General features: G+C 34.6%; 73 protein-coding genes, 1 riboswitch and 1 other annotated feature (2 of these 75 running past the window's edge). Of the genes, 53 read left to right on the top strand and 20 right to left on the bottom strand.

Annotated features, from left to right (window positions below; all coding sequences use genetic code 11):
- The 11 genes from ku to NSS71_RS07645 all read left to right on the top strand — a co-directional run.
- A protein-coding gene (gene ku / locus NSS71_RS07695) for a non-homologous end joining protein Ku (protein ID WP_047940485.1) crosses the window boundary here: on the top strand, positions 1-756 show its 3' portion. 81 nt of this gene lie to the left of the window's left edge; 756 of the gene's 837 nt are visible here — the last part of the coding sequence; its start codon lies off the left edge, out of view; it ends in the stop codon at positions 754-756.
- A 60-nt stretch (positions 757-816) separates the two neighbouring features.
- Positions 817-1,464 (top strand): phosphatase PAP2 family protein, encoded by a 648-nt coding sequence (locus NSS71_RS07690; RefSeq protein ID WP_061796390.1) that lies wholly within the window; start codon positions 817-819, stop codon positions 1,462-1,464.
- Positions 1,465-1,529: 65 nt separating this feature from the next.
- Complete coding sequence (locus NSS71_RS07685) at positions 1,530-2,075, top strand: glycerol-3-phosphate responsive antiterminator (protein ID WP_047940701.1); 546 nt, start codon at positions 1,530-1,532, stop codon at positions 2,073-2,075.
- A 290-nt stretch (positions 2,076-2,365) separates the two neighbouring features.
- Positions 2,366-3,184: an MIP/aquaporin family protein gene (locus tag NSS71_RS07680; RefSeq protein WP_047940487.1), complete on the top strand. Its 819-nt coding sequence runs from the start codon at positions 2,366-2,368 to the stop codon at positions 3,182-3,184.
- A gap of 26 nt (positions 3,185-3,210) precedes the next feature.
- The gene (glpK, locus tag NSS71_RS07675) at positions 3,211-4,701 is read left to right on the top strand and encodes a glycerol kinase GlpK (protein WP_341151404.1); all 1,491 of its coding nucleotides are present in this window, start codon (positions 3,211-3,213) and stop codon (positions 4,699-4,701) included.
- Between the two features lie 308 nt (positions 4,702-5,009).
- Positions 5,010-6,620 (top strand): glycerol-3-phosphate dehydrogenase/oxidase, encoded by a 1,611-nt coding sequence (locus tag NSS71_RS07670; protein WP_047940702.1) that lies wholly within the window; start codon positions 5,010-5,012, stop codon positions 6,618-6,620.
- Positions 6,621-7,418: 798 nt separating this feature from the next.
- Positions 7,419-7,502, top strand: a riboswitch (ZMP/ZTP riboswitch).
- A 43-nt stretch (positions 7,503-7,545) separates the two neighbouring features.
- The gene (locus NSS71_RS07665) at positions 7,546-8,391 is read left to right on the top strand and encodes a bifunctional 5,10-methylenetetrahydrofolate dehydrogenase/5,10-methenyltetrahydrofolate cyclohydrolase (protein WP_341151403.1); all 846 of its coding nucleotides are present in this window, start codon (positions 7,546-7,548) and stop codon (positions 8,389-8,391) included.
- A gap of 270 nt (positions 8,392-8,661) precedes the next feature.
- Positions 8,662-8,862 (top strand): cold-shock protein, encoded by a 201-nt coding sequence (locus NSS71_RS07660; protein ID WP_016203922.1) that lies wholly within the window; start codon positions 8,662-8,664, stop codon positions 8,860-8,862.
- A 499-nt stretch (positions 8,863-9,361) separates the two neighbouring features.
- On the top strand, positions 9,362-10,819 hold the full coding sequence (locus tag NSS71_RS07655; protein ID WP_047940490.1) for a DEAD/DEAH box helicase: 1,458 nt from the start codon (positions 9,362-9,364) through the stop codon (positions 10,817-10,819).
- Between the two features lie 157 nt (positions 10,820-10,976).
- Entirely contained in the window at positions 10,977-11,177 is a 201-nt protein-coding gene (locus NSS71_RS07650) for a cold-shock protein (RefSeq protein ID WP_047940491.1), read from the top strand.
- Between the two features lie 204 nt (positions 11,178-11,381).
- Positions 11,382-11,774, top strand: coding sequence for a hypothetical protein (locus NSS71_RS07645; RefSeq protein ID WP_047940492.1), 393 nt, complete (start codon positions 11,382-11,384; stop codon positions 11,772-11,774).
- 70 nt (positions 11,775-11,844) lie between these two features.
- Here NSS71_RS07645 and NSS71_RS07640 read toward each other — a convergent pair whose 3' ends face one another.
- Entirely contained in the window at positions 11,845-12,132 is a 288-nt protein-coding gene (locus NSS71_RS07640; protein WP_061796385.1) for a DUF6509 family protein, read from the bottom strand.
- 438 nt (positions 12,133-12,570) lie between these two features.
- Here NSS71_RS07640 and NSS71_RS07635 point away from each other — a divergent pair, with 438 nt between their 5' ends.
- On the top strand, positions 12,571-12,774 hold the full coding sequence (locus NSS71_RS07635; protein ID WP_171510321.1) for a cold-inducible protein YdjO-related protein: 204 nt from the start codon (positions 12,571-12,573) through the stop codon (positions 12,772-12,774).
- A gap of 316 nt (positions 12,775-13,090) precedes the next feature.
- Here NSS71_RS07635 and NSS71_RS07630 read toward each other — a convergent pair whose 3' ends face one another.
- From NSS71_RS07630 to NSS71_RS07615, 4 genes are all read right to left on the bottom strand, one after another.
- The gene (locus NSS71_RS07630; protein ID WP_061796380.1) at positions 13,091-13,783 is read right to left on the bottom strand and encodes an LrgB family protein; all 693 of its coding nucleotides are present in this window, start codon (positions 13,781-13,783) and stop codon (positions 13,091-13,093) included.
- Complete coding sequence (locus NSS71_RS07625; protein WP_235844422.1) at positions 13,780-14,160, bottom strand: CidA/LrgA family protein; 381 nt, start codon at positions 14,158-14,160, stop codon at positions 13,780-13,782. Before NSS71_RS07625 ends, NSS71_RS07630 begins: the two co-directional genes overlap by 4 nt.
- A 146-nt stretch (positions 14,161-14,306) precedes the next feature.
- Entirely contained in the window at positions 14,307-15,182 is an 876-nt protein-coding gene (locus NSS71_RS07620; protein WP_047940498.1) for a LysR family transcriptional regulator, read from the bottom strand.
- Positions 15,183-15,285: 103 nt separating this feature from the next.
- The gene (locus tag NSS71_RS07615) at positions 15,286-15,468 is read right to left on the bottom strand and encodes a hypothetical protein (protein WP_047940499.1); all 183 of its coding nucleotides are present in this window, start codon (positions 15,466-15,468) and stop codon (positions 15,286-15,288) included.
- 201 nt (positions 15,469-15,669) lie between these two features.
- Here NSS71_RS07615 and NSS71_RS07610 point away from each other — a divergent pair, with 201 nt between their 5' ends.
- A complete protein-coding gene (locus NSS71_RS07610) occupies positions 15,670-15,831 on the top strand; it encodes a hypothetical protein (protein ID WP_156485378.1) in 162 nt (53 codons plus the stop codon).
- Positions 15,832-15,882: 51 nt separating this feature from the next.
- On the opposite strand, the gene NSS71_RS07605 is transcribed toward NSS71_RS07610, so the two are convergent.
- Positions 15,883-16,206: a hypothetical protein gene (locus NSS71_RS07605; RefSeq protein ID WP_047940501.1), complete on the bottom strand. Its 324-nt coding sequence runs from the start codon at positions 16,204-16,206 to the stop codon at positions 15,883-15,885.
- A 287-nt stretch (positions 16,207-16,493) separates the two neighbouring features.
- Here NSS71_RS07605 and NSS71_RS07600 point away from each other — a divergent pair, with 287 nt between their 5' ends.
- Positions 16,494-17,012, top strand: a complete 519-nt coding sequence (locus NSS71_RS07600) for an HAD family hydrolase (protein ID WP_047940502.1) — start codon at positions 16,494-16,496, stop codon at positions 17,010-17,012.
- A gap of 220 nt (positions 17,013-17,232) precedes the next feature.
- On the opposite strand, the gene NSS71_RS07595 is transcribed toward NSS71_RS07600, so the two are convergent.
- From NSS71_RS07595 to NSS71_RS07580, 4 genes are all read right to left on the bottom strand, one after another.
- Entirely contained in the window at positions 17,233-17,928 is a 696-nt protein-coding gene (locus NSS71_RS07595; RefSeq protein WP_341151402.1) for a DUF3298 and DUF4163 domain-containing protein, read from the bottom strand.
- A 95-nt stretch (positions 17,929-18,023) separates the two neighbouring features.
- Positions 18,024-18,251 (bottom strand): hypothetical protein, encoded by a 228-nt coding sequence (locus NSS71_RS07590; protein ID WP_047940504.1) that lies wholly within the window; start codon positions 18,249-18,251, stop codon positions 18,024-18,026.
- Positions 18,252-18,263: 12 nt separating this feature from the next.
- Positions 18,264-18,494 (bottom strand): hypothetical protein, encoded by a 231-nt coding sequence (locus tag NSS71_RS07585; RefSeq protein WP_047940505.1) that lies wholly within the window; start codon positions 18,492-18,494, stop codon positions 18,264-18,266.
- A gap of 27 nt (positions 18,495-18,521) precedes the next feature.
- Positions 18,522-18,845 carry an ArsR/SmtB family transcription factor gene (locus NSS71_RS07580; RefSeq protein WP_047940506.1) on the bottom strand — a complete coding sequence of 108 codons (324 nt, stop codon included), beginning with the start codon at positions 18,843-18,845 and terminating at the stop codon, positions 18,522-18,524.
- Between the two features lie 141 nt (positions 18,846-18,986).
- Between NSS71_RS07580 and NSS71_RS07575 the strand changes: the two genes are divergently transcribed.
- The 4 genes from NSS71_RS07575 to NSS71_RS07560 all read left to right on the top strand — a co-directional run bounded on the left by NSS71_RS07575 (position 18,987) and on the right by NSS71_RS07560 (position 23,196).
- Complete coding sequence (locus tag NSS71_RS07575) at positions 18,987-19,370, top strand: PH domain-containing protein (RefSeq protein ID WP_047940507.1); 384 nt, start codon at positions 18,987-18,989, stop codon at positions 19,368-19,370.
- A gap of 165 nt (positions 19,371-19,535) precedes the next feature.
- Entirely contained in the window at positions 19,536-20,294 is a 759-nt protein-coding gene (locus tag NSS71_RS07570; protein ID WP_341151401.1) for a class I SAM-dependent methyltransferase, read from the top strand.
- Between the two features lie 81 nt (positions 20,295-20,375).
- Positions 20,376-20,635, top strand: a binding site (T-box leader).
- A gap of 94 nt (positions 20,636-20,729) precedes the next feature.
- On the top strand, positions 20,730-22,370 hold the full coding sequence (metG, locus tag NSS71_RS07565) for a methionine--tRNA ligase (RefSeq protein ID WP_341151400.1): 1,641 nt from the start codon (positions 20,730-20,732) through the stop codon (positions 22,368-22,370).
- Positions 22,371-22,680: 310 nt separating this feature from the next.
- A complete protein-coding gene (locus NSS71_RS07560; RefSeq protein ID WP_047940509.1) occupies positions 22,681-23,196 on the top strand; it encodes a hypothetical protein in 516 nt (171 codons plus the stop codon).
- A 20-nt stretch (positions 23,197-23,216) separates the two neighbouring features.
- Here NSS71_RS07560 and NSS71_RS07555 read toward each other — a convergent pair whose 3' ends face one another.
- The 3 genes from NSS71_RS07555 to NSS71_RS07545 form a co-directional block, all read right to left on the bottom strand.
- The gene (locus tag NSS71_RS07555) at positions 23,217-23,351 is read right to left on the bottom strand and encodes a hypothetical protein (RefSeq protein ID WP_268874777.1); all 135 of its coding nucleotides are present in this window, start codon (positions 23,349-23,351) and stop codon (positions 23,217-23,219) included.
- A gap of 427 nt (positions 23,352-23,778) precedes the next feature.
- On the bottom strand, positions 23,779-23,961 hold the full coding sequence (locus tag NSS71_RS07550) for a hypothetical protein (protein WP_047940510.1): 183 nt from the start codon (positions 23,959-23,961) through the stop codon (positions 23,779-23,781).
- Between the two features lie 142 nt (positions 23,962-24,103).
- Positions 24,104-24,934, bottom strand: coding sequence for a type II toxin-antitoxin system SpoIISA family toxin (locus tag NSS71_RS07545; protein ID WP_047940511.1), 831 nt, complete (start codon positions 24,932-24,934; stop codon positions 24,104-24,106).
- A 302-nt stretch (positions 24,935-25,236) separates the two neighbouring features.
- Here NSS71_RS07545 and NSS71_RS07540 point away from each other — a divergent pair, with 302 nt between their 5' ends.
- From NSS71_RS07540 to NSS71_RS07510, 7 genes are all read left to right on the top strand, one after another.
- Entirely contained in the window at positions 25,237-25,767 is a 531-nt protein-coding gene (locus NSS71_RS07540; RefSeq protein WP_047940512.1) for a GNAT family N-acetyltransferase, read from the top strand.
- Between the two features lie 24 nt (positions 25,768-25,791).
- Complete coding sequence (locus NSS71_RS07535; RefSeq protein ID WP_369988083.1) at positions 25,792-26,364, top strand: histidine phosphatase family protein; 573 nt, start codon at positions 25,792-25,794, stop codon at positions 26,362-26,364.
- A complete protein-coding gene (locus NSS71_RS07530; protein ID WP_341151399.1) occupies positions 26,357-27,031 on the top strand; it encodes a Type 1 glutamine amidotransferase-like domain-containing protein in 675 nt (224 codons plus the stop codon). The genes NSS71_RS07535 and NSS71_RS07530 overlap by 8 nt, the downstream gene beginning before the upstream one ends.
- A 218-nt stretch (positions 27,032-27,249) precedes the next feature.
- Positions 27,250-27,792, top strand: a complete 543-nt coding sequence (locus NSS71_RS07525; RefSeq protein ID WP_061796355.1) for a GNAT family N-acetyltransferase — start codon at positions 27,250-27,252, stop codon at positions 27,790-27,792.
- A gap of 68 nt (positions 27,793-27,860) precedes the next feature.
- The gene (locus NSS71_RS07520) at positions 27,861-28,202 is read left to right on the top strand and encodes a PH domain-containing protein (protein WP_082138225.1); all 342 of its coding nucleotides are present in this window, start codon (positions 27,861-27,863) and stop codon (positions 28,200-28,202) included.
- 40 nt (positions 28,203-28,242) lie between these two features.
- Positions 28,243-28,578 (top strand): cupin domain-containing protein, encoded by a 336-nt coding sequence (locus NSS71_RS07515; RefSeq protein WP_047940516.1) that lies wholly within the window; start codon positions 28,243-28,245, stop codon positions 28,576-28,578.
- Positions 28,579-28,876: 298 nt separating this feature from the next.
- On the top strand, positions 28,877-29,359 hold the full coding sequence (locus NSS71_RS07510) for an HXXEE domain-containing protein (protein WP_047940517.1): 483 nt from the start codon (positions 28,877-28,879) through the stop codon (positions 29,357-29,359).
- A gap of 388 nt (positions 29,360-29,747) precedes the next feature.
- Here the strand turns inward: NSS71_RS07510 and NSS71_RS07505 are convergent, their stop codons facing one another.
- Positions 29,748-30,362, bottom strand: coding sequence for a DedA family protein (locus NSS71_RS07505; RefSeq protein ID WP_061796352.1), 615 nt, complete (start codon positions 30,360-30,362; stop codon positions 29,748-29,750).
- 185 nt (positions 30,363-30,547) lie between these two features.
- Between NSS71_RS07505 and NSS71_RS07500 the strand changes: the two genes are divergently transcribed.
- Positions 30,548-31,297 (top strand): hypothetical protein, encoded by a 750-nt coding sequence (locus NSS71_RS07500; RefSeq protein WP_341151398.1) that lies wholly within the window; start codon positions 30,548-30,550, stop codon positions 31,295-31,297.
- Positions 31,298-32,038 carry a hypothetical protein gene (locus NSS71_RS07495; RefSeq protein ID WP_341151397.1) on the top strand — a complete coding sequence of 247 codons (741 nt, stop codon included), beginning with the start codon at positions 31,298-31,300 and terminating at the stop codon, positions 32,036-32,038.
- Between the two features lie 38 nt (positions 32,039-32,076).
- On the opposite strand, the gene NSS71_RS07490 is transcribed toward NSS71_RS07495, so the two are convergent.
- A complete protein-coding gene (locus NSS71_RS07490) occupies positions 32,077-32,850 on the bottom strand; it encodes a YhfC family intramembrane metalloprotease (RefSeq protein ID WP_341151396.1) in 774 nt (257 codons plus the stop codon).
- 120 nt (positions 32,851-32,970) lie between these two features.
- On the opposite strand from NSS71_RS07490, the gene NSS71_RS07485 reads away from it, so the two are divergent.
- A complete protein-coding gene (locus NSS71_RS07485) occupies positions 32,971-34,158 on the top strand; it encodes an RtcB family protein (protein ID WP_341151395.1) in 1,188 nt (395 codons plus the stop codon).
- 525 nt (positions 34,159-34,683) lie between these two features.
- Here NSS71_RS07485 and NSS71_RS07480 read toward each other — a convergent pair.
- Complete coding sequence (locus NSS71_RS07480) at positions 34,684-35,199, bottom strand: hypothetical protein (protein WP_341151394.1); 516 nt, start codon at positions 35,197-35,199, stop codon at positions 34,684-34,686.
- Between the two features lie 222 nt (positions 35,200-35,421).
- A complete protein-coding gene (locus NSS71_RS07475) occupies positions 35,422-35,742 on the bottom strand; it encodes a hypothetical protein (protein ID WP_047940523.1) in 321 nt (106 codons plus the stop codon).
- Between the two features lie 163 nt (positions 35,743-35,905).
- Between NSS71_RS07475 and NSS71_RS07470 the strand changes: the two genes are divergently transcribed.
- The 6 genes from NSS71_RS07470 to NSS71_RS07445 all read left to right on the top strand — a co-directional run bounded on the left by NSS71_RS07470 (position 35,906) and on the right by NSS71_RS07445 (position 41,110).
- Positions 35,906-36,487, top strand: coding sequence for a DJ-1/PfpI family protein (locus NSS71_RS07470; RefSeq protein WP_369988350.1), 582 nt, complete (start codon positions 35,906-35,908; stop codon positions 36,485-36,487).
- 25 nt (positions 36,488-36,512) lie between these two features.
- Positions 36,513-37,406, top strand: coding sequence for a PhzF family phenazine biosynthesis isomerase (locus NSS71_RS07465; RefSeq protein ID WP_341151393.1), 894 nt, complete (start codon positions 36,513-36,515; stop codon positions 37,404-37,406).
- Between the two features lie 32 nt (positions 37,407-37,438).
- Entirely contained in the window at positions 37,439-38,149 is a 711-nt protein-coding gene (locus tag NSS71_RS07460) for a nucleotidyltransferase domain-containing protein (RefSeq protein WP_095259039.1), read from the top strand.
- Positions 38,150-38,386: 237 nt separating this feature from the next.
- Entirely contained in the window at positions 38,387-38,761 is a 375-nt protein-coding gene (locus NSS71_RS07455; RefSeq protein ID WP_047940527.1) for a VOC family protein, read from the top strand.
- A gap of 45 nt (positions 38,762-38,806) precedes the next feature.
- Complete coding sequence (locus tag NSS71_RS07450; RefSeq protein ID WP_341151392.1) at positions 38,807-39,673, top strand: proline iminopeptidase-family hydrolase; 867 nt, start codon at positions 38,807-38,809, stop codon at positions 39,671-39,673.
- A gap of 186 nt (positions 39,674-39,859) precedes the next feature.
- The gene (locus NSS71_RS07445; protein ID WP_341151391.1) at positions 39,860-41,110 is read left to right on the top strand and encodes a DUF445 domain-containing protein; all 1,251 of its coding nucleotides are present in this window, start codon (positions 39,860-39,862) and stop codon (positions 41,108-41,110) included.
- A 115-nt stretch (positions 41,111-41,225) separates the two neighbouring features.
- On the opposite strand, the gene NSS71_RS07440 is transcribed toward NSS71_RS07445, so the two are convergent.
- A complete protein-coding gene (locus NSS71_RS07440) occupies positions 41,226-41,459 on the bottom strand; it encodes a DUF378 domain-containing protein (protein WP_047940529.1) in 234 nt (77 codons plus the stop codon).
- A gap of 158 nt (positions 41,460-41,617) precedes the next feature.
- Between NSS71_RS07440 and NSS71_RS07435 the strand changes: the two genes are divergently transcribed.
- The 8 genes from NSS71_RS07435 (at position 41,618) to NSS71_RS07400 (ending at position 46,606) form a co-directional block, all read left to right on the top strand.
- The gene (locus NSS71_RS07435; RefSeq protein WP_053215569.1) at positions 41,618-42,103 is read left to right on the top strand and encodes an NUDIX hydrolase; all 486 of its coding nucleotides are present in this window, start codon (positions 41,618-41,620) and stop codon (positions 42,101-42,103) included.
- A gap of 1 nt (position 42,104) precedes the next feature.
- The gene (locus tag NSS71_RS07430; RefSeq protein ID WP_341151390.1) at positions 42,105-42,674 is read left to right on the top strand and encodes a histidine phosphatase family protein; all 570 of its coding nucleotides are present in this window, start codon (positions 42,105-42,107) and stop codon (positions 42,672-42,674) included.
- A 21-nt stretch (positions 42,675-42,695) separates the two neighbouring features.
- Positions 42,696-43,442 carry a class I SAM-dependent methyltransferase gene (locus NSS71_RS07425; RefSeq protein WP_341151389.1) on the top strand — a complete coding sequence of 249 codons (747 nt, stop codon included), beginning with the start codon at positions 42,696-42,698 and terminating at the stop codon, positions 43,440-43,442.
- A 322-nt stretch (positions 43,443-43,764) separates the two neighbouring features.
- Positions 43,765-44,583 (top strand): pentapeptide repeat-containing protein, encoded by an 819-nt coding sequence (locus NSS71_RS07420; protein ID WP_095320666.1) that lies wholly within the window; start codon positions 43,765-43,767, stop codon positions 44,581-44,583.
- 159 nt (positions 44,584-44,742) lie between these two features.
- Complete coding sequence (locus NSS71_RS07415; protein ID WP_047940533.1) at positions 44,743-44,925, top strand: hypothetical protein; 183 nt, start codon at positions 44,743-44,745, stop codon at positions 44,923-44,925.
- Positions 44,926-45,075: 150 nt separating this feature from the next.
- Entirely contained in the window at positions 45,076-45,360 is a 285-nt protein-coding gene (locus tag NSS71_RS07410) for a hypothetical protein (RefSeq protein WP_047940534.1), read from the top strand.
- Positions 45,361-45,953: 593 nt separating this feature from the next.
- Positions 45,954-46,154: a helix-turn-helix transcriptional regulator gene (locus tag NSS71_RS07405; protein ID WP_047940535.1), complete on the top strand. Its 201-nt coding sequence runs from the start codon at positions 45,954-45,956 to the stop codon at positions 46,152-46,154.
- Positions 46,151-46,606 carry a hypothetical protein gene (locus NSS71_RS07400; RefSeq protein WP_047940536.1) on the top strand — a complete coding sequence of 152 codons (456 nt, stop codon included), beginning with the start codon at positions 46,151-46,153 and terminating at the stop codon, positions 46,604-46,606. The genes NSS71_RS07405 and NSS71_RS07400 overlap by 4 nt, the downstream gene beginning before the upstream one ends.
- Positions 46,607-46,752: 146 nt before the next feature.
- Here NSS71_RS07400 and NSS71_RS07395 read toward each other — a convergent pair whose 3' ends face one another.
- Positions 46,753-47,319: a non-canonical purine NTP pyrophosphatase gene (locus tag NSS71_RS07395; RefSeq protein ID WP_047940537.1), complete on the bottom strand. Its 567-nt coding sequence runs from the start codon at positions 47,317-47,319 to the stop codon at positions 46,753-46,755.
- Positions 47,320-47,836: 517 nt separating this feature from the next.
- Between NSS71_RS07395 and NSS71_RS07390 the strand changes: the two genes are divergently transcribed.
- From NSS71_RS07390 to NSS71_RS07365, 6 genes are all read left to right on the top strand, one after another.
- The gene (locus NSS71_RS07390; protein ID WP_095320668.1) at positions 47,837-48,211 is read left to right on the top strand and encodes an iron chaperone; all 375 of its coding nucleotides are present in this window, start codon (positions 47,837-47,839) and stop codon (positions 48,209-48,211) included.
- 20 nt (positions 48,212-48,231) lie between these two features.
- Entirely contained in the window at positions 48,232-48,894 is a 663-nt protein-coding gene (locus NSS71_RS07385; RefSeq protein ID WP_341151388.1) for a DUF1801 domain-containing protein, read from the top strand.
- Between the two features lie 130 nt (positions 48,895-49,024).
- Positions 49,025-49,255 (top strand): hypothetical protein, encoded by a 231-nt coding sequence (locus NSS71_RS07380; RefSeq protein WP_047940539.1) that lies wholly within the window; start codon positions 49,025-49,027, stop codon positions 49,253-49,255.
- Between the two features lie 173 nt (positions 49,256-49,428).
- Positions 49,429-49,911 (top strand): DUF2975 domain-containing protein, encoded by a 483-nt coding sequence (locus tag NSS71_RS07375; RefSeq protein ID WP_095322248.1) that lies wholly within the window; start codon positions 49,429-49,431, stop codon positions 49,909-49,911.
- 10 nt (positions 49,912-49,921) lie between these two features.
- A complete protein-coding gene (locus NSS71_RS07370; protein WP_047940541.1) occupies positions 49,922-50,137 on the top strand; it encodes a helix-turn-helix domain-containing protein in 216 nt (71 codons plus the stop codon).
- A gap of 2 nt (positions 50,138-50,139) precedes the next feature.
- A complete protein-coding gene (locus NSS71_RS07365; RefSeq protein WP_341151964.1) occupies positions 50,140-50,925 on the top strand; it encodes a DUF817 domain-containing protein in 786 nt (261 codons plus the stop codon).
- A 372-nt stretch (positions 50,926-51,297) separates the two neighbouring features.
- On the opposite strand, the gene NSS71_RS07360 is transcribed toward NSS71_RS07365, so the two are convergent.
- Positions 51,298-51,645: a hypothetical protein gene (locus tag NSS71_RS07360; RefSeq protein WP_047940542.1), complete on the bottom strand. Its 348-nt coding sequence runs from the start codon at positions 51,643-51,645 to the stop codon at positions 51,298-51,300.
- A gap of 379 nt (positions 51,646-52,024) precedes the next feature.
- On the opposite strand from NSS71_RS07360, the gene NSS71_RS07355 reads away from it, so the two are divergent.
- From NSS71_RS07355 to NSS71_RS07335, 5 genes are all read left to right on the top strand, one after another.
- Positions 52,025-52,648, top strand: coding sequence for a DUF4176 domain-containing protein (locus NSS71_RS07355; protein WP_341151387.1), 624 nt, complete (start codon positions 52,025-52,027; stop codon positions 52,646-52,648).
- A gap of 70 nt (positions 52,649-52,718) precedes the next feature.
- Positions 52,719-52,928 (top strand): hypothetical protein, encoded by a 210-nt coding sequence (locus NSS71_RS07350; RefSeq protein ID WP_047940543.1) that lies wholly within the window; start codon positions 52,719-52,721, stop codon positions 52,926-52,928.
- A gap of 25 nt (positions 52,929-52,953) precedes the next feature.
- Positions 52,954-53,262, top strand: coding sequence for a hypothetical protein (locus NSS71_RS07345; protein WP_047940544.1), 309 nt, complete (start codon positions 52,954-52,956; stop codon positions 53,260-53,262).
- On the top strand, positions 53,259-54,077 hold the full coding sequence (locus NSS71_RS07340) for a hypothetical protein (RefSeq protein WP_341151386.1): 819 nt from the start codon (positions 53,259-53,261) through the stop codon (positions 54,075-54,077). Before NSS71_RS07345 ends, NSS71_RS07340 begins: the two co-directional genes overlap by 4 nt.
- Positions 54,078-54,515: 438 nt before the next feature.
- Positions 54,516-54,669: the start of an HNH endonuclease gene (locus NSS71_RS07335; protein WP_321198392.1), read on the top strand. Its footprint extends 479 nt past the window's final position; the window shows 154 of its 633 coding nt (coding positions 1-154); the start codon lies at positions 54,516-54,518; its stop codon lies beyond the right edge, outside the window.

Here is a 54,669-nt window from a genome sequence, read left to right as displayed (position 1 = left end):
GATATCAAGCTTAGAACACTTCATAAGGCTTGTCATGCCCCAATTAAATATGAAAAGAAATGTTCTGCTTGTGGAAATGAAGTTGCTCCAGAAGAAATCGTAAAGGCATATGAATATGCAAAAGGAAAATATGTTGTGCTTGATGAAGAAGATTTGAAAAATCTGCACAAAGAGAATGAAGATAAAGCAGTGGAGATTATTGATTTTGTGAAGATGGAAGAGATTGATCCTATTTACTTTGAAAAATGTTATTATATGTCTTCCGGTGAGGGTGGTAATAAGGCATATGCTTTATTAAGACAAGCCTTACTTGAGACAGGGAAAGTGGGAATTGCGAAAATTATTATTCGCTCCAAAGAACAGCTGGCAATTATTCGGGTTTATGAAAATACTCTCGTAATGGAAACTATTCATTTTCCTGATGAAGTTCGTAAGGTGGACGATGTACCAAATGTTCCGGAAGTAAATCAAATAGAGAAAAAAGAATTAGAAACAGCGATTTTATTAATTGATCAATTAACCACTGAATTTACACCAGAGAAATATACAGATGAATACAGAACAGCTCTTCTTGAATTGATTGAAGCAAAGAAAGCTGGCAAAGAGGTAGTGACAGGCACAGATAAACCAAGGGAATCGAATGTCATGGATTTAATGGCTGCACTACAAGCATCTATTGATAATACAAAGCCTAGTAAGAAAACAGAGGAAAAAAAGAAAAAGACCACAAGAAAGAAAGTTGTCAAAGAAGCTTAAAAATAAAGTGCTAGCTACTGCGAAATAGCTAGCACTAAAATATAACAGCGAGGGATTTACATGGAGAGAAGAATAACGTCAAAATATATCGGTGTAATGTTAGCAGTTATCCTGATTTTTAGCGGGCTATTTTATATTATTGCAAGACATGTAAAGAGCTCAGATATTATTTCATTTGATGATACAATCATCCATTTTACTCAATCATTTATTTCAGACGAATTAACAATATGGGTTGAACGAATAACCTTTTTAGGGTCTATTTTGTTTATCGCAGCAGCGATACTAATTATTACAGTACTTTTACTATGGAAGAAAAAGTATGCTTTAGCCATTTTTTTTATTTCTGCTAATGGTTTTGGTGCATTATTAAATACGCTTCTTAAATGGTTCTTCAAAAGAGAGCGTCCGGATATATTGCCTGTTATAATAGAAAAAGGCTATAGTTTTCCAAGTGGACACTCTATGGGTTCTCTTATTTTCTTCAGCTCATGTGCGTACTTATGTATACATTTGCTTAATTCAACTGGAAAGAAAGTGATGGCTTACATAATTGCTTGTATGCTTATTCTTTTAATAGGAACAAGCAGAGTATATTTAGGTGTCCATTATCCAACAGATGTTGTAGGTGGCTACTCAATAGGTATCGCCTATTCTGCTGTTTGCATATTAGCATTTCGCCTATATGAATTTAAAACGAAACGGTAGTGAATGTTGGGAAGCCTTGAATGGTCATGAAGAGATTAAGAATGAAACTTTTTGGGGGAAATGAAATGAATCAACCTATTATTCCAGCATCATCAAATATGAAGGAATTCGAAGCGTTTTTAAAAAGCGATTATGAAATTGGCGTATTTTTAGAGGTACATGTTTCACAGTTAAAACATATAAGCTTGCTTGCAAAAAAAGCAAATAAGAAAATGATTTATCATGTTGATTTAATCCAAGGATTGAAAAGTGATGATTTTGGAACAGAGTTTATCTGTCAAGAATTTAAACCATATGGACTTATATCTACAAAATCATCGGTTATTTTAAAAGCAAAGCAGAAAAACGTGATAGCAATTCAAAGGGTATTTCTCCTTGATAGTCATGCAATAGCGAAAAGCGTTAAACTAGTACAACGAACACATCCAGATTATATCGAAGTGCTTCCAGGAACAATGCCTTGGATGATTAAAGAAATTAAAGAGAGTTTAAATGTACCCATTCTTGCAGGTGGTTTGATTCGCACGGATAAGGATATAAGCAATGCAATTGAAGCAGGGGCTACTAGTATAACTACTTCTAAAAAAGAATTATGGCAAAAAATAAAGTAAATAATTTTTTTATAGTGAAAACAATAAAAATAATTGACAGACCAACAGGAAGCGTTTACAATAACCTTACAAGTTAATTTAATGTGTTGGAGAAAAGGAGATACACGCAGTAGTCACCAAAATTTTAGTGGCTTAATCTGTCGTGTTCTCCTTTTTTTGCATGTTATATGACAATCACTCTGTAATGATAAAAATAAATGTTAGTATGATGGTAGTTTAGGGGTAAAGCAGTTTAATATAATTCATTGTCAGAATTTTAACAGAGTGAAACAAGGAAAAGGGGGATTTTGATGTCTGCGTTTATGGGAGAAGTTGTTGGTACCATGATTTTGATTATATTTGGGGGAGGCGTTGTAGCTGGTGCGAATTTAAAGAAAGCGTTCTCTAATGGTGGAGGGTGGATTGTGATTACTCTTGCCTGGGGATTGGCAGTTACAATGGGAGCATTTGCTGTCGGAAGTATTAGTGGTGCCCATTTAAATCCAGCTGTTACCATCGCGCTTGCAATCACTGGTGATTTTGCTTGGAATCAAGTATTGCCGTATATTTTGGCACAAATGATTGGCGCTTTTTTAGGTGCATGTATTGTATATTTACACTATCTCCCGCATTGGGGTGCAACAAAGGATGCGGAAGCAAAATTAGCAGTCTTTTCAACAGGTCCTGCTATTCCACATACCTTTGGAAATATATTAAGCGAATTGATAGGGACGTTTATGTTAGTGCTTGGCTTATTGTTTATTGGAGCAAATAGTTTTGCTGAGGGATTGAACCCGCTTGCTGTAGGCTTGCTTATTGTTGTAATTGGGATGTCATTAGGGGGAACAACTGGCTATGCTATTAATCCTGCACGTGACCTTGGTCCAAGAATTGCCCATTTTGTTTTACCAATTGCCGGCAAAGGATCATCCAATTTCCGTTATGCTTGGATACCAGTTGTTGGTCCCATTTTAGGCGGATCACTAGCAGCCGTTTTTTATACGTATATCTTTAAAGGGGTTGTCTTATCAAGCTTTTGGATTGTAATAGCGATTACTGTCATTGTATTATTACTTGCATTTTTTAAGACAAAAGGGGAAAGTAAAAGTATTGGTAAAAAAGTAGCATAAGCATTTACTAATGGGAGGTTTTATTCATGGAAAAATTTATATTATCATTAGATCAAGGGACAACAAGCTCAAGGGCGATTATTTTCAACAAAAAAGGGGATATTGTGCATGTGGCCCAAAAGGAATTCACACAAATATTTCCGAAGCCAGGATGGGTTGAACATAATGCAAATGAAATATGGGGTTCTATTTTAGCTGTTATTGCAACAGTTTTATCAGAATCAGATATTAAGCCGGAACAAATAGAAGGTATTGGGATTACCAATCAACGGGAGACGGCTGTTGTATGGGATAAAAATACTGGGGCGCCCGTATACAATGCCATTGTATGGCAATCAAGACAAACAAATGAAATTTGTGAAGAACTAAAAGCACAAGGATATAATCAGCTTTTCCGTGATAAAACAGGACTTTTAATTGATGCTTATTTTGCAGGTACCAAAGTAAAGTGGATTTTAGATCATGTAGATGGAGCTAGACAAAAAGCAGAAAACGGGGATTTATTATTTGGTACAATTGATACATGGCTAATTTGGAAATTATCTGGTGGAAAAGCGCATGTAACAGACTATACAAATGCTTCACGTACGTTAATGTTTAATATCTATGAATTAAAATGGGATGAAGAACTACTTGAAATATTAACAGTTCCAAAATCGATGCTCCCAGAAGTAAAAGGATCTTCTGAAATATATGCTCATACAGTGGAAGGACATTTCTTTGGAAATAGAATTCCAATTGCAGGAGTGGCAGGAGATCAACAGGCTGCTTTATTTGGTCAGGCATGTTTTGAAACGGGAATGGCGAAAAATACTTATGGTACGGGCTGCTTTATGTTAATGAACACAGGTGAAAAAGCAGTAAAATCAGACCATGGCTTGTTAACAACAATCGCATGGGGGATAGATGGAAAAGTAAATTATGCCCTTGAAGGAAGTATATTTGTGGCAGGATCTGCTATCCAGTGGCTAAGAGATGGCTTAAGAATGATAAAAGATGCGAAAGACAGCGAAGACTATGCAAGCAGAGTAGATTCTACAGATGGAGTTTATATTGTACCAGCGTTTGTTGGATTAGGAACTCCATACTGGGACAGTGATGTGCGAGGGGCAATGTTTGGAGTAACTAGAGGGACAACAAAAGAGCATTTTATTCGGGCAACACTAGAATCACTTGCCTATCAAACAAAAGATGTTCTGGCTGCAATGGAATCTGATTCGAATATTCAAGTTAAAACACTACGAGCTGATGGAGGAGCCGTTCGAAACAATTTCCTTATGCAGTTCCAGGGAGATATATTAAATGTTCCTGTGGAAAGACCAGTTATAAATGAGACAACTGCGTTAGGAGCAGCTTATCTTGCTGGTTTAGCTGTTGGTTTCTGGAAAGATCAAAAGGAAATTGCGGAACAATGGAGCCTAGATCGTTCCTACGAACCAAAAATGGAGGAAGAGACAAGAGAAGGATTATATGCTGGATGGAAGAAAGCTGTTAAGGCTACAATGGCTTTTAAATAAAAGGGGAACCTACTGTTTTAAAGTTTAATATAATAGTATAAATACTATGAATATCTAGGTTAATATGATATAATAAACACAAGTTAATATTTTTTGTCTGGAGAAATGGAGAGACCACAAAGCATTATCGTTCTATTGGTAATGTAACTTTGTGGTCTCTTTTTGTTTGTATATAGATCATGTACAAACTAAATTGTTTTGAATGTATTACGAAAGGAAATTATTAAACTAACAAGTTTTTTAAGTATAGGGAGGGTTTTACTTTGCAAAAGAAGCCAAGTAGTAGAGAAAAAATACAACAACAGTTAATGAATAATAAATTTGATGTGTTAGTGATCGGGGGAGGTATTACAGGAGCGGGAATTGCTTTAGATGCCGCAGCTAGAGGAATGGAAGTTGCTCTTGTAGAAATGCAGGATTTTTCAGCAGGAACTTCAAGCAGATCAACAAAGCTCGTCCATGGTGGTCTCCGCTATTTAAAGCAATTTGAAGTGAAGATGGTTGCAGAAGTAGGGAAGGAGAGAGAAGTGGTGTATGAAAATGGACCACATGTAACTACACCAGAATGGATGTTACTTCCGTTACACCAAGGAGGAACGTTTGGAAAATTTTCCACCAATATTGGTCTAAGAGTATATGATTTCTTAGCTGGAGTAAAAAAATCGGAACGAAGAAAAATGCTATCGAAAGAAGAAACACTTGCAAAAGAGCCATTAATTAAGAAAGATGGTCTTAAAGGCGGAGGGTATTATGTGGAATATCGCACAGATGACAGCCGACTGACTGTAGAGGTAATGAAAAAGGCCGTAGATTGTGGTGCAGCTGCGATTAACTATACGAAAGTAGAGAACTTCCTATATGATAAAAACGGAAAAGTAGAAGGTGTAGAAGTTAGAAATCTTATCACAAATACGGTTTACCCTATTTATGCCAATGTTGTGGTAAATGCAACTGGACCATGGGTTGATACATTAAGAACGATTGATGGAAGCCGAAAAGGTAAAGCGCTTCAGCTGACAAAAGGGGTTCATTTAGTTATTGATCAATCTGTATTTCCTTTAAAACAAGCGATTTATTTTGATACACCAGATAAGAGAATGGTTTTTGCTATTCCACGGGATGGAAAAACATATGTTGGGACAACAGATACTTTTTATAGTGAAGATCCCATTCATCCTTCGATGTCGAAAGAAGATAGAGATTATCTTTTAGAAGCAATTAAGTTTATGTTTCCTTCGATCTCCGTTTCCGCAGAAGATGTGGAGTCAAGCTGGGCGGGAGTTAGACCATTGATTTTGGAAGATGGAAAAGATCCCTCTGAAATTTCTCGCAAGGATGAAATCTGGGAGTCTGACAGTCGGCTTATTACTATTGCTGGAGGGAAATTAACGGGGTATCGTAAAATGGCTGAAACAGTTGTTAATCTTGTTTCCACTAGATTGCAAGAGAAGACGGGGAAGTCATTTAAACAATGTATGACAAAGTCGATGCCAATCTCTGGTGGAGATGTTGGTGGTTCAAAAGGTTTTTCTACGTATATCCAAGATGTTGTATCAAAGGGAATGAATGGAGGACTTTCAAAAGAGGAAGCAGAAAACATTGCAAGGCTATATGGCAGTAATGCGCCTATTCTTTATGAAATTGCAAAGGAGTTAAGCGGGAAATATGAAGAACTTTCCCCAGTCCTACTTGCACGGATTCACTATGCAATGGAATATGAATATGCAATAACTCCGACAGATGTACTACTAAGACGGACAGGAATGCTTTTATTTGATATTGCTAAAGTAAAGGAAGTAAAAGATGCAGTAATTGAATACATGGCAGAATATTACGATTGGAGCACCGAAAGAACTAATACCCTAACAGCCGAACTAGAAAAAGAAATACACAAAGCAACTATTCCGTTTGCAGGGTAATGGAAAGTTAATAGGAAATAAGGCTTTCCCATTTAATGAAATTCTTTAGAACAAATGATAGGTTGGTTAGCTCGAAGCGACCGCACGTAAGTGATTCATGCGGTCGCCTCGAGCAGACAACAGGATAGGAAGCTCATTGATTACAATATGGTAATTAAGTGTATGAAATGGAGGGAAACGAGTGCCTGATAATAGTGAGAATATCGATTAACCCTTCCACAAAATAAGCGTTTTTACAAAAATAGGGAAACTAATAGTTGACTATAAGCAAATTTTGCGATAAGATGTTCCTTGTATGTATTTGAGGTTTAACAGAATTTTGTAGAATTATTGTGTAAAGTAACAGGAAATTTATAAGTATACGGAACAACTATATAATAGCATTCAAAACAATTACACTCCATTTATCTTCAAAAACACATTTAAATCCTTCCTAATGCGGATTAATCCTTCCATTATTTTTTCAAAAATGTATTTTTGTGTTCTGCACAATTCACCCTAAATTCACACTGGCGCGGTCTAGGAACCGTAAGGATGAAAGAGAGGTAGGGCTTTCGTTGTTTTAGGCATTACACCATTTTTAATAGAAGTGTATTTCCTTAAATATATGCATTGCTTAATTGTATTCGATCGATGAATACATGAATGGGACCTTTTAAATCTGAGTTGATCATCAGACTTAAAAGGTCCTTTTATATTTGATAAAGCTAATCTGGTACTTTCCACTATCTTTCAAATAAAATAACGGGAAGATTATTTTATTTGAAAGGGAGCTATGATATGATACAAATGAACTTATCAATACATAGTGACTGACGACATAAATGGAAATAACCATATGGGAGCTGTGTATATGTATAGCCGGTCGTCTGGGCAGAAGGGCAAAAAAGCACTTCTTTTTTATAATTTACCAGGAGGTATATACATGTCGGAAAAATTAATTTTAGACGGAAATGTAGTAGCAAATGCAGTAAAAGATGAATTAAGAGGAAGAATAAGTGCTTTAAAGGAAAAAGGGATTACTCCATGCTTGGCAACAATATTAGTTGGCGATGATCCTTCATCCGCAACGTATGTACGAATGAAAGGGAATGCATGTGCAAAGCTCGGCATAGAATCAAGAAAAATTCATTTAGATAAACAAACAACAACAGAAGAGTTGTTAGCAACGATTCATTCATTAAATAAGGATGAAAAGGTGCATGGGATTCTTTTACAACATCCAGTTCCAAGCCATATAGATGAACGGAAAGCATTTGAAGCAATTGAGATTGAGAAAGACGTGGACGGTGTTACTAGTTTTGGATATGGGCAAACAGCTTTAGGATTTGGTAAATATCCATCCTGTACTCCAGCAGCTATAATGAAAATTATGGAGCATTATAATATAGAAGTTAATGGAAAACATGCGGTAGTAGTAGGGCGTAGTCCAATTTTAGGAAAGCCTGTTTCTGCATTGCTTTTAAATAAAGATGCAACCGTGACAACCTGCCACTCAAGAACGGTTCATTTAGAAAATCATGTCAGACAAGCAGACATTGTGATTGCTGCTGTTGGAAAACCTAATTTTATTCAAGGTGAATGGATTAAACTAGGTGCCGTTATTTTGGATGCCGGCTATAATAAAGGCAATATCGGAGATGTTGATTATGAAGCTTGTTTAGAAAAAGCCTCTGCCATTACCCCGGTTCCAGGAGGAGTTGGACCAGTTACGATTAGTATGCTGTTAAAGCATACGGTTGACTCTGCAGAAGCAGCAATCGGGGAATAACGTTAAAAAATCAAACAGGAAAAATCTACCATTGGTGTAATATTATAAGTTTTGAAAACGTTATTGACAAAAACGTAAAAAAATTATATTATAAGTGTAACGCAATTAAGTTCGGTATATGTTTTATGGATAAGGTGGTCGTAGCTGCAATGTATGTAGGCGATTTCTTCTACATCATTTCAGTTACGGCTTTTTCATGTTGAATGACGTATCGATTCCTAAAAGTTATATTAGGTGCTTAGTGTGTAACACATTTTTGGAGGTTTTACAATGAACACAGGTAAAGTAAAATGGTTTAACGCAGAAAAAGGTTTTGGATTCATCGAGTCTTCTGAAGGTCAAGACGTATTTGTTCACTTCTCTGCAATTCAAACAGAAGGTTTCAAAACTTTAGAAGAAGGCCAAGACGTAACTTTTGAAATCGTTGAAGGTAACCGTGGACCACAAGCTTCTAACGTAACTAAAGCTTAATAAGAAAACAAAAAAAGGTGATGCCTTTCAAAATGCATCACCTTTTTTAATGATGTTTCCCATAAAGCTTTTGTTTTTCATTGAAAGGAAGAATAACAAAAATCAATGGCTTAGATTAGCATTTGGATAAAAAATTCTCCATCAACTTCATTATATTCATCCGTTAAAAAACCACATAATTTCCCACTAAAGTATGGTATGCAGGCTTTTAATTGGTCCTATTTACCTTAATGTTTTGGAAAATGAAAAAAAGTGAAATAAAATGGAGAGTATATATTTATAACAAAATAAAACAATACACTCTAGGTTGGTATTTTCTAAACAAATAATGTCCCTAATAATAGGGCGGTGTTTTAAGGTCTATATAAGAGTAATCATGCGCTAAAATTAGTGGGATCCATTCATTTAAAAATGATAAAGATCCTATCCTACGACATTTCTGGCCCTATATTCTAAGGAATATCAATCAACGGAGTACAATAACAAGGAGGAAAAAGTATTGACAACTTTTTCAGATTTTAAATTAAGCAGCAGTTTAGAAAAAGCATTATCAAATATGGGATTTGAAGAGCCAACACCAATTCAGGCGCAGGCGATTCCGATTGCATTATCAGGTAAGGACATGATTGGACAAGCTCAAACAGGTACTGGTAAAACAACTGCCTTTGGTGTGCCTTTATTAGAAAAAATTGAGGTTGGCAAAGCAGTTCAAGGACTAGTTATTGCTCCAACGAGAGAATTAGCAGTCCAAGTAGCAGAAGAATTAAATCGTATTGGCTCAGTAAAAGGAATCCGTACCCTGCCAATATACGGTGGACAAGACATTAACCGCCAAATTCGCGGACTTAAAAAGAAGCCGGAAATTATTGCGGCTACACCTGGTCGATTAATTGACCATATTGAGCGTAAGACAATTCGTTTACAAGATTTAAAAATGATTGTTCTTGATGAGGCAGATGAAATGCTTAACATGGGCTTCATTGATGATATTGAAAGAATCTTAAGCGAAACTCCAGAGTCTCGTCAAACGTTATTGTTTTCAGCAACAATGCCGAAAAGAATTCAAAGCCTTGCTGAAAGATTTATGGTTGAACCTCAAGTTGTAAGAGTGAAAGCGAAAGAAATGACTGTTACAAACATTGAGCAACATTATATCGAAGTACAAGAACGTCAAAAATTTGATGTATTATGCAGCTTGCTGGATATTCAATCACCTGAACTTGCTATTGTCTTTGGTCGTACGAAGAGACGTGTGGACGAAGTGGTGGAAGGTCTTATTAAACGTGGATACTCTGCAGAAGGAATTCATGGTGATATTCCACAAGGTAAACGTGACCAAGTAATTCGTCGTTTCAAGGAACAAAGCATTGATATTATGGTAGCAACAGATGTAGCAGCTAGAGGACTTGACATCAGCGGTGTGTCTCATGTTTATAACTTTGATATCCCACAAGATCCAGAAAGCTATGTTCACCGAATCGGTAGAACAGGACGTGCTGGTAAAAAAGGTCTTGCTGTAACATTTGTTTCTCCTAGAGAACTTGATCATTTACGTATTATTGAAAATGTGACGAAGAAATCAATGACGAAAAAGCCGATTCCTTCTCTAACAGATGTGTTAGCTGGAAACCAACAAGCAACAATTAGTAAAATTGCCAAAACAATCGAAGAAAATGACTATGCAGAGTATAAGCGAGTTGCAGAAGGTTTATTAGAAGAAACAGATTCTGTAACACTACTTGCAGCAGCATTGAAGCTTCTTACAAAAGAGCCAGATGCTACACCAGTTAAATTAACGGCTGTTGAGCCACTGCGTTCAAAGAAAAAAGATAACCGATCTGGCGGCGGTAATCGTAGACGTCGTTCTGATCGTGGGGGAGAACGAGGCAGCTATGATAGAAAACGCCCGAACTCTTCTGGTGATAGAAGACCTAGAAGTCGTAACAGAAGTAAGTAATCGTTTTAAGTTTACTTTATACCTATGTCTCCCTAATAGTAGGAAGAAAATAATGGAATTTAATGTTTCAGCGTTTTAAAAGAAATAAATTGGGGAAACTAGGTAAATGAAGGATAGGATATATCCTTGTTATTTAAATCTAGGAGGCAATAAAAAAATGGCAACAGGTAAAGTAAAATGGTTTAATTCAGAAAAAGGCTTTGGATTTATCGAAGTAGATGGCGGAGAAGATGTATTTGTACATTATTCAGCAATCCAAACAGAAGGATTCAAAACTTTAGACGAAGGTCAAGAAGTTAATTTTGATATAGAAGAAGGCAGCCGCGGGCCGCAGGCTGTAAATGTAACAAAACTATAAAATGTAAGGAAGAGTCCTACGGGGCTCTTTTTTTGCTAAATGGAAACTGTTTGGATAAAATAAGATAGAATACTTTCATCAAGCGGGAAAAAATTTCCTTGATGTTTGTTTCTTACGGATCATGCAGCTGTGTTCCACATTGAGTTTAAAGTGGAGTTAGTTTTGATCTGTTAAGTGATATAGAGAAAGAAAGAGGTGCAGACCATGAAAGAATTTACAGTGAATTTTCATGTAGAAGATGGAGTAGACCAAATGATTGTGCAAAAACTAAGTGAGGACGATTTTAATCGTGTTACCAGTGGCGGTACACGTCAATTATTTGAATTAGATACAAATATCGGATTCTTTATTTATTTTGACGCTGAAGATGAACACGGTAAAGAATCATACTTAGTTCTGCAATATGAAGAAGAAAAGGAAGAACCAACAGCATGCTTTAGTTTTCAACTAAAAGATTTTTATCAATTTGTTGCCTTGCACCTAAATGATCTCCAATATGAAGAAGGCGAAGAAGAGGAAGAGGACTTTGGCCCTATTCACTATCTGGCTCATTTAATGCACCATATTGTAGAGGATGGAAAATCGGTAGAAGTATAAAGAAAAAAGCTGGAGATTATTTTCTCCAGCTTTATTAGCGTAATTCCATCTGAACGGCATTGGTTTAATATTAATCCTCTAAATAATGCTGCTTGCAAAATGCTTGTATTTGTTCTAATTCTTCATCCTCTAAACCATAATCCAAATATTTATTTTCTAAACTATTATAAAAATGATAATTCAATATACGGGATCCATTTACGTCTACTGAAAATAAGATTTTTATTTGTAAATGATCTTCATCTGCTAATTCATCTTCCTCATCAAACTCGACAGTAAGAAAAAATTCAAAGCGCTGACCAGCAAGAATGCCGGTAGGATCTTTAATTTCCTCAACAGTATATTCTTTAATGTTCACTCCATAAACCTCCAATAAAATCGCAACAATATTATAGTGTTTTCACTCTGAAAATAATATCATATAAAAGCGGGAATAGCTAATTGTATTCTTGCTAGGACTAAATTGCTCTCTAATCGATTTAAAAAAAATAAAGTAGTTTTTTAAAATAATATTTGCATTGAGGGTAGAAAGTATGGCATAATAAACTGTTTGACATTTTTATCAGGATATGGTATATTTAATAATAGATTTTGTTCATATTTTTTGTTTACACTTGTTTAGGGATTTTTATGTTTTTCTCTGGTTTACAAGTGTTTTTTATTTTTTATCCTGTTAAAACTATCGTTTTGTAGTTCATTATTTAGTTCGTAGCAGTAAATGATTTACTTTTATGAACGAATATGGGAATCGAAGTTTTAACAAATAATTAGCTTCCTGGAGGTGCTTCATTTGGCAATGGGATTTGGTAGAAGAAATAATGAAGAAATTGTTAAAGAAGAAGTGGTGGTTTGGGATTGTACATCAGACACATGTAAATGTTGGATTCGTGATAATTTTAAAAGCAGTGAGACACCAAAGTGCCCAATCTGCGGAAGTGACATGGTAAAAACAACTAGAGAGCTTCAAGTAGTAAATAATAATAGTATATATTCAAAATAAAAGAGGAATTTTCCAAAATAGGATGGACCTCACAAGACTTTTCCACTGAAGGTTATATTTAGTGGGATAAATCTTGTATGGTCCAAACCACTGATGGAGATTTTTTTGATATTTGCGTTTATTTTCCAGCTTAAAATAAACGCAAATAAATACATAAATGCAAACACATATCGTTTGAGCTCTTTTGATCATTTTTATCGAACATTCCATAGTGCTAGAGACATTCACCTTTCCTTAGGAGTTTAATGTCTCTAGCACTATTTTTGCGTTTTTAATGCAGCTCCAATAAAATTTTTTGTCCCTAAAACTCGATTAATCATACAGTCAAGCTAAGCATTAATGGAATTAAGGATGTACCCCATAGGACAGTGATCCATGCTGCTAATATCATGGCTAATGTCGAGAAGGTTGCTTCTTGTTCACCAATTTCCATTGCTTTTGATGTTCCAACCCCATGTGCTCCCATTCCAAGCGCTAAGCCTTTTGCAATGGGAGAACGAAGGGACAGCCATTTTATAGCATAAGGACCTATAATTCCTCCAAGAACCCCTGTTATAATGACGAATATTGTTGTTAATGTCGGCAGACCACCGATTTCTTCTGAAACAACAATAGCGATAGGGGTAGTTATGGAACGCGGTAAAATACTCATAATAAAATCATTGTTTAATCGAATCAAAATAGATAATAAATAGGATGAAAAGATAGCAACCAATGTGCCTGTTGTTACACTGACGATAATAATGGAAAAATGCTTTTTCAATAAATGTAAATTTTTATAAATAGGAACAGCAAAAGCGATAGTCGCTGGACCCAATAAATGGGTTAAAGGCTGAGCTGATTCCATATAAGTTGTTGCTGGAATATGAAAAACAGTAATAAATAAGATGAGCAAGATGGGGGTAACTAATAATGGGTGAAATAGCGGCATATTATATTTTTTATAACATGCTTTTGCTATTCGATAAAGTACATAAGTCATAATGGTAAGAATAATAATTTTGATCATTTGCTAAAACGTCTCTTTCTGTTATAAATTTTTTCAGCAGTAAAACCCGTAGCCCCCATAACAAAAAATGTGCTTATTGCGATTAGTAAGACTGTTTCAATTCCTTTTATATTGAAAATTTCGTTATAATTAACAATTCCAACAGCTGATGGAATAAAAAATAATAACAATTCTGCAAGCAGCCAAGCTGCTCCTTTTTCTACCCATTCCACTTTCACTAATTTAAGCTTTAATCCAATAAAAAGAATTATTAATCCAATCATTGAAGCAGGAATTGGTATCGTAACAATCATTTTAATTCCCATCCCGATAAAAAGAAAAACGTGAAGGAATATGATTTGCCCAGCAATTATCACTATATTCTTCAATGAGATCACCTTCTGATATTCATTTGATGGAATGAAATCTTCCATCTGTTTCGTATATGAATATCATACGCTTAACTTGGTTATTCGTAAAATACATAGTAATTATAGTTAATATAACTAATAGTTATAATGATGCTAGCAGAGCTATATAGACCTTATTCATTGTTAAGAACAAAGTCAATGAATCTTCTGCTAGCAACGGATAAATAGCGATCCTTTTTCGTAATGATAACTAGTTCCCAATTGGTAATAGGTTCTAAATCAACAAAGCGAACTTGATTATTATTTGCTCGATTGCATATTGATTCGGGGAGAATCGAAATTCCTAGGTTCGCTGCCACAATCTCAACCATAAAGTCCCACTGGGAGCTTTTGAAGATAATATTTGGTTCAAATCCTTCTTGAATGAACTTTTTGCGCATAATTTCATATAAGGCGAATTCTTCACTGTAAAAAATAAATTCTTCTTCTTTTAATTCTTTCATTTGCACCTTCTTTTTATTTGCAAGCCGATGAGATACAGGTACTATTAATTTCATTTCTTCCTTTACAAGAGGGAAGACGTTAAAAGCCTCATCTGCTAAAGGAAGAACAGCGACACCCATTTCAAATTCACCCTCTTCGACACTTTTCACAACTTTTGCCGCCCCATATTCTTTTATATTTATTTGGATATTTGGATATGCTTTATGAAATGCGGCGATTATTTTGGGGAAGAATAAGCTTCCAATGATCGGCGGAAGACCAATATTAATATTTCCTCTTGTTAAATTGGTCATATCATGCAAGGTGGATGACATTTCTTCCACCTGAGCAATAATTTTTTGTCCATATTCATAAACTACTGAGCCTGCATCTGTAAGTTCATGGGTTTTATTGGAACGGTGAATTAAGGTTAAGCCAATCTCCGCTTCTAAGCTTTTGATCGCTTTACTTAGAGCAGGCTGTGAAATATGCAGCTTGTCCGAGGCTTTTGTCATATTTTTTTGTTTCACCACTTCAACGAAGTAATGTAGCTGTCTAATTTCCATTTTCCTTCCTCCTCTTGATTGAAAAGGGCTGTCCCGTTTGTAGAGACAGCCTTGTGACTGGATAGAAATGGGGCATTAGCTTAGTATTCCCGTTTTCCTCCAGTTATTTTGGAATTTTTTTAAGAAGGGATAAATTTCTAATCATTGAACCAACAAACATAGTTCCAGCGCCTCCAAAAAGAAGAATCAAGACTGTTTGCTTACTAATAACATCAAATGGATAAAGAATACTACTTAAGATTGCCAGAAATCCAACCAACGATAAAAACCAACCGAATTTTGTCATAATTAACTTCCTGTCCTTTAAAAAATAGATAACTATTTATTTATTTTACGCAAAGATGGAGGGAAGTACAACTATTGTGTGATTCTTTTTGGGAAAATCCTTTCGATACTAAAAAATAAAAATGGATTAGGAAAATTAGGTTTAAAGAAGGAGTGGAAGCGGGTATACGAAGATTATCATCTAGATAAGGGTGGGAAAAACATGAGTATTTTTCAAGAATTAAAAGAGAAAATCGTCTTTCCTCCTAATTGGAAAGATAACTTAATGGCCCACAAGAAATATGAAAAATTATACAAAAAAAATCCGACAAAGCTTATATACAGTAATATGTACCGTACTAAATCAATGGAAAAAATAGACTAGGGTGGAAGCCATCCTAGTCTTTGTTATGTTGCAAAATATATTTATATTTTATTAGGCCATCGATGTTTCTTTTAAATAATCAGAAAAAACTTTTTGTACAAGATCTTGTTCCTGGATATCATCAGCGCTATGTAAATCCTTAATACAGACAACGTAAACTGATTTTACAAATAAGTGAAGTGCTTCATCATCGGTTAATTTCTGGATTTTTTTAATTAACTGATTATCAGTAATGTAATTAACGATACGACCAAGGAATTCCTTCGGATAATCTTTAGGTTGTTTCCCTGTTTCTTCTTGAAAAATTCCCCCTTGTCCTTCAATTTCGACATGACGTATTACTTTTTCTAATTCTTGAATACTAAATATCTCCATTGATTAAACACCTCTTTCCCTCTAGTATTATAACAGGCTATTAAACTGTAGTAAATTAGTGTTTTTTCACTATTTGAAAAAGATTATTATAATAGGATTTTAAAGGTGTTATATAAAAGATAGAGAAGCCTTTTGCCGTGAAATTTTTTAAAATTAATCGAATCCCCTGCAAAACAGGGAATCTAATGGTACAATATCTATGATTAATTAATTAAGTCAGCAATTCTTAACTAAACCAAGCTAGGACTAGTTGAGGGAATTGGCTAAAGTTGTGAGAAGGAGTAATAATGGATAATAATACAATGTATCATATGGTAAAAAAATTTCATGAAGCATTTGGACATGAAGTAGCTGCAGAACCTACTGCAATCGCAGAAAAAACAGCTGTTAATCGAGCAGTTTGGACTGGAGAAGAGTTAGTAGAATTTTTATATGCAACAGCAGAAGGGGACGAAAGTAAATTTAAAGCATTATATGAGCAGTTTTTAAAGGGACTAAATAAAGCTGCTGATAAAATACTTTCGGAAAAGAAACCCGTTGACGATAAATTAGTAGCACAAATGGATGCTTTAACGGATGTAGAATACTTTAATCAAGGAAGTTTTGTCATTGCTGGTGTTGAACCATTTTCTCTCTTCCAAATTGTTCAAGAAGCAAATATGGGTAAGCTATTTGAAGATGGTAAACCAAGATTTAGAGAAGAAGATGGTAAAATTATTAAGCCGCCAAATTGGGAAAAAGACTTTGCTCCTGAAGGCCGCCTGCAAGCAGAAATAGAAAGACAAAGAAAAAATAAAGGAAAATAGCAGTTGAATATCCACTAAAAAGACGAACACGAATAATTATTAGAAGCCTGCATACGATCTTCTAATGATTATTCGTGTTTTTCATTAATTATAATACGATTCTGAAAGAGTTATTTTAGTTCGCATAAAATAACTCTTTCAGAATCGGTTTTTTAGATGAAGCTGTTTCGGCTTCAAGCAATGTATAATAATGCACCTTTACTTTTTAAATTATTATTCCTTATATAGAGAATACAGATGCCGGGATGAATATCGAAGGATTGCCAGAAGCATACGGGGCAACTTCATATTGCTGGAAAATGAGCACTATCCCGTTATCTGCTAAATAGAAATCCGTTTCGTCTGTCACATTAAAATCGGTGAATTCTTTTGCATCTGAGTAAAAAATTTCTGGGTGTTTTTTCATATATGCTATCGCATAAGTTGTGACTTTGCCATAATGTTCCTTGGAAGGTAGAAAGTCATCTAATGTTAATAGCTTTCCTGATTTGAGGTCGAAATTATAGGTTGTTATCACTGTATTCCCATGTGCTCCCCCGGTAAATTGATAGTCAGAAAACAAAATGCTTAATTTATTATTTTGGTTATATTTGACTTGATAGTTGGTTATATATTCAAACTGACAGGCAGATGCTGATTCTTTGCAAATTGGATCTTTTTTTAGGTTTTCCATTTCTTTCATCAACTTTATGTATTGATTATACGATGCTTTTATATGTTGTAATAAGATTTTGTTCACGCTATTCTGCGCTTTGTTGTTAGGAGCACTAACAAGGGATGGATATTTTAGTTCTTCAATATTTTTATATTGTTTTGTAATAACAACATTCGGTGAAATGGCGAAAGCATTTAAAGGTTGAATAATAATTACGAGGATAACCATGATTATCAATGGTAAATTTGTTTGTCTTTTCATACATCACTTCATTCCTTCCTAGTCTTAATACTATTTTTCCCTTTTTTGAATGAATAATGTATGAAGATAAAGAAAAAAATGCTAAATGGTGTAGATTATTCTACATCTTTTAGCATTTTTTCAATCGCGTAAAGTTCTTTATTTAAGTCATTAATAATGGTCATTTGCTGTTTATGTATCGAAAGGCTTTCCTTTTCTACTTTTAGTCTTTCTATAGCTCGTGCTTCTTTTCTTTTTAGAAAACGTACGAGAATAAAAATCAGCAAAGCTGGAATAAAAATATAAAGAATTAAAGTTGGCAAGAATAATAAAAGAACGCTCATCGTTTATCTCCTTTAATTTGTCTCATTTAACAATTTTTCGATGTTCACAATTCTTTCTTTCAATTTGTGGAGTGCTTCTATTTGTTCTTTTTGATAAGCTATGTTTTCTTTTTCTAAGTTCAACTTCTCATCTGCTCGAGTTTCCGCTCTTTTCATATATCTTGCTAAATAAAATATGAAACCAAGTACAATTAGAATAGGAATACTTACGATAAAGAGATTGATCATACTAAATATTTGCATTTTGTTCCCCCTAAAATATTTTTTTATTTACTCCTTTCTTTTCTTAATCGTGACACTATCAGCCAGGTTTGCAATTAATTCCTCTGATAAAGGAAGCGAAAAAGGGATTAACACATAATACTTCATTGCTTTTCCATCTTCAGAAATTTCATGATGACCTTTAATTAATTCTGCATTTTCTAATTTTTGAAGATGTAAATATAATAACGGTCTACTGATTCCAAGCTCTCTTGCTAGTTGGCTGACATATTTCTTTTCATTTTTCAAGATAGCGATAATTTTCAAACGGTATGGGTTTGATAATGCTTCAAGAACAAGAAGTAATTTGTCTCCATTTTTTATATGTTTCATATGTAATAATTTTATTACAGGTGTAAAAGAAAATCAAGTAGATGATTATCGAATATTTTGCAAACATTAGCAAGAAAGTAGATAATTAAATTAAGCTACAAATCTTAAATTTTTATATGAACAAAAAATGGAGTTGATTAAATGGGCTTTTTAAATGGGTTGTTGGGAAATGCAAGTGAAACAGATGTGAAAGAACTAGAAAAAGAATTAAGCAGCATAATCGGTTCGAATGAAAGAATCGAGCTTGCTTATAAATTAGTCAGAGATTTAATTGTATTCACAGACTTACGACTAATTTTTGTTGATAAGCAAGGACTGACAGGTAAAAAAGTTGAGTATATGTCTGTACCATATAAAAGTATTTCGCGTTTCAGTATAGAAACGGCAGGTCACTTTGATTTGGATGCTGAATTAAAAATTTGGATCTCTGGGGCAGAATTGCCCGCCATTTCAAAACAGTTTAAAAAAGATAACAGTATTTATGACGTCCAAAAAGCATTGGCAAGTTATGTTGCTAAAGCCTAATCTATAAGATTACAGTCCAGCATGAAGTCTGAATGGAAGCTGGACTGTTTCTAATCAAACAATAGCAGGAATGTAATGCTATTTGTGGAATATTTATTTAATATGGTGGAAATAGGATTAATTAGGGCAGAAGGAAATGGTCTGGTTAAAAAGAGGGGGAATACAATGAATTCAGAGGCTAAATTCTCAGGGAAGTCTACATTATATGATCACTATCGTCCAGGTTATCCTAAACGTTTTTTTAAGGAGCTTATTTCCGAGTATAGTGGCTCAAATGATCATTTTGTCATCGCAGATATTGGAGCAGGCACAGGAATCTTTACCGAGCTAGCTGCAAATATCGGCACAAATATTATCGCTATAGAGCCAAATGATGATATGAGATCTATTCTTAAAGCAAGAATGGAAAACTTCAAACAAGTAACTTGCCTAGATGCTTCAGCCGAAAACACAGGAATCGCAGATAATAGTGTGGATTTAATTACAGTTGCACAGGCGTTTCATTGGTTTGAAGCGGATGCATTTAAAAAAGAATGCAGACGTATACTAAGGAAAAATGGTCAGGTGATGCTCATTTGGAATAGTCGTGATCATACGAGTCAATTAAATTCAGAAACTGCTAAAATATCCAAAAGATATTGTCCGAATTTCCAAGGTTTTAGTGGCGGTATAAATATTGATCGTTTAGGTCTGCAGCATTTTTTCACAAATGGATATGAACATTATGCGGTATCCAATCCATTAAAAATGAATAAAGAACATTTTATTGGCCGAAATCTTTCTGCATCTTATTCTCCGCAAAAAGGTGATCCTTTTTATGATGAATTTGTAGAAGAACTGGGGTTTCTTTTCGATAAGTACAGTAAAGATGGAAACATTATCGTTCCTAATGATCTGCATGTTTATGTAGGCGCTGTCATATAGGGTGGATGGTAGAAATTATCCTGTTTTTTCAAAACATATTGACATTTAGCATGGATATAATTACAATAAGTCTTAATAAATTTGTAGGCGTTGAAAAGGAAAAGTAAATAAGGGGAGATTTTATAGAGAGCTTCTGACGGTGGAAAAGAGGCAAATGAACCTTATTGAAAATGACCTTGGAGCTTCGTACCGAAAACGATCCGTGAGTAGACTACGACGAGATAGGCACTCGTTATAACAGCAGCAGTATCTCTTCTTTTTTTAAAGACGTACTGAATAGAGGCAAATAGTGTAAACTATTTGTGAAGCTAGGTGGTACCACGGGTTAACTCGTCCTAATCTTTTTAGATTAGGGCGTTTTTTTATGCTTTTTTTATTTGGATAAATAATTTCAAATGAACGAAAGAAGCAATTCTATAAAAGGAGGAAGTAAATATGAGTATATTTATAGGAGGAGCATGGCCATATGCGAATGGCTCTTTGCACTTAGGGCACGTGGCAGCATTATTGCCAGGGGACATTTTAGCCCGTTATTATCGGCAAAAGGGAGAAAAAGTTCTTTACGTATCAGGAAGTGATTGTAATGGGACACCTATTTCTATTCGCGCCCAACAAGAGAATACATCCGTTCAAGAAATAGCGGATCGCTATCATGCTGAATTTTCCCAGTGTTTTTCTAAGCTAGGTTTTTCATATGATCTTTTCACAAGAACAGATGCAAAGCATCATCATGCTTCTGTTCAAGAGATTTTTCTAAGCTTATTGCAAAAGGGGTATTTATCCAAAAAAACCGTAGAGCAGGCATACTGCCAAAAGAATAATCAGTTCTTGCCAGACAGATTTGTAGAAGGAATTTGTCCTTATTGCAAGCAAAGAGCCAGAGGGGACCAATGCGATCACTGTTCTTCGATATTAGACCCACTAGAATTAGAAGATAAACGTTGTAAAATTTGTGGGGAGGAGCCAGTCATTAAGAAAACAGAACATTTCTATTTCGCTTTTAGCAATTTTCAGAAAGAGCTAGAAAACTATGTAATACAAGCAGAAGATAATCAGCTCTGGAATGAAAATGCAGTTTCCTTAACGAAAAGATATTTGCGAGAAGGACTACCAGATAGGGCAGTAACTAGAGATTTACCTAATGGGATTGATGTGCCATTAGAAGGTTTTGAAGGAAAGAAAATTTACGTATGGATCGAAGCGGTAGCAGGCTACTTAACAGCAAGTATGGAGGCCTGTAAAGCAAAAAGTCTCCATGTGGATGATTATTGGAACTCTGAAACAATATCTTACTATGTTCATGGAAAGGATAATATTCCATTTCATACAGTTATTTGGCCGAGTATTTTACTTGGATTGGGAAGAAATTCTCTACCAACCCATATTGTCTCCAGTGAATATTTAACATTAGAAAAAAGGAAATTATCTACTAGTCAAAATTGGGCTGTTTGGGTTCCTTATATTTTGCAGAAATATGATCCTGATTCGCTTCGGTATTTTTTAACGATAAATGCTCCAGAAACCAGAGATACGGACTTTTCGTGGCGAGAATTTATTTATAGTCATAATAGTGAATTATTAGGCGCCTATGGGAACTTTGTGAATCGAACCTTAAAGTTTATTCAAAAAGCATACAACAGCAAGATTCCCAATAGACAAGTCTCCAAAGAAATCATTGCTAGCACAGACGAAGTTTATCGAAGCGCAGGTAATTGGATAGAAAGAGGAAAAAGTAAAAAAGCGTTAGAAGAAATTTTTGCTTATATTCGGTCTGCAAATCGCTATTTTGATCAACAAAAACCGTGGGAACAAGTAAAAAATGATAAGGAGGCTGGTGAAATCACATTAGCAAATTGTACATTTATGATTGTCAATCTTGCCCAGCTTCTTGAACCTTTTGTCCCATTTTCCACCCAGAAAATTAGAGCAATGCTTGGGATTACAAATTTAGAGTGGCGATTACAGCCTACACTTCCTGAGGAAATACTATCTGTCACGCCACTTTTTGCGCGCTTAGATTTAGGATTAATAGAAGAAGAGCTAAATCTGCTGATAATGGGACAAAAACATTCATAATTTTTGTCATTTCTCCCCTTTTTTTGACGGTGATTGAAAAGGGGAGAGCTAAAAAATATGCTGTAGAAAATTGCTGTATTTTCAGAGGAGATAGAGGAAAATAGCTTATACTTAACGAATAAATTATCTAATGTACGAATCTTTATAACTTTTTCTTTAGACATAGAATATACTATGCTGAATATAGAGTTTAAAAAAGAAGAATTTGCTTGGCAATATAATTATTGTAACAGAATAAAATAGATTATAATCAAAGAGCGAATGATAAAAGGGGTTGAAGGAGGCAATTAACAATTGGGAGGGAGCGGAAATGAAGTGGAGTGAGTTTGTATCACCTAAAAAGAACAGAGTCTTACCAGTTATTATCGAGGTATATGAAAAGAAATATCCTCCTTATGCAAGTAAGCTTTATCCCATATATTATACAAGCTTTAATGATTTAGGAATTCTGTTTACACCATGCGGGTTATTTAGACGGAAAAAGAAACGGGATTTAAGAACAATACGATATAAAGACATCGTCTCTGTGGAATTTAATGTACACCGTGTTCCTACTGTCTACCTATACCTTTTAGGCTCGTCTTTACATGTCAATATAATTATTCAATTAAAGGACCAATCCATTTTACATTTAGAAAGTGAAGATATCAGTATTTTGCCAGATGTATTTCAGCTATTAAAAAAACATAAGGTAGTTAGGAAAGATCCTCAAAAGCTTCAAAGCATTTTAAAAGAAAAAGATACAATGGAAAAATTTTACTCCTATATGGATAAGCATTTAGAAGCAGATATGCAGTACAGTAAGAAAGAACCTAAAATAAAATAGTGGCCATGGAAGGAAAAGGATCATCTTTTTCTTTTTTCAATCGTTTCTAAAATAGCTAAAGCCTGTTTATTGTATACGGAAACAGAAAAATGCATGGCTGGTACAGACATATGCCGTCTATTGGGATTCTGGCTTTGTTTTCTTATTAATGTCATACAAAAATAGCCTCGTGACTTTTTATTTATAGGTTGTCCGTATAATTAGTGTTTTTATACAAGTAATTTTTCTAATCATTAGCTTGTAAATTGTTATTTGCAGCATTCCTCGTTGAATTATTATTTTTCTGCAGTGAACATTCAGGAAACGAAATACAGGATGATAAATATAGCAGCAAGAAAATAAACAATAAATGGTGGTAGTTGTTCGTCTGATAAAATAATGCAAAAAAGCTATAGCTTGCTTTCAAAAAAAATTAGTGGGGAATTTCCGAACCTATTTTTAATCAATCATTTACCATTTATCATATATTAAGCCGCACATCTCACAGATTTTAATATATACCGGAAAAAAAGAAGAGTCTTAGACAAGGAGAGGAATTTTTTAGAGCAGAAATTCCCCTCCTTGTCTAAAGACTCTGTTTCATTAGGCACGTTTAGCTAGTAAGTTTAATGCTTTCTTATTCATGTCATGAATATCTTCAAATGTTTCTGATACTGCTACTGTCATCTTTCTCCTATTCGGATTCATTGATTTTTTTGATTGGTTCTTTGGTTTATTGAATGGTGTAGGAGTGGAAGCAATTGCAGCTTTCTTTTTTTCTGCCATATCAATTCCTCCTTTATAGAAAAATTTTATAAAATCCGGCACAAGCTATTAATCTCCAAAACTATAAATCTTTAGATCGTGAAATTTTGCTCATGCATTTTTTCTACATATTATTATACTACAAAACAGGTAAAAAGGAGCCTTAAACCATGTACCAATCGAAAATTTGTGCTAAATTAAGAATGTGGGAAGCGTCAATTCCGTCCACTTCCACGAACTGGGAGCTGATACCTATCAACATATTGTAACTTTCCCCATAATATGCAACGATGAAAACATTTTTAACTAAATCCTCATTATTTATATTACTTTCTGGATCTTTTAAGGGGATACTTTTTCCAGCGAGAAGATCTTGAATAACATTTTCTTTCACTTCTCTGTCTAAAAAGCTAATATTATAGCAAATTTCTACACTATTAAAAGCAGATTCTAAGTTTTGCTTTAAATCTTCCGCACTTGCACTAATCGCAAAAGGGAAAATCGCAATATGAAATTGAAATGTGTCTGCGTATAGGTTTAAATAGGTCCGTAATTCATCTTTATATTGACGCCAATGCTGGGGAAGATTGCGTTCCATAAAATGATCAGCTGTTTTGGAAATAACTTCAGTGAAGTTCTGAACCTTTTTAGCATTGTAGCCTAATACTTCTTCATTTTTGCGAATCGTTTTCCGAATATAATTACTATGTTGAAATTCAGTATTCCAAATTTTAAGAATATCAGGTGTTTGAAAAACCGCAATATCAATGAACACTGCTGCACATGCTAATGATAAAATCATGGTCCAGTCAGCCATTTGCAGCTGCTTTGTCAAAATTCCAAGGCAAACAAGGAGAAAAAATAAAACATAATATGATTTTCGAATTGCTTGGAGATTTTCCACATATTTATCTGTTCGCCACCAAAAATAGATGAGTGAAAGAACAATCAATAAAATCATTGCCGTAATAAAAACAAAATAGATTGCCGCCAATGTTTATCCTCCCTTTAATCGCTTACCAACTATTATAACATGCATTAATTATTGTAATGGAAAATAAAAGAAAAAGAAAAACGTTTTCTACATATAAAATGTATAGATAGTCAGACATTTTTTAAGGAAGAATGATTTATAATCTGGATTCTGTCTATTTTAACCAAATGTTTGGATGAGAATAAAAAATTGAAGGGAAGTGAAAATATTTAAAATAGTTCCCCTAGGATAATCTAAGGCTATCCCTTATAATAAGAAAATTATGGTAAAATAAAGATCAACAGAGAAAAGGGGGAATAAGGATGTTTCCAATATTAGAAACAGAGAGATTGCTATTAAGAGAGATTGAGAAAGAGGATGCTGGGGATTTATTTGCTTATTTTTCTAATAAAGAAGTCATGCAGTATTATGGGCAAGAGGCATTTACAAGTATAGAGCAAGTAGAAGCATTAATAGGGCATTTTTCTAATAACTTTGAAAATCAACGAGGAATTAGATGGGGCATGCAGCTCAAAGGGACTACCCGACTTATTGGTACACTTGGTTTAAACAATTTAGTACTTTCTCATAAACGAGCAGAAATCGGATATGAAATCCATCCTGAATATGGGCGCTCTGGTTATACAGCTGAAGCAGTCCAAAAAGTTGTCTCCTATGCATTAGAAGAGCTTCATTTAAATCGGGTAGGAGCGATGATTTATTTAGAAAACGAAGCATCAAATAAACTTATTCAAAAGCTTGGCTTTCAGCATGAAGGTGTTTTGAGAAAGTACTATGAACAGAATGGAAAGGCGTTTGATATAAATGTATACTCTATTCTGAAAGATGAATAAAAAATGCTGGATGGGATGAACAATTTGGAATCTAGAACAACGATTTATTTTGTCAGGCATGCACACTCCATTTATTCCGAAGATGAAAGAGGCAGACCTTTGTCGGAGAAAGGCAGCTCGGATGCTAAACAAGTAGCTAAACGAATGGAAAAGGAAGCTATCGATATCGTTTTATCGAGCCCATATAAGAGAGCGATTCAGACAATAGAAGGAATTGCAGAATATTTTCAAACAGATATCAAGCTTATCTCCGAATTTAGAGAACGTAAATTGGCAAAAGGATCTATTCCTGATTTTAATACTGCCATCGAAAAAGTTTGGAGAGAGGAAACCTTTTTCTGGGATGGTGGAGAGTCTAATATAACAGCCCAACAAAGAGGAGTCCAAGCTTTATTTCAAATACTAAAGCAATATGAAAATAAAAAAATTGTTATCGGAACACATGGAAATATCATGGTTTTAATCATGAATTATTTTTCAAAGGACTATGATTATTCATTTTGGAAGAATTTAAAGATGCCTGATATTTATAAATTAATATTTAAAGGAAATCAATTAATAACGGTTCAGAGAATATGGGAGGATAATAATGGATAGACATTTATTCTTATTTGGCGGCGGCCCGCCATTTACATATAAAATGGCAAGAAAATTTTCCGAACTGGTCTCGGTACGAACAGGAAAAATTTCTTTGCTAATTATCGATAGACCAAACTGGAAGGAAAATATGCCCAAGTATACAAAAATATTAGTGGAAAATGGAATAACAGAATTCCAATTTATCCCTTTGCCAACTATTTCAGAGAAAGAGGCCGCTGAACTGCTAAAGAATAGTGCCGGGATTATCATCGGTGGTGGTAATACGGAACATTATGCAAAGTATATTGTCGAGACTACTTTATCAAGGATTCTCAAAGAACACTTTTCAGCAGGAGTACCAATTGCTGGTTTTTCTGCTGGAGCTCTAATTAGTATGGAGCATTGTATCATTTCAGCAAATGACAATGAAGATCGAATTTTTAAGTGGCAAACAGGATTAGGGCTGTTGAAAAATACGGTTATTGCTGTTCATTTTAGTGAATGGATGGATGAAAATCATTTAAGGAAAGCTGTTATTAAGTTTCAGCCCCATGAACATTTTGGAATAGACGAAGGTACAGGAATGTATTTTTATAACAATCGGTTAATGGCTGTAGAAGGAAATAATGTTTTTCAGATTAAAAACAATCGTCTCGAAGAAATGGAAAAGATCAACTTTTTATAGGAATATAAATTTTACGCAATCAAATTTATTACCAATAGAAAAAAAGACCTTTAATATAGTCACTTTGCAATTACCTTTTTTTGCTAGAAAGATATTCATTATAACCTAGTTTAAAAAGCAGAAAATCAAATGATAAATTGCATTTATTATTTCTAGAAATTTTGTAGTATTCATTTGTAAAGATGATTACAAATAGGATTTAGAGAGGTGGATAAAAAATGGTTCAAACAACTGATTCTATTTACATAAGATTATTAGAGGAAAAGGATGCAGAGGGACTATGGAAGCTCGAATTAAAAAATCGAGATTTCTTTAAGGAATATTCGATTGCTCGCAAGGAAGAGTTCTATACATTGAATTTTCAACAGCAGCTTATTAACACATGGAAAGAAAATGCAAAGCAAGACATTGATTATCATTTTGGCATTTTTCTACAAGAGTCCAATGAGTTAATTGGAAGTGTTAATTTATATATGGTAAGACGAGAGCCGGCACATAATGCTATTGTTGGTTATGTTCTTGATAAAGACAGTAACGGCAAAGGCTATATGACTCTTGCTGTGAAAAAATTAGTTGATTATGCCTTCCATACACTTAGTCTACATCGATTAGAAGCAGGAGTGATGCCCCATAATATTGGCTCGATTCGCGTACTGGAAAAGGCTGGGTTTCACAAAGAGGGAGTAGCCAAAAGCAATGTGAAAATAAACGGAGAGTGGAAAGACCATCAAATTCTAGCTATCATTAATCCTAATGATTAAGGTTAATAGATTAGGAATCTTTTGCCGACTTCAGCCGTAAAGTAATTTAAAAGGCGAAGGAGGAAGAAATGATGATAGCAGATTTGCAAATATTGCACCAACAACTAAAGAAAAACGAAACGATACAAGGATCTATTAGATGCTCATTGGAAGTGTTTATTTATAAAAAAATAGTGCGTCCAGGAATGCTGGCAGCAACAGAAAAACGATTAATTTTCTGTGCAGACTCCATTCCTGGAAATGAACTAATCGAAAGTTTTGATTATGCAAATATAGAAGCAATTCAGTTAACGCGAAATTTAATGAATCAATATATAACGATAAAGTATAAAAAGGATACAATAAAATTTAAACAGCTTATTAGTGAGGATATAGAGGATTTTATGACGAAAATAAAAACGTATAAATAACTGTTTATTCTGTGCCGATAAAAAGAAAGGATTATGGTAAATGAAATTAATTACAATTGGTAAAGGAAAAAGCATAGAGCAATACAATTCTGTTTCTGCTAGCTATTGTAAAATCATGAAAACAGAAGAAGCTACGAATATTGGGATAATAACGCTTGGTCCAAAAGGAATATTAGGTAATCATCCAGCACCGGTTCCACAGCTGTTCCATGTAGTCGAGGGTGAAGGCTGGGTTAGAGATACCGATAATAGGAAGCTTCTTATAAAGAAAGGGGAGGCAGTCTTTTGGGAGCAAGGAGAATGGCATGAAACAGGATCTGATACTGGTTTGACAGCAGTTATAATTCAAGCTGCAAACTTAAAGAAGCCTGATTAAAGCTATAACTTTCCATTATTTATAGGAAAGACAAAGTGCTTTCTATAATCATCTGAGAATGTGGAGAATAATGGATGAAGGATGAAAGAATAGTAGTAAAGATATTCGTTCTTGGGATAATTGTCATTTCTTGTTTGCCTTTTTACATGGAAGAATTATCGACACACATCCAGTAAATGTATATCTTATTTTTCTCTTAATTGTCGCAGCATACTATTCTTTAAACCGGATTATTTGGAAACATAAAAATTAAGTCCGGATAAATGGAAAAATTACTTTAAGGGTGGAGTAAAGGGATATGGACTATTCTCATATACTACTTTTTTGTTTTGCTATTACACTTCATAATATAGAAGAGGCAATTTGGCTTCCTAAATGGTCTCAGCAATCTTCGAGGTTTCAAAAGCCAGTTACTTCAAGTGAATTCTATATTGCTGTTATTTTTGTAACTATATTAGCTTATGTGTCTGCAACCAGCTTTTTATACTGGCCAGAATCAGTGTTAGCGAAATGGATTTTTGTTGGATTTTTAGGTTCAATGATATTAAATGCTATTTTTCCTCATCTTGTTGCAACTATTTTCTTGAAAAAGTATGCACCTGGACTTCTTACTGGTTTATTACTTAACCTTCCAATCAATTCATTCGTAATCTATCATATGTTTTCCATAAATTTAATTAGATGGAATGAGTTAGTCATTGCCACATTTACAGTAGGGATTATTTTAGTGGCGCTTATTCCTTTTCTGTTCAAAATTGGTGGTAAAATAACTCCTTCTTAGGATAGCGCTTTGGATTAAAAAATAGATTAGTTGGAAAATAGAAATCTTGTTACCGAAATGAAAAGGAACAAAAAGAGGGTAGGACATAAGTCTTTCAATCAAATATACCCCGAACAATTATACGTACACACTAATAAATATTCGTATAGTTGTTCGGGGGTTAATTAAATTTAAGAATGGAGGTTTGTGGTAATCACCCGCTGTCTGAATACACTTCGCTTTCCATCGGGCGAGCGCCAATCCTCCTCCTCACTATATGAGGAGGCTTAGTTTGCTCCCCGACTCATCAAGTGTCTGTAGTGTAATGGAACGAATTGGTTTCACCACTAAATTAGAGATTGTTCTTCTTTATCCATTATATATTTTATTTTGTCCCAGCCACGACCTTTTATTTTTGCTTAATGACTCGTTTATATATGTATTGTCCAATAAAAGCAAGACCTATTACAGCAATTATCACGTATGCTACATTGGAGTACATGTCCATATAATGAACGATGTCTTCCCATGAATCACCAACTGTTGCTCCAATACGAATAAGAACGAAATTCCATGTGAATGTACCTATCGTTGTTAAAAATAGAAAAATACCAAAATTCATTTTTGCCATGCCTGCTGGCAGCGAAATTAAACTTCGAATAAGTGGAATAAAGCGGCAGAAGAAGACTGTCCAATAGCCAAATTTATCAAACCAGCGATCTGCTTTATATAAATCATCTCTTTTTAAACGAAGGATATGGCCCCATTTATCAATAATTTTTTCCAATCTTTTTATATCCAATAAGGAACCGATAAAATAAAGAATAATAGCTCCAAGTACAGAACCAATTGTAGATACGATGACAACGCCTGTAATGGTCATACTAGTCTTTACAGTCATAGCGCCTCCAAAGGTCAAAATAACTTCCGAAGGGATGGGTGGAAAGATATTTTCAAACATAATCAATATCAAAATACCTGTATATCCAAAATTTTCCATCGTTTCTATTATCCAATTTTCCATTCCATGCACTCCTTATATTTTCCATTCAATCATATAAAAATATCTTACCATATGCTTTTAAAACCATCTAATATAATCCTATTTCTACAATTATGATATCATTCACTTTTTTACAAAATGAGATGTTGTTATTTGGTAATTGTGCTAAAATAAGGATTAATTCAATGGATTTATAGGAGATGTATATGTTTGATTATTGGATTCCCAATGCGTTAATTACAAGTATGATGACTATAATTGGTTGGGGCATACTTATCAGTGCAGTATGTTATGTGTATAGAAAACAAACAGAAAAACCTGTTATATGGAAAATGGCCATTATTTTATACATCGGTTTATTTTGCTTTAACTTTTCATTTATGGTTAGTGAAACACCAGTAAAGATAGCTATTTTACCACTTGGTGTATGGATACTTATATTGGTTTTTGGAAAGCGGAAAGAACGTTGGAAGGTGTATCGACCATTTGCTTGGCTTGGATTCTTTGGAAATTATATTTTTCTTATTACAACCTTGCTTAGTATTCTGGTACAGAGTTTGTTGTATCCAACCGATAAAGTAGAGACTTTTTTAGCTGAACTAAATAATCCTGGCATTCTATTAATTCATCCTTCAGGCAAACAAGCAGTTCTTAATAAAGAGCTGTTTATAGAAAGTCTGTCTTCTTGGGAGATTGGGAAAATGGATACACAGCAATGGTATTATGAATCATTTCCAGAAATTAAGGAGGAAGAATGGGAAGAGGAAGAACAGATGCCACATCAGACAATGGAACGCTTTCCCTATATTCTTTTAGGAGCGACTCCAAAGTGGGGGATTGGCTATGAATCTACCATTTATATGGAAAGAGATGGAAAGGGGATGCTTATTTCAACAGAAAAGGGTCAGTACTATTTTCGCTCCTCTGAATCTGTATTAAAAGGGGGAACAGATTAGATGAAATTTAAAAGAGTATGGTATTTACTAGTTGTAGTCATGATTGCTATATGCTTTTTTATTTTTCTTTTCTTAAAGGAAGCCGAAAGCTCTCCATCCGATCTTCCTAATGAAACTAGTATAAGAAAAATGATTGAAGATACTGGTGAAATGAACATAAATAGAGTTTTTGACCAAAGAGCCTTAGATGAAAAGCATATTTTCATTCCACATCTTTCTAGTGATAATCAATATGGCTATAGTTTATTAGAATGGATAGATAATAAATGGGAAGTAACCTATGTATCAACCACTGGAGAACCGCTTATATGGAGGATAAAGGCGGGAAATCAGTCAGAATCCTATTTTCTATGGAATCTTGATTCCAAAAAAAAGATAGAAACTCTTACTTTCTATTTAATAAGAGACCGACATTTTACAAGTGGCTGGAGCGGTGAATGGTATGAACCAGCAATTCAAATCGAGGAAGACGTATCAATCAGTGGAAAACCATATGGTATATACAAAGTGCCAGATAAATGGGGAGCCATATGGAATGCAGCACAAATAAAGATAGAGAATCAGGAGGAAGATTTTATTTCTTACAATGGTGAAGGACTATATTATGGGGTTAAAGGATATGATAAGAAAAGTAATTATGTAGTACCACTTAATAGCTATGAAAATGGTGGGATTACCAGTTCAGGTGCCGCAACAGAAGATATAGTAATTATGGATGAATGGGAAGGTGAACAATGGTAAAAAGCTCTCCATAAAAAGGAGAGCAGAATATCTAATATTTATTTCTCGAATTTTGGTTTCATTTTTACAATAAATAGGATGGATAGTACAGCAATTATCCCTAGAAAAACTTCCATTACAAGTAGGTTGGTGATAGTACCCGCCTGATATAATGCTGGGAAGAAATTGATAGCTGCGTGTATAAGAATCGCATAAATAACATATATAAATTTTTGCTGTCTAATTGCATAAATGACTAATATGGATAATGCAAGGTGCAGTGCAAGGGCAAAGACTCTTTCTAAACCACCAGATGCAAAAAGCATTACATTAGCTTGTTCAAATTGCTCTTTAATGTTGTTAATGGCTTCAGGTGTCGCAGCAGGGCCCAATATTGTTTCCAAGTTCCCAGTTTTGATCATAGATGAGATGAGCAGAGAATTTAGTGCTGACATGCCGCCTATAAATATAGCTTCTATTCCTCCATGTCCTAATCCATATGATAGTCCATCATTAAATTGATGATTGTTCTTCAACCATACTTTAAAAGCAAAATAGCGGCCAATTTCTTCAAATATACCTGCAGCTAGGCCGCCGTATAAGGCAAAAAGATAAGGATTGCTGCTCCATTTCAACTCCGTTCCAGTAGGGCTAAGCACGATGAAATGAACGATTTTTTCAAGAATTTGCGAAAATACAATGAAGATAACAATACCAACAAGTAAGGATCTCCAAGACATCATTTTTTTTCTTTGTAAATACACCATTAATATAATAGGAACTATTACTGCCAGAAATAATTGCAGAGATATCCCAATATAAATAGAATTCATTCGTTTTATTCCTCCCATTCCAGTTTCATCTGTTATATTAAGTGTATAACAGATTGGAGCTATACGTCAATGATTATACAAGCTATATAAGTAAAAAAACTGAAAAAAGGAAGTGACCAAATGATTGAATTAACAGGAAAATATAATAGAGCTAAAGTATTTACGGATCAATTAGAAGAAGTGGCTGAAGCACAGATTAAGGAATTATGTGATCAGGAATTTGCTAAGAACAGTAAGATTAGAATTATGCCGGACACGCATGCGGGAGTGGGCTGTACGATAGGTACGACTATGACTATTCAAGATAAAATTGTCCCTAATTTAGTAGGGGTAGATATCGGTTGTGGTATGGCGGTAGCAAAATTAAAGATAGACAGAGCAAGTTTGAATTTTGATGAACTAGATGAAACGGTTCGTAAGTTTATTCCAAGCGGATTCTCGATCAGAGATAAAGCTCATTCATATAGGGAACAAATTGATTTAGATGAGGTGAAAGCTCCTATAAATAAAAAAAGAGCAGAACATAGTATTGGAACCTTAGGTGGAGGTAATCACTTTATCGAGTTAAATGAAGCAGCTGATGGAAGTGTATATATCGTTATACATAGTGGAAGCCGTAACTTAGGTGCACAAGTAGCAGAATATTACCAAACACTTGCTTACGATAATTTAGTTAATATCGACGGGATCAAAAAAGAAATGATTGCTAAATTGAAGGAAGAGGGGAGGCATGCTGAAATTCAAGCAAGCTTAAAAAATATGGAAATACCAAAAATAAACAAAGAACTTGCTTATTTAGAGTCCCAAGGATTTAAAGACTATATGCATGATATGAAGATTGCGCAACAATATGCTTATTTAAATCGACTTGCCATGATTGATGTTATTGTTACAAAGATGAATTGGGCAGTTTTAGATCAATTTACTACTATTCACAATTATATTGATATGGAAAATATGATATTAAGAAAAGGAGCTATTTCTGCTAGAAAAGGAGAAAGAGTAATTATTCCTTTGAATATGAGAGATGGCAGCATTATTGCCTTTGGAAAAGGAAACGAGGACTGGAACCAATCCGCTCCTCATGGCGCAGGAAGATTAATGTCAAGGACCAAAGCGAGAAAGACCGTTAGCTTAAAAGATTTTGAGTCAGCCATGAAAGAAGTTTGGAGTACTTCCGTGAAGAATAGTACGTTAGATGAAAGTCCATTTGCTTATAAACCAATGGAAGAGATAATTAAACATACAGCAGAGACTATTGATATTGCAGAAATTATTAAGCCTTTGTATAACTTTAAGGCAAATTAAGAAGGAAATAGAAAGGCTGAAAAATATAAATAAAGGAGAGGGAAAGGATTCTTCTTCCGCCTCTCTCCAAATATGCACATTTAGAAGAATTTCAAAAGCGAGCGAAATAAAAATCGGAAAAATCCATAAAAAATCTCAAAAAAGTCTATTAAAATGTCTAACAGGCTCCCAAAAAAGGAGTCTTTTTTCGCTTTTTTTCCGTTTGTTTTTTCCAAGCTATAACCTCCCACTTTCATTAACAAATGGCACCATAGTATGAATACCTATTACTCCATTAACCATTTGCCTATTAGGTAAATTAACAGTAATACTTGCTAATTTTGAAATGATATTAAAGCTATTAAAATTTGATAGAAAGATATACATATTAGTGTTAGATCTTTAAAGTTGTTTAATTTCCGTAGATTATATATATTTGTGCTCAAAGGAGCTTCTTTAAAAGTTATCATAGATACCAAGTGATAGCGGGGCGAAATTATTTTCTATTGAATATTACGAGCATGATGATAAAAGCGGCTTGTGGGTTCAAGAATCACTCAGGGATGTCTTTGACCCACGCAGGAAAGCTCTAATCCGTTTCTGTACTGCTGCTGGGAGAACCAGTTGGATATGTTCACCTTTTTCATTGCAGGTAAAAATTCCTTTGAAAACTTCGGGCATGGCATCGTACTGTTTTTCTAACTGTTCATTAAATTTTTTGAAACAGTCATAATTATATTTTTCCAGCAGGTAGGGCATCAAAAAAGCTGACCGCAAGATTTCATATTCCTGATAATTATATGGAGTACTTTCGGGGATCTTTTTTAAGATTTCCAACATCCTATTCATTAAAATTGCCACCTCTTCTTCGCTTGCAAAGGCAGCATATCCTCGAATGGCAGTAAGTCGCATATCTAAATATCGCTCTTTTTTATAAGCTCTTAAAAAAAAGTCCTTTCCGTCATCTGGCAAGTCAAATACTAATTGCTTTAATAGTGCATTGCGTTTGGCAATATCCTTTGTATTATAATATGTTTCCATTTTTATGCTTCTTTCGCCCATATATCCCACCTGCTTTGTTTTGTTGACTTCTTATTTTTTTAGTGTCTCCTCGTGATTTTTACGTTTTGTATATTCTTTTCGATATTAAGGTTATTAGTTCCTCCATTCTAATTGTACTAAATGCCACGTTAGTTAAAGGAGGACTTGCAAACAACTATATACAATTCTAAATGACTTTATTATAACTTAACAATCGCTAAAAATGTGCACAGTCCCATTTAATCATCTTCTTTTTGTTAAACTATAAACCTTTGTTGCAATGATATGCGGTGTAATCCGTTCTTTTAATGTAGGAAATACAGATCCAACATATTCTTCGGGATTTCGAATATAGGCCTTTTCGTACATATAAATGGTAAATGAGCAGGATACACGGACAAAAATATCTCCATCCATATCATATGGTTCTGAAATCGTCAGAACTTCAAAAGAATCATCGTATTTATTAGTTTTTGCGTTAATCCTTTTTGTTACATTCTCTCTATATTTCGTTGTTCGCGTTGGTTTGTAATGAAAATCAACGACGCCAATTGCTTGAATCATATTTTCCTCCCAAATAATTCATTCGAACAAATATTATACCATTTATTTATAAGAAATTTGGTGGGAATATTATTTAAAAATTCACAAAACGTGGTAGGATGTAAAGACTAGGGTTGTTAATTGATTTTTCATTATTTTACATACGAATACTATTTTAGGGGGAATTATGAAGGCTCGCATTGTTGGAATATTGATTTTTAATGAAGTAGAAGTATTGGATGCTGCTGGTCCATTTGAAGTGTTTTCTTTAGCTGGTGGAGAGAATAAATTATTTCATGTCTATACTATTTCAGAAAAAGGAGGAACTATTTTAGCAAGAAATGGTCTTAGAATAGAAGCGGATTTTTCTTTTGAAAACCATCCTGATTTGGATATTCTCATTGTTCCAGGCGGCTATGGAGCAGAAGAAATCGAAATTTATAATCCTGTTGTCATTAAGTGGATTAAAATGCAATCAAGGAAAGTAGAATATATGACTTCTGTCTGTACAGGAGCATTTTTATTAGCGAAGGCTGAGTTGTTGGATAATTTAAAGGCTACCACGCACTGGATGGATATCGATCGCTTGGAGCAAGAATTTCCAAAGGTTCAGATAGTTAGGAAAGTGAAATTTGTAGATGAAGGAAAGATACTAACTTCTGGCGGGATATCTGCCGGAATCAATATGTCCTTTCATATAGTGGAGAAGTTATATGGCAAGGAAGTAGGAAGGGAAACAGCAAAGCGGATGGAATATGATAGATAAATAGACTTGTAGGAGGAAAATTGAAATGAAGAAAATTTCTGTTTTACATTATGATGCATTTACTAATAAGCCGGATAAGGGAAATCCTGCTGGAATTGTGTTAGAGGGAGAGAAATATACCGAAATAGAAATGCAGAAAATTGCTAAAGAGGTGGGCTTTAATGAAACGGCGTTTGTTTCACCATCAGAATGTGCTGATCTAAAAATTCGTTATTTTACCCCCGGACATGAAGTGAATCTTTGTGGTCATGCTACTATCGCTACTGTTTTTGCTCTTAAAACGATGGGGCTGCTCTCTGAAAAAGAAGTTTATTCTATCGAAACAAAGGCGGGTGTGCTTCCGATTAAAATTGATTATCGTGATCAGTCTTCTCCTGCCATTACGATGAAGCAAGTTACACCACAATTTAAACAATTCAAAGGTTCACGATTAGCATTAGCAGAAGCAATCGGTCTTAAAGAATCTGATTTAGATACAAATATTCCGATTCTTTATGGCAATACGGGGCTGTGGACACTCCTTGTTCCTATTAAAGAACTGCGTGTATTTTCCAAAATGGCTGTGAAAAATGACTTGTTTCCAGCTATTTTAGCGGAAATTCCTCATGCGTCCATTGATCCATTTTGCCTGGAAACCTACGATGTAAATGCAATTATGCATGGAAGGCATTTTTCCTCTCCTTACTCTGGTACAAGCGAAGATCCAGTTACAGGAACAGCGTCGGGAGTGATGGGGGCATATTATATTACATATGTGGATGAGGAATGGAAAAATAAAACTATTGTCATTGAACAAGGTCAGGAGATAGGTCGTGATGGGAGAGTATCTGTTATTGTTTCTGAGAGGAATGGTCAATTGGATGTGGAGATTAGTGGAACTGCAGTGTTTGTCAAGGAATTAAAAATAACTATTGATTGATGATACTAGTGATTAGAATTGGGGGATAATTAATGGAAAGATTAGAGCCAGTGGAAGCAGCCCGCCTTTTTATAGATACATATTATTCACATTGTAATGCTGCTGTTTTAGCAGGAAGTGTAGTAAGGGGACAAGCAACAGCTACTTCCGACCTTGATATTGTCATTTTTGATGAAAAGATCGTCTCTTCTTATAGAGAGTCCATGATGGAATTTGGTTGGCCAATCGAAGTATTTGTACATAATTTATCTTCCTATAAAGATTTCTTCTTAATGGACTATAATATAGCAAAACCTTCTATGCAGCGAATGATCACAGAAGGAATCGTGTTAAGAGACGACGGAGCTTTACAAGCAATCAAACAAGAAGCAGAACAAATGCTGGCAGAAGGACCGAAAGAATGGTCAGAGGAAACAATTCGTACGAAGCGTTACTTTATAACAGATGTACTAGATGATTTGATCGGAGCAGACAATAAACAAGAGGAAATTTTCATTGCGAGCACATTAAGCTTTCTTCTCCACGAATTTGTTTTAAGAGTAAATAAGCAATGGGTTGGTACATCGAAATGGATGGTCAGGAGTTTACGGCACTATGATTCTCTATTAGCGGATGAGTTTATTGAAGCATTTGATTGCTTTTATCGAACCAGAGAAAAAGAAAAAATTATAGAGCTTACGGAAAAAGTATTAAAGCCGTATGGCGGCAAGCTGTTTGCGGGATTTTCGCTTGGTAAGGAATAATAAAAACCTAATTGTAGGAGTAAAAAGTATTTAGTACCTTCGCTAGTCTCATGATTTAATGTATGATTTATTCTGTGCCCTATTACGTAGGGTCGAGAAGCCAGGAAATGTATGACTTCTTGACCCCTATTCTCCATTATTTTTTCTAATCATAAGTGATTAGTTTTACGATATGGTTTTATTAGGTTAGCTCATTATAAGATTAATAGGACGAAGATATAGGGAGGAATAGCGAAGATGAATATAATTGGTGTGCATCATGTGCAAATAACCATTCCTAAAGGAATGGAAGAAAAGGCTAAGGATTTTTATTGTGGCGAGCTGGGGTTAAAAGAAATAGCGAAGCCTGCATCTTTGCAAGGAAGAGGTGGTTTTTGGCTATCACTAGGAAATATGGATGTCCATGTTGGAACAGAAGATGGATTTGATCGTTATTCTACTAAGTCTCACCTTGCTTACCAAGTAGATAGTATGTCGGATTGGAAAAATAAACTTAGTGATTTAGGAGTTGAAATCACCAATTCTATTCCTATTGAAGGCTATGAGCGCTTTGAGTTCCGTGACCCATTTGGAAACCGCGTGGAGATAATTGAAAGAAAGATATTGGAATAATTATATAGGCTAAACTAGTTAGTATAATCGAAAAGGAGTAAGCGGATGAAAGAAGGATTTTTAGAGGTTACAGGGGGAAAAGTATGGTATATCATACATAATGAGACAGCAGAAGGTACTCCACTGCTTGTTTTACATGGAGGACCAGGTTCTAGCTCTTACTCTTTACAAGGGTTAAAAGAATTGGCAACCGATCGACCAGTAATATTGTATGATCAGTTAGGCTGTGGAAAGTCAGATCGACCAGATGATGATTCCCTATGGACATTAGCTAGGTTTGTAGAAGAAGTCGCTCAAGTTCGTACAGGTTTAGGGTTGAAAAAAGTCCATATTCTTGGCCATTCATGGGGCACTACTCTTGCAGCTGCTTCTTATTTTAATAATCCAGAAGGAATTAGCAGCATTATTTTCTCCAGTCCGTGTTTAAGTGCACCATTGTGGGAAAAAGATCAAAAGAAAAATTTAGCTTTATTACCACTAGAGGTGCAAGAAACGATCAGAAGCTGTGAAGAAAAGGGAAATACAGATACATCTGCCTTTCAACAAGCGATTGAAGTGTTTAATGATCATTTTGTATGTAGATTAAAGCCTTATCCAGAACATTTAAAACAAGGTAAGCACTTTAGAAATCCACATGTGTATCAAATAATGTGGGGACCTTCCGAATTTACTGTACAAGGGAACTTAAAAACATTTGATTGTACAGAACAGCTATCAAAAATTTCTATACCAACATTGTATACTTGTGGGCGCTATGATGAAGCAACACCTGCATCAACAGAATATTATAGTAGCAGAACTCCACATGCAGCTTTTCATGTATTTGAAGAAAGTGCCCATATGGCCTATATAGAAGAACCTGAACAGTATAGAAAGGTAATGAATGAATTTTTATCGCTATTAGACAAGTGATAAAGCGGCGCGAGGAAGCTGAAAGGTCGAACAGATCTTTTGGCTTTTGTTGTACCATAAGAAAAAATTCGCTAAATATCTACTTTCTCTTTCTGTTTTTAGGTGATTATTGGTATACTACAGAATAGAGGTTCTACCTCTAAAAAGATGTAATAACGATTTTAAAAGTAAAATGAGGGACAATGCGTGGAAAAAAAATCATCAAGAAAGCTTGCAAGGTATTCACTGCTTATTATGGGATTGGGGTTTATTCTGACATTTCCTTTTCAAGATAATAGTTGGATACATCTAATTCATGGCGGTTTTGAGGCTGGACTTGTCGGAGGACTAGCAGACTGGTTTGCCGTTACAGCACTATTTAGACATCCTTTAGGTTTGCCAATCCCACATACTGCTTTACTACCTAAAAATAGGGATAGGATGGTAAATGGGTTAGTGAATGTTTTGAAAAAAGATTGGTTATCAAAGGAAAGTATCCAGGATAAAGTGAAGAATATTCCTTTTACCGAAAAAATCACTGCTGCCATCAATACAAGAATAGAATCAGAACCAGTAAAGAAATCAATGATAAAGGCTACACAGCAAGCAATTAGAAATATAGACGTCGAAAAAATAACTCCATTTGTGCGTAAGCAAATGTCAGCGGCTCTATCAGATGTGCAAATAAGTAATATTCTAAATCTGCTTACAAATCAATTAATTTCAGAAGAAGTTGACAAGAAGGCTTTGGATCATATTCTAGTAAAAACGGAAGCTTGGCTGCGAAAAGAAGAAACAGCTCGAAAACTTGGCTCTGTTTCGATGAATGTGTTAAATAATGTCGAGGCAAGCGGCATGCTGCAATTTGCGTTAAAAACATTGCAGAATATTTTAACAGAGGAAAAGTTAGGGCAAATTGTCCAAAATCTCTGCTTGAGTGGAATGCGTAGTCTTCAAAAAGATGGGGAGCAAAACCGTGAAGCACTGGTTCTGTACATTCGAAAGGAAATTGAAAGCCTTCCAGAAAACGAGAAAGTATTAGCAGGAATCAATACATGGAAGGATAAAGTACTTGATTCACTTGAGTCCAATCATACAATCTTAACAAGTCTCAAGCAAGCACAAGAGAAGGCAATCGAACTTCTTGAAAATAAGGAGTTTATCGAAACAAAAGCTCTTCCATTTATTCTGCAGTTAGTGGAAAAAATCGAAGAAAATAGCGAAAAGATTGATCCTTGGATTATTCACCAAATTTCTCATTTTATCGAGAAAAACCATGATCAAATTGGCAATTTAGTAAAAGAAAATCTGGATAAGCTGGATAACGAAACACTTGTCGATATGATTGAGAATAATGTTGGCAAAGATTTGCAATGGATTCGGGTAAACGGAGCCGTATGCGGATTTATTATCGGTCTGTTCTTAAGTGGAATTCAGTTAGTGGCGAATATTTTATAACAAGATAATAATTGAAAAAACGGCAAACGAAACAAATGCATAGTTTTGTTTGCCGTTTTAATTTTTTTAATGACGATATAGTCGACATGTAATTATTAAGCGCGAATATTCCAATTTAATAGGCGGTACGCTTTTTGGAACTTGTTTTTGATAAGCTTTTTGATGAGAAAAGTAAACTAAGACTCAACAAACCAGCGATTCCAACTATACTATAGATAATTCGAGAGAATCCTGCATGCTGTCCTCCAAAAATCGCCGCGACAAGGTCGAACTGAAATAGGCCGATAAGTCCCCAATTAATAGCACCGATTACGATAAGTATTAAGGCAATTTTCTGTAATACACTCATCTTTTAACCTCCTTTTGTGTTATGAAACTCACTAATAGCTTTATACCCTTTTAACCAAATTAAAATCTAAGAAATATTACCAGTTTCAAAAAAAAAGAACTATAATAAAAAAGGACTTAACTTTACAAAATATTTATCATAATGTTTGGAGTGAAAAAATGAAAGGGATACAAACACCGATTTGCAGTACTGGAATTGCTGTTGTGTTATTAAAAAAAATAAATGGTTTAGATAAAGTTTTATTATTGAAACGAGCAACTCCAGTATTTAAAGATATGTGGTGTTACATAGGGGGAAGCCTAGAACAAGGGGAACAAGCTTGGGAAGCAGCTCTAAGAGAGGTAAAGGAAGAAACAGGTATTACCAAGCTAGCCCTTTATAGTTCGAATACATTTGACCAAATATATTCGCCTGTAGAAAACTACCTATATATTGCCCCAGTATTTGTTGGCATCGTAGAGGAAAATCAAGAAGTACGGTTAAATAATGAGCATAGTGAGTATAAATGGTTGTCTTTTGAAGAAGCAAAGGAATTCGTAACACTGCCAGGAAATGACGAAGTTCTTACCTTTATCGAAAAGCACTTTATTAAGAAAAAACCTACGGAATGGTTACGTATTAGAGTGGAAAATGTGGGAGAGTAAAATGATAACATATATTTACATGGTAAGACACGGTGAATCGTCAAAAGCCCAAGGAACAGAAAGAACAAGAGGGTTAACAGAAAAAGGAAAAGAGGATTCTGAACGTATAAGCAAAATGCTACAAAAGGAAGAAATTGATCTTTTTGTTTCCAGTCCTTATCAACGTGCTATCTTAACCATTAATGATTTAGCTGCAGCCTTGGGCAAAGAGGTGTTCATTATGGAAGACTTAAAAGAAAAAGTGTTTAGTCTAGATGCCGTTTCATTAACTAATAATGAATTGTATCCATATCTTAGTAAGTCGTTTTCGAATCCAGATCATGCCTTAGCTGGAGCTGAGTCTAATAGAGTATGTCAAAAACGGGCAATAAAGGTTTTAAAACAGTTACTAACTACATATGTAGGAAAAAAGATTGTAATTGGAACCCATGGGGTAGTAATGACGTTAATGATGAGCTACTACGATAGGCGGTTTGATTTAGATTTTTTACTTCAAACGACAAAGCCAGATATTTACCGGATGAAATTTATGAAAAATGAATTAGTAGAAGTGGAAAGATTATGGGAGTGATTTCAAGGGGAGGATTTTCTTATGAATGAGCAAAGTGCAACTAATAAAGCGGCATGGGAATATCGTGCCTATGAATTTTGGATAAAGCGAGATGGCCACCCAAAGGAAAAAGCGAAAGAAATAAGGAAAAACCCTCGAGCATGTTTAAAAAAACATCAAGCATTTTTAGAGAATGTCGAGAACAAAAGGATAGCAAATCTATGTGGATCAAATGGTAGGAAAGCAGTGCCATTAGCACTGTTAGGAGCTGAGGTGACAGTCTTTGACCTATCAAAGGAAAATGAACGATACTCGAAAGAGCTAGCGTATTATGCTAATACGTCCATAAATTATATGGTAGGAGATGTTTATGACATCAATTTACAAACATACGGAGAAACGTTTGACATTCTCTATTTAGAAGGTGGAGTACTCCATTATTTTTATAATTTAGATAAACTTCTTTCCCTTTTATTTTCCCTTTTAAAAAAGGGTGGCACAATGATTCTAAGCGATTATCATCCTTTGCTGAAATGCTTGAATGAGGATTTCTCGGCGAAGCATGCTTATTTTGATACGGAAATACATACAGGCGATATCGCATATAAACATTTTTTCCCTGAAGAAGAGCAAGTTGGTTTTCCCGATGTTTCTCTCCGCTTTTATACACTTAGCGAAATTCTTAATGCAGTTATTACGGCTAGGTTTACAATCGATCGATTTGAGGAACACCGTGGTTGGAAAAAGGAGAATATCCCTTGGGAATTTACACTTATTGCAAGGAAATGATGATAAAGACACAATTAGTTGAAGAAGAATGAAATCAATTTCTTGAAAAGTTCTGAAATGAGAAAAAAGGATAATGAAATTTCACATGCTTATTTGATGAAATGGGAGGGTTAGGATGAATCGCAAAATGAGGAAATCCCAAAATAATAAAGCGATTTGTGGCGTTTGTGGGAGATAGGTGAATTTCTTGGTATTACGCCATTAGGTATTCGCTTAATCTTTATAATTACTATACCAATATCCATTCTTATTTATATTATTTTAGTAAATAGTATGTCTGATTCACCGAGAAGCTTATAAATAATTACTAGGAGTTTTGGAAATGATTAATGCGTTAAAGTCAGATTGTCAAAATTGCTTTGGATTATGTTGTGTAGCATTGCCATATGGAGAATCAGCAGATTTTCCCTTTGATAAAGAGAGTGGAATGCCATGCAGAAATTTATGTTCAGACAATGCTTGTTCCATCCATGATAAATTGAGAAAAACAGGATTCCGCGGTTGTGTATCATATGAATGCTTCGGTGCTGGGCAGCATGTATCTCAAACCATTTACAAGGGGGAGGACTGGCGGAGGGGCAAGCATGCAGAAGAAATGTTCCTTATCTTTCCGCTTGTTCAACAACTACATGAAATGCTCTGGTATCTAAATCAAGCACTTACGTTAAAGGAAACTTCTTCTTTTCATGACAAACTTCAACGTATTTATGATGAAACCGTTGAACTAACCGAGAGAACACCGAAAGAGATTTTAACAATTGATCTTAATTCCCATCGAAGGAAAGTTAACGAGCTCTTAATTGCTTCAAGCATAAAGTATAGAGAGAGTTGGATGAATAAAGGGAGAAAGAGATTAAAAAATAAATCGGACTTTATAGGGGCTAATTTAAAAGGATTAGATTTACAGGGGGAAAATTTTCGAGGGAAGCTCATGATTGCTGCTAATCTAAGGGATAGTGATTTGCGAGGAGCTGATTTTATTGGTGCAGATCTACGAGACGCTGACTTAAGGGCAGCAAACCTGGAAGCTGCGCTCTTCCTTACACAATCGCAAATTAATTCCGCTATTGGCGATGTTCATACTAAAATACCAAACTATTTTGAAAGACCCAAACACTGGATAGAGAGAGAGATTTTGTGAATATTTATGGAGCTTTTTTTATGGAATGCGCTCTTTCTTAACTGAAGTCATAAACCGGCTTCAGTTTTTTTATTTAAAAGGAAAGGACAAATTTAGAAATGCATACATATTCATATAGCTACTAGTTGTTGGATCATTCTTAGAAAGAGGCGATAACACATGGTGAGACTAAATACTTTATATCAGCATAAAGTAAAGGGCTGGCAATCAAAGCAAGTTATTTATCAAATTCCTCCCTCCATTGGAGAAACAATTGTCATTGAAAAAGCTTATTACAAAATTGTGAATATCATCCATTACAGTGAGGAGGGCTCTGTAGAGGTAATAGCGGACACTGAATAATAACTTACGGGAAAAAGGTGTAAGATAGGTAGAAATATTTGTTGTTTTGTGATGAATATATACCCATTGTTTCCATTATCCCAATTAAAGATGTCTAATTATCTCCATTTAAGCTATAATAGTAATAGACACACTCGAAAAGGAGAATGTATGAAAACAAAGGCTAAGATTAAAGGTGTAAAGTATAGCACAGATTACAAATTTCCAAGGTATAAAGTGAAGTTAGAAACGCCTGAGGGGAAAGTATTAATCATTGCCTTCGATCATACTTTAGCTTCCAAAACAAAAGGGTATGTTCCATTAAATGTTAATTATGATGGAGAAGACATGGGGAATAAATTGTCATGGTATTCTAAAAAAATTGAAAATATGACCATTAATGACTTTCTAAGAATATTGGCTGGTAAGATTGATAAGTTTTATAAAGTTAGTTAAGGAGACTCTCTGTTTGAGAGTTTTTTTTTATTATCATAAAGATAACGCTTACAAAAAAGGAGTCGCTTCATATTATATATTAGATAATCGAATAGGATAGGAGCATGTTATATGATATTCGAGGCGTTTCCATTGTTAGTGAAGTTTTTATTTTACCTAATATTTATTTTATCGATGAATCCTTCTTAAAAGGAGCAATTTGCTATGTTTAAAGAAAAAACTTGTTATTGAATACAAAATATTCAGATGCAAAATGATTGGCTGAATTCTTAACTGAATTTAGCTTTTTTATTTATCAAGTAATTATGATGGAGAGGAATAAAGAGTAATTATCATTACGGAAGAAAACTTATTACCCTTAAAAAGTGAATCCTACGGTATAACTATATTGTCTAACTAGCGAATCTATAAGGGGGGAAGAAGTGATTTCGAAAAAACATAACAAATTTTTTAGTATGAGAATAAAAGATGTAATTTTCAGTTTAAATGCGTGATTAGACAAAGAGATGTTATTGTTGCTAAGGAATTATAATTTTCAATGTAAGATTTATCTTGCATTTTATAAATATATATTTCATTGTGTAGGTGAGTATATGGCAAGTAAAATGAAACTAGCAAGAATAGAAAAAGGTTTAACACAAGAACAGCTTGCAAAACGAGTGAATGCTACTAGGCAGACTATCGGTTTGATTGAAAAAGGAGAATACAATCCTAGTTTGAATTTATGTATTGCTATTGCTAAAGAATTAAATACAACATTAGATGATTTATTTTGGGAGGTCGAGTTGTCATGAGATCTTGGATATCTTTTTTATTACCTAATGATGAATATAAGGAAAAAAGGATTTTGTACTTTTTTTCAGAAGGAGCAATAATCCTTTTGCTTATCCTTGCAGGAATGCTTATACTGAATAACTATGTTAATTTAGATGCTAAAACATCTCTATTACTACCTATTGCTATATTTCTCCTTTATGTGTTAGGGCGGTATATACTATCTGGCATTGAGTATGCAGATATTGCAACAGAAGATTCTTATAAGAAAGAATTAAGAAGTATTGTGATGAAAACAAGTAGTTTTGTCATTTTATTTTTCTTGTTTTATGCTATTTTTTCAAGTTTTCCAGCCAACATAAATGAATGGATGGAAACAATTGTGTTAATAGTGTTCGCAGGTTTGCTATGGTTTTTCGTTAACTACATTTCTTTAAAACGTTCTTATAACAAAAATAAGGATTTGCTATAAACAATTTATATGTTCATTTGTTAAATAATAAAATAAACTAAGATTATGAAGATAATAGAATCCAAGCATTCCTTGTTTGCTTTTTCGGTGCAAGAACATATTGTGTTTAAGTATGTTCTTGCACCGCTTTTATTAGATTTTCTCTATCACAACGCTTCAAACCATTTTCCAAATTTACGAATACAGGACTCTTCTTTCTTTTCTTCATATATATGGAAATCATCTTCCGTAAATTCAGCAAGTGTTTTATTAAAATGTTTGGGAATGAAAATATACCAGAGATCAGACCATTTTTTATCATTATCTAAACCTCTTATTTCTTCAGCTATCGTTCCTTGTGATTTGCTCTCAAAGTAGGTTATTTGTTCACCATCATAATAGGCCAAACAAGATCTAAATTCGCAAGCACGGTTATTTTCCTCTTTTAGTAATTTCAATATACCAGTAATACCGATAGTATCTAACATATGGTTTACATATGCTCTAGGAAAACCGTTTAATTCTTCGATGAAAAAACCAGAATCTAAAGCAACGCATGGTCTCTTAACGATTTCATATGCTTGCAAGACTTTTTGTTTAGCAATCTCTTTAATATCGTCAGTACGTGGCTCGCTTAACTCTTCCTGTATAGGAGTCACTTTTATATTTTTTAATTCCTTTTCAGCAGATGCAATTTTTCCTTTGTTGGTTGTTACAAATATAATTTCCTTCATCAAAGTGTCTCCTTGTGTTTGTATATTACTTATTGAATTTTACTGTTCTTTTAATATAACAAAATTTATAGAAGAAAAAAGAGAATTTTAGCTAATCGGTAAAGAACTTTTAGAGCAAGATTAAAATAGAATAACTTTTCATATAATAATCATAAGGGAGGGAGAAGAAGAATCCGATTGTCTTAATGATAATAATAGGATTGGTTGTTCTTACAGATTGTTTTTGGCTTGATAGAAATAAAAGCAGATGGGGATGGATGAAAAACTGGTCTAGCTTTGGCAAGGGGCTATTCTTTTCAGTGTTTATTATCATTTCTATGTTAATTTATGTTGGATTAAGTGTAGTATATTTTTAAGGATAATAGCTAAGACAATAAGTATAAAGAACTTATAACTATAGCAAAAGTGTTGAATCTTAACCTTCTTTGTAGCTAGAATAACAAATGAATATACGATATGATAGACTCAGAATCAAAATAACATTAAGTGGCAATAGAATGTATGTTGGAGGATAAATATGGAAGTATTTGCAGATTTTTTAGCAGGGATTGATAATCCAGAGCATCGGTCTCGAACAGAAGAGGTTTTACAGTGGGTAATGAAGAAATTCCCCAATTTAGTTCCGAAAATGGCTTGGAATCAGCCGATGTTTACAGATCATGAAACATTCATAATTGGCTTTAGTATTGCAAAGCAGCATTTGGCAGTTGCACCTGAACGAGCGGGAATCATCCAATTTTCAGAAGCAATTGTGCAAGCTGGCTATGATCATACGAAGCAGCTCGTACGAATAAAGTGGGACAATCCCGTTGATTTTTCTTTATTAGAAAAAATGATTGACTTTAATATTACTGATAAAGCAAATTGTAAGACATTTTGGAGAAAAGAGTAATAATAGAAGGGTGTACTCGTATGACAAATAGAAAATTAAATCCTCAGGTGGAAGAATATTTAAGCAAAGATAGCAATTGGCAGGAAGAATATGTGAGGCTAAGACAGCTTGCTCTTGAGTGCGAAGAACTGACCGAAGAATTTAAATGGATGCATCCATGCTACACTTATAAAAATAAAAACATTGTGCTTATTCATGGATTTAAAGAGTATTGTGCCCTGTTATTTCATAAAGGTGCTCTCTTAAAGGATCCTCAAGGAATTCTAGTCCAACAAACAGAAAATGTCCAGGCAGCACGGCAAATCCGCTTTAAGAATTTACAAGAAATAGTGAAAATGGAATCTGTCATAAAAGAATATATTCTTGAAGCAATTGAAGTGGAAAAATCCGGTTTGGAAGTGACGATAAAAGAGCATAAAGAATTCAGTATTCCAGAAGAACTTGAAATGAAATTTGAAGAAATACCAGCATTAAAAACAGCTTTTGAAGGATTGACACCAGGACGCCAAAGAGCATACATTCTTCATTTTTCCCAGCCAAAGCAAGCAAAAACAAAAGTAACAAGGATTGAAAAAGCAATGGAGAGAATCCTAAATGGCAAGGGATTAAATGACTGTATTTGTGGCCTTTCCCAAAAAATGCCTAATTGTGATGGATCACATAAATTTGCCGGCAAAAAATAGTCGCATAGGGACAGTATTAATGTTTCTGAAAGGAAGCTGAGAACTGTCTTTTTTGTTTTATTTGAAAAAGAAGGAATTTTCTGTCTAAACATAGAATTATTCATAAAAATATGTTTAGAGAGGTGTAAGAATGGATCAAATTAGTTGTATTTCCTACATATTGCATCAGTCTCGCGAAGAAAACATCCGAAAAATAGCAATTGATTTGTTAATTGGAGACATTTCGTTAAAAGAAGCAGAAAGAATTTCTCCTGAAGTAAAGAAAGAACTGAAGAAGGCAGAAGCATTGTATAAAAACCAGCGGATTGATTTAAAGGCCGTTTCCGTATTTGTACAAGACTTTATGTTTGTAACAGGATAGTTTATTGATAAATAATTTTATTGTTAAAGTATTTCTTTTTATAAGAGGTACTTTTTATTTTACTCTTTTTTATTATAAACAATAAAAAATAAATAATTAATAATAAAAATTTATTGTAAATCGATAAATGGTATGATAAATTCAAATAGAAATAAAATAGTGAGGTGTTTTTGATGAAACAAGTATCAACGCTCTTTTTAAAGATTGCTGTTATTCTTATTGGCGTACCTATTCTGGCCTTATGTATCTTTTTAGTACCAGAAATCGGAAATTTTGCTGCTGAGTTGTATCCAAATGATGCTTATTTAAAATATTTGATAATGCTTGATTTTTATGCAGCAGCATTTCCCTTCTACTTCGCATTATATCAAGCATTTAAACTGTTAAACTATATTGATAAGAATGAAGCATTTTCGGAGTTGTCAGTTAATGCACTAAAGAAAATAAAAAACTGTGCCATTTCTATAAGCGCGATTTTTGTGGTGGGATTGCCGTTATTTTACCTCTTAGCAGAAAGGGATGATGCGCCAGGAATTATTTTAATTGGACTTGTTCTGATTTTTGCTTCGATGGTCATTGCCGTTTTTGCTGCAGTACTTCAAAAGCTATTAAAAGAGGCAATTGATATAAAATCAGAAAACGACTTAATCGTCTGAGGTGATATAAATGGCAATTATAATAAATATTGATGTAATGTTAGCAAAAAGAAAAATGAGTGTAACAGAATTATCGGAAAAGGTTGGAATAACAATGGCTAATCTTTCTATTTTGAAAAATGGAAAGGCAAAAGCAATCCGTATTTCAACATTAGAGGCAATATGCAAAGCATTGGATTGCCAGCCAGGCGATATACTGGAATATAGAAACGAAGAGGAAATCTAGTGATAAGAGCATTAAAGCAGCTTATTTGTTTCGGATGGCAACAAGCTTTAGCTTGTGTTTTTCCTGTAGCTATTTTTGCATCACTGGCAATGACAAAAATGATAGAACTTCCCTTGTTACCAAGATACGATTGGCTGCTTCTTATCTGTCTTTTTATGCAGTGGGTGATGGTCCGTACTGGTTTGGAAACGATTGATGAGTTAAAGGTTATAACCGTTTTCCATTTGATTGGACTTGCCCTTGAGCTTTTCAAGGTTCATATGGGTTCATGGTCTTATCCAGAAGCGGGCATTACAAAAATTTTTGGCGTCCCTCTCTTTAGTGGCTTTATGTACGCAAGTGTTGCGAGTTTTTTATGTCAGGCATGGCGGAGGTTAAAGGTAGAGCTAGTAAATTGGCCATCTTTTTTAGTTGTTGTGCCACTTGCTGCTGCCATTTATTTGAACTTTTTCACCCACCATTTTTGGATAGATATTCGTTGGTATTTATCTGGATTGGTCATAATCGTATTTTGGAAATCATGGGTATTTTACAAGGTAAATGGTATTAGATATCGAATGCCGCTAGCACTCTCTTTTGTACTGATTGGATTTTTTATTTGGATAGCGGAAAACATTGCTACTTATTTTAGTGCATGGGAATATCCCAATCAAAAAGATGCTTGGAGCCTTGTTCATGTTGGGAAAGTGAGTTCATGGCTATTATTGGTGATAGTTAGCTTTCTTATTGTGGCAACTTTGAAGCTGGTTAAGGGAAAAAAAAACAGCTTAAATAATAATGAGAAATAAAAAGCGTAAACAGATAGCTCCTTGATGGGAATGAAGTCTTGGAGCTATTATTAAATTGATTTTAGTTTTCCTCATCAGCTTCATTTGAGTACACTTCTTTTCCTACTCGGATCCATTTCATTATATTTTGTTTATCTGGATAAGTTTCCTCTAAGTAATTGTATTTTTCTAAAAAGGCTTGTCCCTTTTTCGTTAATCTAGCTGGCTTTATGGAGAAAAAGGGATCGATTCTAAGTACTCTTTCAATAAATCCTTCATTTTCTAAAAAAGGATGAAATTTTCAAATTGCCGCTGTTGCATATCATAATCTTTTGCTGTCGGTAAAGCAATGCCCTTATGTATCTCTATTAGAATGATGTAGGCAGCCCTCATTTAGAAATCATTTCGAGTAATCGCATAGATAAAACTGCAAATACTCCCAATAAAACCAATCCATAAATGAACGGAGATTTCCGTATCAAGTGTTCCAGAAAATATAATAGAAATGGCAACACCGTATATAAATCCTATCATTATGGCAAACAATCGGTTATATCCTTCTATTTTAAAACAAAGCTCCATTATGATGGTCTGGATTAAAATAATGAAAAATCCACTAATAGACAGAAAAATAAGAGCTTCAAAAAGTTCATCTATCTTATTTTCTATTAAAAATAAGATAGCATAAAGAAATAGATAACAAAAAAAGCTCGCGAAAAAACCTTTCATCACATTTATCATAAAAAAATCCTCTAATTTATTTTTGAACTATTCTATATTTTACCAAAGAACAGAGCTAATATGTTTTAAAAGCAATAAAATAATAAATCCATCTCATCCCTATAAGGGTCAAGGATTGCAGGGATTTCAAAAAATATACTAAGGAGGATAGAATCTGATTTAGAAAATTTAGTAGGAAAAAGCAAAATTAGCCTTTGATTGAGTCAGTCTTTCCGGCTTCAAAATTATTAGTAGACAGCATTTGAATGAAGGGGTATTTAGGAAAATAAAGGAATATAAGTAGGTCTTTGGTATTTAGCTATTTTTAACCTTATCATTTCCAATTCCCTCATTTATAATATATGTATGTAAAATATTTACATGGCAGGGAGGGAGCCATTTGAATGATAGAAAACAGTTAAAGGCGTTGGCAATGAAAAAAATAGCTCAGCTCATGGATTCTTTATCCGATGAATCAAAGGGGAAATATCGTGCGGCAATCCATGCGTTTGCTGACTTATATTTGGAGGACGAGCTCGTCTTTCGGGAACTCTATTTTGCTTATAAGCAAGGGCTCCGTTCCTATGATATAAAGAGCACCAACCAGGAGATCATTTATTATAGAAAAGAGGATAAGGAGCATGTGATTCAGTTTAGACAGTCCCATTATCGTTTACAGGACCATCTTTTCTTCCCCTTCGTTACTTCCTGCTTAGAAATAATGAGAGAAGTGCTGCCATTAGGGTCAGTTGTGGAACTAAATCCGCTTTACTTTCTGCCAGAACAGCAAACTTCTTCAGCAGCCAAAATTGTCATCACCAAGCGTTATACCGTTCCAACAGGTTATCAAACGTTTTTTCCGTACGGCGGTGTGGTTTATCCTGTAGGAGAAATGAAGAAAGATGCCATCCTTTATTTCACAGAGCCTTTGATTACAAATGTCATACATATGGGTTTTAAAGATGAGAGGGAAGAAGCATTTGAACTGCTTATGAAAGAAGAGCTAGTTATAGAAAAAAGATGACATCGATTGAGTTTTCCGCACAGGACATGCAATCGTTACAAGTGGAAATGGAAAGAGCTGGTGAAAGATAATGGCAAACTATACGTCAAGCTTTTCCTCTAGCTTAGTATCAAATATGATCTCTTTTTTGGAAGATGCCAAAGAGGGCATACAGAAAAATTTTGAGCAAATGGACTTAGAAAATGCCTCTGTGGAAGAAGAGATGCGGGAAAAAATAGAAGAAATGATTATAGAACTGAATCGACTGATTGTCGCTATTGAATCCGTTCCTTTTAGATGAGAAAATAGGAGAGAGGAGTTTACCATTGGGAACCGCACAGATAAAGATGGATATCCGTGAGTTACAGGCTACTTTACAAACCCTGCAATCCAGTATCGATGAGTTTAGTAGTTACACAGACACCTTTCGTACGGGCACAAGAAATCAGCTGAAAAACTTTCATTCTGATTTCATTGATAAAGTAGATGCTATTCTGGATCATATGAATAATGATGTAAATAAAGAGTTAGTAAAAAATATGCATGCTGTCTATACAGCCGGTAAAAGCATATTGGAAGAAATGACAAAGGCAGACGAAGAAATCAGCAAGGACATTCGGAGCGGCCAGTCATGAAACGGGACTTAAAAATTAACTATGGGATTCTGGATCAGATCATTGAACAGCTTCATACATATAAGCGGGCTCTTCATCAGATGCAGACTTCTCTGCATACGATAGCTGGCTATACAGAGAGGAACGCGGGAAAGAGCCTGGAAGCCTGGGAAGAGCTCATGCAGCAATCTAAGAAAAATATCCAAAGCTATCAGACGCAAATAGAGGATTTATTAACATTGTTTGAAAACTATGTGGCTGATACAACGGCCTATATTAGCCCTATTTCCAGAAACAGCATGATGAGAGTCGATCGGAACGATATTTGGGGAAATCTCACCCAGATTGAATGGGGAGTAACCTATAGACTTAGCCGCGCCATTCAGGAAACATATCGGTCCCCCAGCCTTCTATTTAGTCTGTTTGACGATACAGATCCGGAAGAAAAAGAGCGAAGCAGATATAATAAACAACAGCTGGAAAGCATTCGAAATGATATGGAATCTGTTCAATCCAAGCTAAAAAATAAAATGGAAGAGCTGTGGGATCTCTATGAGTCAAAAGTAAAAAAGTATGAAAATACAGATGATGAATATGCAAACAAGGCCTCTCAGGTCAAGGATCGCTATACAACCTTCTCTGAAAAGGTAAGCGATGTGATTTCTGTAACAGCAGAGGGAGCTTGGGATTTTGTAAAAGGGCTCGCGGTAGCGATTTATGAGATAGCCAAAGGCCTTATTACGCTTGTGATCGATGCTGGAATCGTGGCCGCATCAGGAATAATTCCAGATTCTATAGAGCCGGATTTTCTAAAAAAGCTTCTACGAAGAGGATAGAGAGTGCTACAGAAACACTCGATGCGATTATACACGATCCCGTAATCGTCCTTGAATCGATGGCGCAGTCTATAACAGACACCGCCGAAAAAGAAGGGATTATGTATGTATCGGGGAGTGCAGCCACTTCCTTCCTCCCTCCCATATGTCGGCCAAGCAAAATACCTAAAGCTGTTAAAAGGAGAAAAAAGTAAAAATAAAGCCAACGAAATCCGTTCAGCCATTTCACAAAAAACAACAAAATCGCTCCAACGAATCGATGGAAGCAAGAAAGAGAACAGCCTATGGCCTAATGGCATAAAAAATAGTGGAAAACAATATGTCCAAGAAGTTACCCACTTCTTTAGACAAAACTTTATGCCCAATCCGTCCTTCCAACTAAGTACAGCGAATCAGGCTCCTATCAACGTGTGGAGCAGAGCCACGATAGAAAATCGGATGGATTCAATCGTTCCGGCCTCTTTGAGGAAAGTGGAAGGGAAGGGGACTGCTAAGGGTACGGGTAAAGACACTCCAGCTGCTTTCAGACAAACTGAATTTGCTAGTTCTTATGAAGAAAGGCTTAATCAGACACCTTCACTAATTAATCAAA

This window comes from Niallia sp. FSL W8-0951 (genome assembly GCF_038006525.1).
Taxonomy (GTDB): Bacteria; Bacillota; Bacilli; order Bacillales; family Cytobacillaceae; genus Niallia; species Niallia circulans.
The sequence above is the reverse complement of the archived record's forward strand: the minus strand, read 5'-3'. Positions and strand labels throughout refer to the sequence as shown.

Excerpts from the sequence above, each read along its gene's own strand:
- NSS71_RS07515 (WP_047940516.1), top strand. The coding sequence starts at position 28,243 with ATGAAATTAATTACAATTGGTAAAGGAAAAAGCATAGAGCAATACAAT.
- NSS71_RS07430 (WP_341151390.1), top strand. The coding sequence starts at position 42,105 with ATGATAACATATATTTACATGGTAAGACACGGTGAATCGTCAAAAGCC.
- NSS71_RS07685 (WP_047940701.1), top strand. The coding sequence starts at position 1,530 with ATGAATCAACCTATTATTCCAGCATCATCAAATATGAAGGAATTCGAA.
- NSS71_RS07455 (WP_047940527.1), top strand. The coding sequence starts at position 38,387 with ATGAATATAATTGGTGTGCATCATGTGCAAATAACCATTCCTAAAGGA.
- NSS71_RS07590 (WP_047940504.1), bottom strand. The coding sequence starts at position 18,251 with ATGAGCGTTCTTTTATTATTCTTGCCAACTTTAATTCTTTATATTTTT.
- NSS71_RS07605 (WP_047940501.1), bottom strand. The coding sequence starts at position 16,206 with ATGGAGATATTTAGTATTCAAGAATTAGAAAAAGTAATACGTCATGTC.
- NSS71_RS07435 (WP_053215569.1), top strand. The coding sequence starts at position 41,618 with ATGAAAGGGATACAAACACCGATTTGCAGTACTGGAATTGCTGTTGTG.
- NSS71_RS07560 (WP_047940509.1), top strand. The coding sequence starts at position 22,681 with ATGAAGTGGAGTGAGTTTGTATCACCTAAAAAGAACAGAGTCTTACCA.
- NSS71_RS07510 (WP_047940517.1), top strand. The coding sequence starts at position 28,877 with ATGGACTATTCTCATATACTACTTTTTTGTTTTGCTATTACACTTCAT.
- NSS71_RS07410 (WP_047940534.1), top strand. The coding sequence starts at position 45,076 with ATGAAAACAAAGGCTAAGATTAAAGGTGTAAAGTATAGCACAGATTAC.
- NSS71_RS07580 (WP_047940506.1), bottom strand. The coding sequence starts at position 18,845 with ATGAAACATATAAAAAATGGAGACAAATTACTTCTTGTTCTTGAAGCA.
- NSS71_RS07360 (WP_047940542.1), bottom strand. The coding sequence starts at position 51,645 with ATGATAAATGTGATGAAAGGTTTTTTCGCGAGCTTTTTTTGTTATCTA.
- NSS71_RS07575 (WP_047940507.1), top strand. The coding sequence starts at position 18,987 with ATGGGCTTTTTAAATGGGTTGTTGGGAAATGCAAGTGAAACAGATGTG.
- NSS71_RS07485 (WP_341151395.1), top strand. The coding sequence starts at position 32,971 with ATGATTGAATTAACAGGAAAATATAATAGAGCTAAAGTATTTACGGAT.
- NSS71_RS07500 (WP_341151398.1), top strand. The coding sequence starts at position 30,548 with ATGTTTGATTATTGGATTCCCAATGCGTTAATTACAAGTATGATGACT.
- NSS71_RS07690 (WP_061796390.1), top strand. The coding sequence starts at position 817 with ATGGAGAGAAGAATAACGTCAAAATATATCGGTGTAATGTTAGCAGTT.
- NSS71_RS07340 (WP_341151386.1), top strand. The coding sequence starts at position 53,259 with ATGAAACGGGACTTAAAAATTAACTATGGGATTCTGGATCAGATCATT.
- NSS71_RS07585 (WP_047940505.1), bottom strand. The coding sequence starts at position 18,494 with ATGCAAATATTTAGTATGATCAATCTCTTTATCGTAAGTATTCCTATT.
- NSS71_RS07475 (WP_047940523.1), bottom strand. The coding sequence starts at position 35,742 with ATGATTCAAGCAATTGGCGTCGTTGATTTTCATTACAAACCAACGCGA.
- NSS71_RS07680 (WP_047940487.1), top strand. The coding sequence starts at position 2,366 with ATGTCTGCGTTTATGGGAGAAGTTGTTGGTACCATGATTTTGATTATA.
- NSS71_RS07670 (WP_047940702.1), top strand. The coding sequence starts at position 5,010 with ATGAATAATAAATTTGATGTGTTAGTGATCGGGGGAGGTATTACAGGA.
- NSS71_RS07380 (WP_047940539.1), top strand. The coding sequence starts at position 49,025 with ATGGATCAAATTAGTTGTATTTCCTACATATTGCATCAGTCTCGCGAA.
- NSS71_RS07525 (WP_061796355.1), top strand. The coding sequence starts at position 27,250 with ATGGTTCAAACAACTGATTCTATTTACATAAGATTATTAGAGGAAAAG.
- NSS71_RS07385 (WP_341151388.1), top strand. The coding sequence starts at position 48,232 with ATGACAAATAGAAAATTAAATCCTCAGGTGGAAGAATATTTAAGCAAA.
- NSS71_RS07350 (WP_047940543.1), top strand. The coding sequence starts at position 52,719 with ATGGCAAACTATACGTCAAGCTTTTCCTCTAGCTTAGTATCAAATATG.
- NSS71_RS07400 (WP_047940536.1), top strand. The coding sequence starts at position 46,151 with ATGAGATCTTGGATATCTTTTTTATTACCTAATGATGAATATAAGGAA.
- NSS71_RS07615 (WP_047940499.1), bottom strand. The coding sequence starts at position 15,468 with ATGACAAAATTCGGTTGGTTTTTATCGTTGGTTGGATTTCTGGCAATC.
- NSS71_RS07490 (WP_341151396.1), bottom strand. The coding sequence starts at position 32,850 with ATGAATTCTATTTATATTGGGATATCTCTGCAATTATTTCTGGCAGTA.
- NSS71_RS07620 (WP_047940498.1), bottom strand. The coding sequence starts at position 15,182 with ATGGAAATTAGACAGCTACATTACTTCGTTGAAGTGGTGAAACAAAAA.
- NSS71_RS07405 (WP_047940535.1), top strand. The coding sequence starts at position 45,954 with ATGGCAAGTAAAATGAAACTAGCAAGAATAGAAAAAGGTTTAACACAA.
- NSS71_RS07550 (WP_047940510.1), bottom strand. The coding sequence starts at position 23,961 with ATGGCAGAAAAAAAGAAAGCTGCAATTGCTTCCACTCCTACACCATTC.
- NSS71_RS07660 (WP_016203922.1), top strand. The coding sequence starts at position 8,662 with ATGAACACAGGTAAAGTAAAATGGTTTAACGCAGAAAAAGGTTTTGGA.
- NSS71_RS07600 (WP_047940502.1), top strand. The coding sequence starts at position 16,494 with ATGGATAATAATACAATGTATCATATGGTAAAAAAATTTCATGAAGCA.
- NSS71_RS07425 (WP_341151389.1), top strand. The coding sequence starts at position 42,696 with ATGAATGAGCAAAGTGCAACTAATAAAGCGGCATGGGAATATCGTGCC.
- NSS71_RS07610 (WP_156485378.1), top strand. The coding sequence starts at position 15,670 with ATGAGTATTTTTCAAGAATTAAAAGAGAAAATCGTCTTTCCTCCTAAT.
- NSS71_RS07505 (WP_061796352.1), bottom strand. The coding sequence starts at position 30,362 with ATGGAAAATTGGATAATAGAAACGATGGAAAATTTTGGATATACAGGT.
- NSS71_RS07480 (WP_341151394.1), bottom strand. The coding sequence starts at position 35,199 with ATGGGCGAAAGAAGCATAAAAATGGAAACATATTATAATACAAAGGAT.
- NSS71_RS07450 (WP_341151392.1), top strand. The coding sequence starts at position 38,807 with ATGAAAGAAGGATTTTTAGAGGTTACAGGGGGAAAAGTATGGTATATC.
- NSS71_RS07570 (WP_341151401.1), top strand. The coding sequence starts at position 19,536 with ATGAATTCAGAGGCTAAATTCTCAGGGAAGTCTACATTATATGATCAC.
- NSS71_RS07645 (WP_047940492.1), top strand. The coding sequence starts at position 11,382 with ATGAAAGAATTTACAGTGAATTTTCATGTAGAAGATGGAGTAGACCAA.
- NSS71_RS07650 (WP_047940491.1), top strand. The coding sequence starts at position 10,977 with ATGGCAACAGGTAAAGTAAAATGGTTTAATTCAGAAAAAGGCTTTGGA.
- NSS71_RS07665 (WP_341151403.1), top strand. The coding sequence starts at position 7,546 with ATGTCGGAAAAATTAATTTTAGACGGAAATGTAGTAGCAAATGCAGTA.
- NSS71_RS07555 (WP_268874777.1), bottom strand. The coding sequence starts at position 23,351 with ATGACATTAATAAGAAAACAAAGCCAGAATCCCAATAGACGGCATATG.
- NSS71_RS07630 (WP_061796380.1), bottom strand. The coding sequence starts at position 13,783 with ATGATCAAAATTATTATTCTTACCATTATGACTTATGTACTTTATCGA.
- NSS71_RS07375 (WP_095322248.1), top strand. The coding sequence starts at position 49,429 with ATGAAACAAGTATCAACGCTCTTTTTAAAGATTGCTGTTATTCTTATT.
- glpK (WP_341151404.1), top strand. The coding sequence starts at position 3,211 with ATGGAAAAATTTATATTATCATTAGATCAAGGGACAACAAGCTCAAGG.
- NSS71_RS07395 (WP_047940537.1), bottom strand. The coding sequence starts at position 47,319 with ATGAAGGAAATTATATTTGTAACAACCAACAAAGGAAAAATTGCATCT.
- NSS71_RS07595 (WP_341151402.1), bottom strand. The coding sequence starts at position 17,928 with ATGAAAAGACAAACAAATTTACCATTGATAATCATGGTTATCCTCGTA.
- NSS71_RS07465 (WP_341151393.1), top strand. The coding sequence starts at position 36,513 with ATGAAGAAAATTTCTGTTTTACATTATGATGCATTTACTAATAAGCCG.
- NSS71_RS07530 (WP_341151399.1), top strand. The coding sequence starts at position 26,357 with ATGGATAGACATTTATTCTTATTTGGCGGCGGCCCGCCATTTACATAT.
- NSS71_RS07495 (WP_341151397.1), top strand. The coding sequence starts at position 31,298 with ATGAAATTTAAAAGAGTATGGTATTTACTAGTTGTAGTCATGATTGCT.
- metG (WP_341151400.1), top strand. The coding sequence starts at position 20,730 with ATGAGTATATTTATAGGAGGAGCATGGCCATATGCGAATGGCTCTTTG.
- NSS71_RS07390 (WP_095320668.1), top strand. The coding sequence starts at position 47,837 with ATGGAAGTATTTGCAGATTTTTTAGCAGGGATTGATAATCCAGAGCAT.
- NSS71_RS07370 (WP_047940541.1), top strand. The coding sequence starts at position 49,922 with ATGGCAATTATAATAAATATTGATGTAATGTTAGCAAAAAGAAAAATG.
- NSS71_RS07520 (WP_082138225.1), top strand. The coding sequence starts at position 27,861 with ATGATGATAGCAGATTTGCAAATATTGCACCAACAACTAAAGAAAAAC.
- NSS71_RS07420 (WP_095320666.1), top strand. The coding sequence starts at position 43,765 with ATGATTAATGCGTTAAAGTCAGATTGTCAAAATTGCTTTGGATTATGT.
- NSS71_RS07635 (WP_171510321.1), top strand. The coding sequence starts at position 12,571 with ATGGGATTTGGTAGAAGAAATAATGAAGAAATTGTTAAAGAAGAAGTG.
- NSS71_RS07460 (WP_095259039.1), top strand. The coding sequence starts at position 37,439 with ATGGAAAGATTAGAGCCAGTGGAAGCAGCCCGCCTTTTTATAGATACA.
- NSS71_RS07440 (WP_047940529.1), bottom strand. The coding sequence starts at position 41,459 with ATGAGTGTATTACAGAAAATTGCCTTAATACTTATCGTAATCGGTGCT.
- NSS71_RS07540 (WP_047940512.1), top strand. The coding sequence starts at position 25,237 with ATGTTTCCAATATTAGAAACAGAGAGATTGCTATTAAGAGAGATTGAG.
- NSS71_RS07415 (WP_047940533.1), top strand. The coding sequence starts at position 44,743 with ATGGTGAGACTAAATACTTTATATCAGCATAAAGTAAAGGGCTGGCAA.